Genomic DNA, 54,426 nt, shown 5'->3' on the forward strand with positions numbered 1-54,426 from the left:
GACGTCGTCTGCGAGATCGTCTCTACGTCGCCCAACGTGTGGTAGCCGGCGTCAATCGCCCCATACCAGCCGTTCGGCTCGGCCGCCGCTGCGCCGGCTGCAAGCAGCCCCGCCATCGCGACGCCGGCGAGAAGTTTCACCTTCATCATATCCCTCATGCTCGTTGTTTGCCCGAAGCCCCATGTATACGGGACGCTCCCGAGGCCGAACGACAATGTACGGTCGCGGTTCCCGATTTTGGCTACGAATGCGGCGACTGTGGCGCCGTTTCAACACATTGGCCAGGCTTTCCCGAAACGAAACGCCTGCTAGGAAAGACCCCCTGAGACGAGGAGCGCGACATGGCTATTGGGTTTGACGGCCGGGTGGCCATCGTTACGGGGGCCGGAGGCGGTCTGGGGCGGGAACACGCCCTGGCCCTGGCCAAACGCGGCGCAAAGGTGGTGGTCAACGATCTCGGCGGGGCCCGTGACGGCTCGGGCGGATCGGCGACGGCGGCGGAATCGGTCGTGGCCGAGATCCGGGCCATGGGCGGCGCGGCCATCGCCAACGCCGCCTCGGTCACCGACGCCGTCGCCGTGGAGGCCATGGTCCAGGCCGCGATGGCCGAATGGGGTCGGGTCGACATCCTGGTCAACAACGCCGGCGTCCTGCGCGACAAGACCTTCGCCAAGATGGAGCTGGAGGATTTCCGCTTCGTCGTCGACGTCCACCTGATGGGGGCGGTCCACTGCACCAGGGCGGTATGGGACATCATGCGGGAGCAGAACTACGGCCGCATCGTCATGACCACCTCGTCCTCGGGCCTGTACGGCAATTTCGGCCAGTCCAACTACGGCGCGGCCAAGATGGCCCTGGTCGGGCTGATGCAGACCCTGTCGATCGAAGGGGCGAAGAACGACATCCGCGTCAACTGCCTGGCGCCGACGGCCCACACCCGGATGACCGAGGACCTCGGCGCGCGCCTGCCGCTGGACCTGCTCGGACCCGAGACGGTGTCGCCCGGCCTGCTGTACCTCGTCAGCGACGACGCCCCCAGCCGCTGCATCCTGACGGCGGGCGCCGGCGGCTTCGAGCGCGCCTATGTGACCCTGACCCAGGGCATCCGCGCCGTGGGCGAGGACGCGCCCGAACAGGTCGCGGCCCGTTTCGCCGAGATTTCCGACCGCACCGGCGAGATCGTCCCGGAGATGGGCGCGGCCCAGGGCATGATCGAACTGACAAAAGCCCAGCAAGCCACGGGCTGACCTCTTGCCTTGACCCCACGGCAGGGGCCTAGGGTTGGCGCCACAGCCGCGCCCAGGCCGCGAGCGACCGCGTCGCGAGCGTCAGCGCCCCAGCAAGGAAAGCATCGCCCATGCGCGAAGCCGTCATCGTCTCCACCGCCCGCACGCCGATCGGACGCGCCTATCGCGGCGCCTTCAACGACACCCAGGCGCAGCAGCTGGGCGGCCACGCCATCCGTCACGCCGTCGCCCGTTCGGGCGTGGATCCGGCCGAGATCGAGGACGTGGTCATGGGCGCGGCCCTGCAGCAGGGCTCGACCGGCACCAATGTGGCGCGACAATCGGCGCTTGCGGCCGGCCTGCCGGTGACGACGGCGGGGATGAGCCTCGACCGCCAGTGCGCCTCGGGCCTGATGGCCATCGCCACGGCGGCGAAACAGGTCATCCACGACGGCCAGGTCGTCGCCGTCGGCGGGGGGCTGGAGTCGGTCTCGCTGGTGCAGAACCAGAACATGAACCTGTTCCGCCTGCGCGACCCGGACCTGCTGAAGCTGCAGCCGCACATCTATATGTCGATGCTCGAGACCGCCGAGGTCGTCGCCGCCCGCTACGGAATCAGCCGCGAGGCCCAGGACGCATACGCCCTCCAGTCCCAGCAGCGCACCGCCGTGGCCCAGGCCGAGGGCCGGCTGGACGCCGAGATCGCGCCCATGACCGCCACCATGCAGGTGATGGACAAGGCCACGGGCCAGGCCTCCCCGCAAGAAGTCAGACTGTCCAAGGACGAGGGCAACCGTCCGGACACCACCCTGGACGGCCTGTCGTCGCTCAAGCCGGTGTTCGGCGGCGGCGAGGCGATCGCCGAGGGCCGGTTCATCACCGCCGGCAACGCCTCCCAGCTGTCGGACGGGGCCTCGGCCAGCGTCCTCATGGAGGCGAAGGAGGCCGAACGGCGCGGCCTGACGCCGCTGGGGGCTTATCGCGGCATGGCGGTCGCCGGCTGCGAGCCCGACGAGATGGGCATCGGCCCGGTCTTCGCCGTGCCCCGCCTGCTGGAACGGCACGGCCTGACGGTCGACGACATCGGCATCTGGGAGCTGAACGAGGCCTTCGCCGTCCAGGTGCTCTACTGCCGCGACCGGCTGGGCATCCCGGACGAGCGGCTCAACGTCTCGGGAGGCGCCATCTCGATCGGCCACCCCTACGGCATGTCGGGCGCGCGGATGACCGGCCACGTCCTGATCGAGGGCAAGCGCCGCGGCGCGAAATATGGCGTCGTCACCATGTGCATCGGCGGCGGCATGGGCGCGGCCGGTCTGTTCGAGATCTATTGACGGATCAGCCGCACCCGCCCTGCGGGCGTGGCGCGGCCGGGGTCTCCGGAGCCGGAGCGCCGGCTTCGGCGCATTGCGCCTCCCATTCGGCGCGTCGGGCCTCCATCAGGGCGAACCACCGCGCGCGCAGCACGGCGGGGCGGCCCGGGTAGCGGTCCTCCAGAAAATCGACCTCCACCACCCGGTCGGTGCGGAAGGTGCGGAAATCCTCGCGCGTCTCGCACCAGCCGACCAGCAGGCGCTTTGTTTCGCGATAGCCGACCAGGCACGGCCAGATGATCCGAAGGGTCTCCTGACCCTGTTCGTCGGCGTAGCGCAGCCGCAGCTTCCGGCCCGCGTGGATCGCGGCGCGGACGCGGCCCAGGTCAAGCGTTTCGATCTCGTGCTGCCACGCCGGCGGCGTCGCCACCGCCGGCTCCAGAATCACCGGGCGCAGTTTTTCCGGCACGGTGGCGGCGATCTTGGCGATCAGGTCGCGGGCGGCGCGCGCCAGGGCCGGATCGCCGCGCCCCGCCACCCATTGCGCGCCCAGCACCGCCGCCTCGACCTCGTCCGAGGTCAGCATCAGCGGCGGCATGTCGAACCCGCCGTCCAGCACATAGCCGATCCCCGCCTCGCCCCGGATCGGCACGCGCTGGCCCATCAGGGTGGCGATGTCGCGATAGATGGAGCGTTTCGACGTCTCCAGCTCGGCCGCGATGGCGTCGGCCGTCACCGGTTTCGCGGACCGGCGCAGCACCTGGATGATCTGGAACAGTCGGTCGGCGCGTCTCATTTCGCCCACCCTGGATGACGCCTGCTGACACCATGCCGTCAGCAGGGTGGCAGTAGTCAACTTCCTGTCGGCGGCGAGGGGCCGTCATATGCGGGAGGTCTCGATGCTCACCCTGTTCCATGCGCCGCAGTCGCGGTCCGGCCGTATCGTCTGGCTGCTGGAGGAGATCGGCGCCGACTATGACATCCGCCCTGTCGACATCTTCCGCGCCATGACCCTGTCCGGAGCTCGTGATCCGGCCAATCCGCACCCCGACGGCAAGGTTCCCGCCCTTCTTCACAATGAGGCGTTGGTGACCGAGTCGGCCGCGATCGCCCTCTACCTCACGGACCTGCACCCGGAAGCGAACCTGGGCGCGCCGGTCGGTTCGGCGGGTCGCGCCGCCTATGTGACCTGGCTGGCCTGGACGGCGGGCGAGATGGAGCCGGCCTTCTGGGACAAGATCAGCGGCGCGGCCGAGACCGACCCGAACGCGAAAGCCCGCCATGACGCCGCCGTCGCGCGCCTGCTGACCGCGCTGGCGACGGGGCCCTATCTGATGGGCGACCGGTTCACCGCCGTGGATGTGATGATCGCATCGGCTGTCGCATGGGCCCGCGACTACGTCCCCGGGAGCGCCCTGATCGACGCCTGGCTGGAGCGGTCGTTGAACCGGCCCGCCAATGCGCGCGCCCTGGCGAAGGACGGCGTCCTGCCCGGGGCCGTTCAGGCCGCCTGATCGGAGGAAGGGGCGGCGGCCGGCCGGTCGCCGCCGTCCGCCGGGCGTTCGATGGCCCGCAAGGTCGAGACGAAGTCGTCACGCCAGATGCCGACATCGGTGTCTCGCACGACCTGCATCAGGCATTTCCATTTCCGCTTGCGCTCGGCCAGGGGCAGGGTCAGGGCCCGTTTGATGGCGTCGGACATCTCCTCGCGGCTGAACGGATTGACCAGCAGGGCCTCGCCCATCTGCTCGGCCGCTCCGGCGAACCGCGACAGCACCAGCACGCCGGGGTCGTCCGGATTCTGGGCCGCGACATATTCCTTGGCGACCAGGTTCATGCCGTCGCGCAGGGGCGTCACCAGACAGACGCGAGCCGCGCGATAGATGCCGGCCAGCTGATCCCGGCGATAGGTGCGATTCAGATAGCGGATCGGCTGCCAGTCCATCTCGGCGTATTCGCCGTTGATGCGGCCGGCCAGGGCGTCCAGCCGCCCCCGGATATCCTGGTAGGCATCCACCTCATCTCGCGAGATCGGCGTGACCTGCAGCAACAGGACCTGGGACCGCATGTCGGGGTTGGTTTCCAGAAACTGCTCATAGCCGAGCAGCCGTTCTTCCAGCCCTTTGGAATAATCCAGCCGGTCGACCCCGACGATCAGGGAACGGAAGGCCGCCGACGCCGCCATCCGATCGTATGTCCGGTTTCCCTGGACCGAGTTGCGAGCGGCGATGAAGCCCTCGACGTCTATGCCTATGGGAAAGACGCCGGTCTGGACCGTCTTGCCGAAGGCCTCCAGCGCGTCATTCGGCAGCAGCTTGCCGTGCACGCCGGGCTCGGCCGCCACATAGTCGCGGAACAGGTCCAGCCATTCGCGGGTCTGGAAGCCGATCAGGTCATAGTCGAACATCGTCTCCACCAGGCGCCGGTGGTGCGGCAGGGTGACGAGCAGCTGACGCACCGGCCAGGGCACGTGCAGGAAGAAGCCGATCCGGTTCTTCACTCCCCTGCGCCGCAGGTCCCGGGCCAGGGGGATCATGTGATAGTCGTGGATCCAGATCACGTCGTCGGGCTGGATCAGGGGCGCAAGGACGTCGGCGAACCGCGCGTTGGTCCGTTCGTACCCTTCGCCGTACGACCGCTCGTAGGCCGTCAGGTCGACGCGATGGTGGAACAGCGGCCACAGGGTCTTGTTGGCGTAGCCGTTGTAATATTCATCGACGTCCTGGGCCTCCAGGTCGACGAGGGCGACGGTGACACCCGCGCGGTTCTCCATCTTCAGCTCGCCGGTGAACTGCTCGACCGTCTCGCCGGACCAGCCGAACCACAGGCCGTCGTATTTCCGCAGCGCCGCCGACAGCGCCATGGCCAGGCCGCCCGCCGAGCCGGCGGCGGGGTCCTTGGGGGCCGACACCCGGTTGGAAACGACGATCAGGCGGCTCATCGGCGGTCAACGGCTCCCTTCGCCTTCAGGTCGCTTCGCGATTTCCCGAACGGCGTCATCGCGCGGCAGTCCAGGAACGGCTCAGCAGGACGGCGCAGTTGATGATGCCGACCAGGGAATAGGTCTGGGGGTAGTTGCCCCACAGTTCCTTGTCGTTCAGGGACAGGTCTTCGGACAGCAGGCCGGCGTGGGTTCGGCGGCTCAGCATTTCCTCGAAGATCTCGCGCGCCTCCTCGGTCCGGCCATTCAGATAGAGGGCCTCGATGAACCAGAAGGTGCAGAAGTTGAAGGCCGTCTCGGGCTCGCCGAAATCGTCGGGCTCGATGTAGCGGAACAGGTAGGGGCCCTTCTTCAGATCGCGCTCGATCGCCTCGAAGGTCCTGACCTGGCGCGGGTCCCGCGGATCGAGGAAGCCGAGGTCGGTGAGCTGGAGCAGTGAGGCGTCCAGCTCGCGGTTGCCGAAACTGGCCGCGAACCGTCCCTCGTCCTCGACGAAGGCCTCGCGCTCGATCCGTTCGCGGATGATGCCGGCCCGCTCGCCCCAAATCCCGGCCCGCTCCGCCAGGCCGAGATGATCGGCCGCCTTGGCCAGCCGGTCGCAGGCGGCCCAGCACATGACCGAGGAGTAGGTGTGGACCCGGGCGATGGTGCGGAACTCCCACAGGCCGGCGTCGACCTGGTCGTGCATGGCGAAGGCGCGGTCCCCGACCTTCTCCAGGGCGTGAAAGTCCTCGATGGTGCCGGGGCGCAGCAGCCGCTGGTCGTAGAAGGTCTGAACCAGCGGCAGGACGATCTGGCCATAGACGTCGTGCTGCAGGTGCTCCCGCGCCTGGTTGCCGATGCGCACCGGCTTCATGCCGCGGTAGCCCTCGACCGACTCCGTGATCCGCTCGTCGATATCCTCTTCCAGACCCACGCCATAGACGGGCTGGACGTGACCGCCGGCCGAGGCGTCGACCAGGTTGCGCAGATAGCCGAGATAGTTTTCCAGCAGGTCGACCGCGCCCAGCCGGTTCAGAGCCCGCACCACATAGTAGGCGTCGCGGATCCAGCAGTACCGATAGTCCCAGTTGCGTCCGCTCTCGGGAAATTCGGGCACCGAGGTGGTCATGGCCGCGACGATCGCGCCCGTCTCCTCGTAGGCGCAGAGCTTCAGCGTGATCGCGGCCCGGATCACCGCCTCCTGATAGTCCAGCGGCAGATACAGGGTGCGGACCCAGTCCTGCCAATAGGCGACGGTTCGGTCGAGCGCCGCCGAAACGCCGGGACCGACATCCTGATCGTAGCCCTCGTCGGGTCCGAGGAAGAAGGCGTGCGGCCGCTCCAGCCGGAACACCCGCTCGTTGAGGATATGGGACACCGGGCAGTCGGTGGTCAGCCGGAAGGTCACATCGGTGCACAGATAGCGGATGTGGTTGGAGCCGTTGGTCGTCTCCGCCCGGCGCGCCCCCCAGTCGGCGGATGGGCGCAGGCGCACGCGGATACGCGGCGATCCGCTCAGGGGTCGCACGATCCGCCCGAACGCCAGCGGGCGGTAGGTCCGGCTATGTTTCGGGTGGCGCGGAGCGAAGTCGATGATCTCGACAGACGCGCCGTCCACGGCCGTCAGGACGGTCCGGAGCACCGGGGTGTTGCGGATATAGGCCTGCTCGACCGTCGCCTGGCCTTCCAGCTCCACATCCCAGAATCCGTGCTCGGGATCGAGGCCGTCCATCAGGGCCGAAAACACCGGATCCCCGTCCACGCGCGGCGCGCAGGCCCAGACATAGCGCCCGTTGCGGTCGATCAGGGCGCTGATGGAGCAGTTGCCGACGGGGGCGAGGTCGAGGTTCGGGGTCATGACGTCTCCTCGACGGCCTCCAGCCAGGCGAGGACGGCGTCCACGTCGGGCAATCCATAACGGGCGGCGGAGTCTCGCGGCGGCCCGACGAGAACGCCGAACCCGCCGAGGGCCGCGGCCGCCTCGAATCCGTGTTCGTCCGTCAGGTCGTCGCCCAGCATGACAGGCACGGCGCCCGCGAACGGGGGCTCCTGCATGAAGGCGGTCAGGGCCTTGCCCTTGTCGGAGCCCGGGGTCTTCAGCTCGATCACCAGGTGGCCGGCCTGCAGGGTCAGGCCCGTTTCGTCCGCCAGACGTTCGGCCAGGGCCCCGGCGGCGCCGGCCTCGGCGGGGGCGCCGCGGAAATGCAGGCCGGCGGAGACCGCCTTGTCCTCGACGATGGTGCCGGGACGGGTCTCGGCGAACCGTTCGAAGGCGGCCACCGCGTCGCGCACCCCCGGATCGGCCTTCGCCCGTGTCAGGGAGCCATCAGCGCGGCGCCGCTCCAGCCCGTGCACGCCCGAGGCCGGGGTCAGGGCCGTTTCGGCGATGCGGTCGATCTCGGCGATCGTCCGGCCGCTGACGATGGCGACCCGTCCGCCGAGCCGGTGCGCCAGAGATTTGAGCACCGCTGTCCGACGCGCATTCGGGATCACGGCGTCCGGTGTCGGGGCCAGGGGGGCCAGCACGCCGTCCAGATCGAGAAACAAGGCGGGCCGGCGCAGGCGCGTGGACGGTTTCGGAAGGTGCGGCATGGCTTCGGCGGCCGTTTTCACGGCGGCGGTGTTCTGGTTCGACGTCCCCATGCGCCTGTCAACGCATCGGCGCCGGGTTGGTTGTCTCAAGGTGAAGCTTTTCTTCGCATTGCAGCATGCCTCGGGCCCGGCGGAGACGTTGTGAAACCCGCCCGGATAGGCCAATTCCGCCTCATGACCGACGCCACCCCCGCCCTGCCCGCCGAGCCCGCCGCCATCACCGCCCGGGCGCGCGACGTGATCCGGCTCAACATCGCCGCCCTTCAGGCGTTGGAAACCGGGCTCGACGACAGCATCGCCCGCGCCTGCGAGATCATCCTGTCCCGCCCCGGCTATGTCGTGGTCACCGGCATGGGCAAGTCGGGCCATATTGGCGGCAAGATCGCCGCCACCCTCGCCTCCACCGGAACCAACGCCTTCTTCGTCCACCCGGCCGAGATGAGCCATGGCGACCTGGGCATGCTCCGCAAGGACGTCACCCTGCTGGCCATCTCCAACTCGGGCGAGAGCCGGGAGCTGCGCGATCCCCTGATCTACTGCCAGCGCGAGGGCATTCCCGTCATCGGCCTGACCCAGCGCCCCAACAGCTTCCTCGGCCGCTCCTCCGCCGTCTGCCTGACCATGCCGCAGGTGGCCGAAGCCTGCCCGAACGGCCTTGCCCCCACGACCTCGACCCTGATGACCCTGGCCCTGGGCGACGCCCTGGCCATGGTGCTGATGGACCGGCGCGGTTTCACCGCCGAGGCCTTCGGTCTGCACCACCCCGGCGGCAAGCTGGGCATGAGCCTGCAGAGCGTGCGCGACTGGATGGGCGATCGCCCGCCGGCGCCGGCGACGGTCCCGCTCACGGCCACCTTCGCCGAAGTGGTCTCCGCCATCACCGAGGGCCGCAAGGGCGCGGCGGCGGTGCTGGCCGGGGACGGGACACTGGCCGGGATCGTCACCGACGGCGACATCCGCCGGGCCTTCTCGCGCGACCTCAACGGCCTGACCGCCGCCGACGTCATGAGCCCGCGACCCAAGGTCATCGGCCCCGACGCCCGTATGAGCGATGCGGTCGACCTGATGACGCAAAACAGGATCGCCACCCTGCTGGTGGTCGAGGCCGACCGACCCGTCGCCATCGTCCACATCGCCGAACTGATGCAGGCCGGCTACGTCGGCTAGATTCCGGGTTCGCTTTCCCCGGCGCAGCCGGGCTTGAGAGCGGCGGGTTGATCACGAAGAGCACGAAGGAAGTCACGAAGGACACAAAGGCATCGGCGCCAGGCGCAAACCCCTTCGTGTCCTTTGCGACGAAACTCCCAATGCTCCCGCTTCGCGGAAAGCAGAGGGCTTCAATATGCCCGGCCGCCATCGACATTTCCGGGCGGCGCATAGCGGCAGGCCAGAACCGAGCGATCAGCTCGCGAGGCGATGGCGCAGCCGACATGGGTCGTGCCGCTCCAGACCAGCTGGGTGTAGTGGCCCACGTCGACCCAGTTCCCCGTGCGGCTGACGTTCGGGAACACCCCCGCCCGGTATCGCGCCTTCTCGGCGATCCATTCGCCGACCATGTCCTCGGGCGTGAAGGCGCGGCCGCCCCAGCCGCTCCACAGGTTCTCGCCATGGCCGTGCATGGAGGGGTCGTGGGCGAAACGGCCGGTGGAGATCAGCGCCTCGGCCCAGCGCCCGGCTTCGGCTTCCAGTTCGTCGCTCCAGACCAGCGGCGGTGAGCCGACCCGGGCCCGTTCGCCGTTGTGCGCCGCCAGCAGCCGCGTCTCGATCTGGTCGGACGGTCGCGAGCTGCGGGGCGGGGCGATGGGTACGACCTCGCGTGCAGACCGGGACGCCGGCTCGATCAGCGGCGCCCGCGCAGCCTGCGGCGCATAGCTGTCGGCGCAGGCGGAGGCGGCCGGCAGGAGGATGGCCAGAATCAGAAGGACGGAACGGCGCATGGGGCTTCCTCGGTCAGGTGCGGGGACATAGCGTCCCGGCCCCCGCGCCGTTCCGTGTCTCCGTTATTCAGCGTGCGGCGCCGCCCATCGGCGTGTCCATCAGCGCCTTTTCGGTGTCGTCGCCTTCCAGCGTCAGCGTCACCGCGGGCTTGCCTGCCTGGAACTCCTCCATCGCGGTCGCCTTGCGGGCGCGCATGGCGTCGGCCAGGGCGTCCATGTCGAGGCCGGCGGCGCGCGCCTGGGCGAACATGCCCTCGGAACGCATCTCTTCTTCCTCGACGTGGTGCTCGATCATTTCCGACAACACCTTGACCTTGGCGTCGTAGAAATCCTCTTCCGGTCCGCCGGCCTCGATGTCGTTGATCAGCAGCTTGGCGCCGTCATGCTCGACATAGGCCTCGTTCAGCAGGTCCTCGTCGATCTTGCCGCGGCAGGCCGGATAGAAGACCTCCTCCTCGATCGCGGTGTGGACCTTGAGCTCGAGACAGGCCTGTTCGGCCAGCGCCTGCTTCCTCGATTTCGAGGTCGCCTTTTCGAACGCCGCGAAGATCTCCTCCACCTTGCGGTGGTCGGCCTTCAGCATCGCGATCGCGTCCATCTCTTCATAGGTCTGCGCCATGGTCTCGTCTCCTGTCAGCGGGGGGGTCTGGCGGCTTAAGACCCTGAGACGGCGACCGTTCCCGTACCCACGTCAGCTGAGAGTCGTTCTCGTGAATTCGCCCCCGGGGGCGCCCGGCAGCGGACACAACAGGGTGATTTCGGCCCGAGTCCGGACCGCGTCCTCGTCCGCTACGACCGCTTTTGACGCAGGCGTCTGCCATGATCCCCGCTGGCCCGGTCAGTGGGCAGACGACCTGGACGACCTGGACGGTGTTTTTTCCGAAACCGCCCACTGGAGCCGACACGAGGGCAAATTACTTGACGTTGACGTAAACGTAGGGTTTGTGGCGAGCGAGTTTCCAATCCGCACCCTCGCCCTCAAGCAGCGAGCCACCGCGTGGCGAGCGTCAGGGCGCTCAAATGTGAGACGCACCCATGGCCGAGGCCTATATCTACGACGCGGTCCGCACGCCCCGCGGCAAGGGCAAGAAGGACGGGTCCCTGCACGAGATCACCGGCCTCAGCCTGGCCACCCAGGTGCTGGAAGCGCTGCGCGACCGCAACGATCTGGACACCTCCAGGATCGACGACGTCATCCTCGGCTGCGTCACCCCCGTGGGCGAGCTCGGCGCCGACATCGCCCGCACCGCCGTCCTCTCCGCCGGCTGGGCCCAGACCGTCGCCGGGGTCCAGGTCAACCGCTTCTGCGCCTCGGGCCTGGAAGCCGTGAACATGGCCACCGCCAAGGTGAAGTCCGGCGAGGCTGAATTCGCCGTCGGCGGCGGCGTCGAGGCGATGAGCCGCGTCCCCATGGGCAGCGATGGCGGCGCCTGGCCCGTGGACCCCTCCTCGGCCTTCCCGACCTATTTCGTGCCCCAGGGCGTCTCCGCCGACATGATCGCCTCGAAATACGGCTTCAGCCGCGACGACGTCGACGCCTATTCGATGGAAAGCCACAAGCGCGCCGCCGCCGCCTGGGCCGACGGCCGATTCTCGAAATCGGTGGTGCCGGTCAAGGACCAGCTGGGCCTGACCATCCTCGACCGCGACGAGACCATCCGCCCCAACACCGACATGCAGACCCTGGGCGCCCTGAACCCGTCCTTCGCCATGATGGGCGAGATGGCTTTCGACGCCGTGATCGGCCAGCGCTACCCCGAGGTCGAACGCATCACCCACGTCCACACGCCCGGCAATTCGTCGGGCATCGTCGATGGTTCGGCCGGGGTGCTGATCGGCTCGCTGGAAGCCGGCAAGGCCCTGGGCCTCAAGCCGCGGGCCAAAATCCTCGGCGGCGCCTCGATCGGCTCCGAGCCCTCGATCATGCTGACCGGCCCCGAGCTCGTGACCCGCAAACTGCTGGGCAAGCTTGGCATGACCACCGCTGACATCGACCTGTGGGAGCTGAACGAGGCCTTCGCCGCCGTGGTGCTGCGCTACATGCAGGCGCTCGACATCGACCATGCGAAGATGAACGTGAACGGCGGCGGCATCTCCATGGGCCATCCGCTGGGCGCCACGGGCGCCATGATCACCGGCATCGCCCTGGACGAGCTGGAGCGGTCCAACCGCTCGACCGCCCTGATCACCCTGTGCATCGGCGGCGGCATGGGCACCGCCACCGTTATCGAACGCGTCTGAGGATCACGAGCATGGAAAACTTCAAGATCGACGTCGACGCCGACGGCATTGCCCTGATCACCTTCGACGTCCCCGGGCGGTCGATGAACACCCTGACCTCGGGCGTGATGAAGGAAATCCCCGAATGGGTCGAACGGGTGAAGACCGACGACGCCATCAAGGGCGCGGTCCTGACCTCGGGCAAGGCGAGCGGCTTCTGCGCCGGCGCCGACCTCGGCGACATGGCCGGCGGCATGCTGGCGGGCGGTTCGCTGCAGGAGGCCTATGACGCCGGCTGGAAGCTGAACGGCGCCCTGCGCGCGCTCGAGACCTGCGGCAAGCCGGTCGCCGCGGCGATCAACGGCCTGGCCCTCGGCGGCGGTCTCGAACTGACGCTGGCCTGCCACTATCGGGTCGTCGGCGACGACAACAGGATCCAGCTGGGCCTGCCCGAGATCAAGGTCGGCCTCTTCCCCGGAGGCGGCGGCACCCAGCGGCTGACGCGACTGATCGGCGTGCAAGCGGCGATGATGGCCATGACCGAGGGCAAGTCCTTCCGTCCCAACGACGCCAAGGGCGCCGGCTTCGTCCACGAGGTCGTGGCCAAGGGCAGCGAAGTGGAAGCCGCCAAGGCTTGGATCAAGGGCGGCGGCAAGGCCGTCCAGCCGTGGGACGACAAGTCCTTCAAACTGCCCGGCGGCGGCCCCTACCACCCGGCCGGCATCCAGAATTTCCTCGTCGGCAATGCGATGATCCGCAAGCAGACATACGGCAACTATCCGGCCGCCACGAACCTGATGAAGGCCGTCTATGAAGGGACGCAGGTCCCCATGGACGCCGCCCTGCGCATCGAGACCCGCTACTTCATCAAGACCCTGATGACGCCGCAGGCCCAGGCCATGATCCGCAGCCTGTTCCTGTCCAAGCAGGAGCTCGACAAGGGCGCCGTCCGCCCCGCGGGCGTGCCGAAGTCCGACCCGAAGAAGGTGACCGTCCTCGGCGCCGGTATGATGGGCGCCGGCATTGCCTATGTGCAGGTCATGGCCGGCATCGAGACCGTGCTGATCGACCAGACCCAGGAAGCCGCCGACAAGGGCAAGGCCCATGTCGCCGACCTGCTGAAGAAGCGTCTGTCGCGCGGTCAGATGACCCAGGAGAAGTTCGACGCCACCCTGGCCATGGTCACCGCCACGACCGACTATGCTCATGTGAAAGGCAGCGATCTGGTGGTCGAGGCCGTGTTCGAAAGCCGCGAGATCAAGGCCGACGTCACCAGGCGGGCCGAGGCCCAGCTGGCGCCCGGCGCCATCTTCGGCTCCAACACCTCGACCCTGCCGATCACCGGGCTCGCTGAAGCCAGCGAGCGGCCCGAGGACTTCATCGGCATCCACTTCTTCTCGCCCGTCGACAAGATGATGCTGGTCGAGATCATCATGGGCGAGAAGACCTCGCAGGAGGCCTTGGCGAAGTCGCTCGACTACGTCCTGAAGATCAAAAAGACCCCGATCGTCGTCAACGACAGCCGCGGCTTCTACACCAGCCGCTGCTTCTCCACCTTCCTGACCGAAGGCATGGCGATGCTGAAGGAGGGCTATGCCCCGGCCCTGATCGACAACGTCGGCCGCATGACCGGCATGCCGCGCGGCCCGCTGGAAATGCACGACGACGTCGCGCTCGACCTCTCCTACAAGATCGGCAAACAGACGCGCGCCGACCTGGGCGACAAATACGTGCCCAACCCCGGCGAAGACATCGTCGCGACCATGGTCGAGAGTGGCCGCTTCGGCCGCAAGAACGGCATGGGCTTCTATGACTACCCGGCCGAAAAGGGTTCGCCCAAGACGCTGTGGAAGGGCCTCGCCGAACTGGCTCCGACGACGAAGACCGAGGGCTTCGACGAGTCGCCCGAGGCGCTCGGCCGCGTCGCCGAGCTGAAGACACGCCTGCTGTACCGTCAAGCCGTCGAGGTCGCACGCTGCTGGGAAGAGGGCGTCATCGACGACCCGCGCGAGGCCGATCTCGGCGCCATCCTCGGCTGGGGCTTCGCGCCCTGGACCGGCGGGCCAATCACCCTGATCGACCAGACCGGGCTGAAGGCCTTCGTCGCCAAGGCCGACGAACTGGCCGCCGAGCACGGCGACCGCTTCAAGGTCCCGCAGCTGCTCCGCGACATGGCCGCGAAGGGCGAGACCTTCTACGGAAACTTCGAGGGCCGGCAGAAGGCCGCCTAGGCCCTGACGGTGCGGGTCTAGAGGTTCACCACCTCGAACCCGTCCTCGCTCGCCAGCCGTTCGGCCAGCACCGCGCGGTGACAGCCCGCATGGTCGGCCTCGAAGCATAGCAGGGCGGTGGGCCGGTCCCTGGCGATCTCGCGCAGCCGCTCGAAGGCCAGCTGCGACGGCGGCTCTTCCATGTGACGGGCGAAGATGTCGCGCATCTCGCCGATCCGGCCCTTGCGCGCCGCGTCCCGCCCGGCCTTGGGGGTGCCGAGATCGCGCAGGTGGACGTATTCGATCCCCGCCTCGGCCAGGCTGGAGCCCAGCACGGTCTTGGAAAAGCCCGCCCGCCGCGACGCCGCCACCGCCCGCACATCGGCCAGAACGGTCACGCCCGCGGCCTTGAGCCGGTCGATTACGGCGGCCTGCGGCTCGCCTTCGTATCCGATAGTGTAGAGTTTCATACCTTCCAGATGGGGAAGGCGCGCCCGCTCGCCACTACGACCGGTTTTGACGCATGCTCCCTGTAGGATGCTTTCCTGGCCGATGCGGCCAGGACGAAGGGATGGACGGAATGGACGCTATGGACGCTATGGACGCTTTGGACTGTATTTTTCACCCCCGCTCCTCCCGGTCTTGACCCCCGGCCCGGCGCCCGCCACCCCTGCCATCGCCTCTTCCGGAGTTCGCTGATGATCCGCACCCTCACCCTCGCCCTGCTGCTCGGTTCCGCCGCCTGGAGCGCCGAGGCGCAGGAGCTGCTGATCCGGGGCGGCACGATCTACACCGGCGTGGCCGGGCAGCCGACGGCCGAGGTGGTCCTCGTCCAGGACGGGCGGATCGCCTATGTCGGCCCCGCCTCCGGCGTTCCGGACGTCGAATACGCCGAAACCCTCGACCTCGAGGGCGCGGTCCTGTTTCCCGGCTTCACCGACGGCCACGCCCACCTCGACGGCATCGGCTGGCGCGAGCTGACCCTGAACCTCGAAGGTTCGGCCTCCGTGGCCGACGCCATGGCCCGGCTGAGGGCGTGGGCGGCCGCCCACCCCGAGGGGCCCATTGTCGGTCGCGGCTGGATCGAGACGCGCTGGCCCGAGGCGCGCTTCCTGACCGCCGCCGATCTGGACGCCGCCGCGCCGGGCCGCGTCGTTCTGCTGGGCCGCGCCGACGGCCACGCCGTGGTCGCCTCGACCCCGGCCCTAGCCGCCGCCGGCATCGGCGCCTCGACCGTCGCCCCGTCGGGCGGCGAAATCCTGAAAGGACCCGACGGCCAGCCGACCGGCCTGCTGGTCGACGCCGCCGAGCAGCTGGTCGCCGGCCTCCTGCCCCAGGCCAATCCCGCCGCCCTGCGCGAGGCCTATCGCGCCGGCTTCCGGGTCGAGGCCGCCTATGGCTGGACCGGCGTCCACTTCATGAGCGCACCGTGGAAGGACATCCCCCTGCTGGAGGCCATGGCCGAGGCCGGGGAGGCGCCCCTGCGCATCTACAACAGCGTCACGCCCGACGGCGCGGCCGAGCTGATCGCCGGTGGGCCGCGCAGCGTCGCCGACGGCCGGATCATCACCCGGGCGATCAAATACTACGCCGACGGCGCCCTGGGCTCGCGCGGCGCGGCCCTGTTCGAGCCTTATGCCGACCGGCCCGACACCACCGGTCTGATGCAGATCGCGGAACAGGAGATCGTGCCGCTGTACCAGGCGGCCCTGAGGGGCGGCATACAGATCGCGACGCACGCCATCGGCGACCGGGGCAACGCGTCGGTGGCCGAGTGGTACCAGCAGGCGCTGGCCGGGGTGGCGCCCGCGGACCGGCCCAACGGCGCCGACGTGCGCTGGCGCATCGAACACGCCCAGATTCTGCGGCCCGCCGACTATCACTGGTTCAGGGACCTGCCGATCATCGCCTCGATGCAGCCCAGCCACGCCATCGGCGACCTGTATTTCGCCCCCGCGCGCCTTGGCGACGCCCGTCTCGACGGCGCCTACGCCTGGCATAGCCTGGTCGATCTCGGCGTCATCGTGGTCGGGGGCTCTGACGCGCCGGTGGAGCGCGGGTCGCCGCTGATCGAATTCTACGCCGCCGTCGCCCGCCGCGATCTGGAAGGAAACCAGGGACCCGACTGGCGCCCGAATGAGGCCGTGGACCGCGCCACGGCGTTGAAGATGTTCACCCTGTGGCCCGCCTACGCCAGCTTCCGCGAGGCCGAACTGGGCACGATCGAGGTCGGCAAGCGCGCTGACCTGACCGCCTTCGACGTCGACCTGATGACCGCTCCCGTCGCCGACATCCCCAGGGGCAAGGCTATGCTGACGGTGGTCGACGGGGTGGTCGTCTATCGCGCCGACTGAGCCTGAAAACGGAACGGGACGGCCTCCCGCAGCCGTCCCGTCTGGACGCCGTCCGCCGTTGGCCCTAAGGCTGCGGCGGCTCCGCGGGCGTGATGTAGTGGTAGCCTGAAAGCTTCCCAAGCTTTTCGTGCGGGTTCGATTCCCGCCGCCCGCTCCAGCCGTCGCCCTATTCGCGGGTGACGGCGACGCCGCGATCCTTCAGAATTTCCTGCACGCTGTCCTCCCCGGCGAGGTGGGCCGCGCCCACGGCGATGAAGGCCGTGCCCGAGCCCGCCAGCAGCGTCTGGATCTGACCCGCCCAGTCGGTGTTCCGCCGGACCAGCAGCGCCTCGTAGACGGCCGGGGATTCGGCGCGCATCTCATCGACTGCGACCCGTTCCAGCGTCGCCACGTCCCCCGTGGCCCAGGCCCCCACCATCTCGTCCAGTTCGACCGTGGCGTCGCCGTAGGCCTCAAGCGTCGAGCGCAGGAAGCTCAGCTGATCGGTCTCCGACATGCCGGCGAGTATGCCGATCTGCCTGTCGATGGTCTCGAAGCCGTGGATCGGCTTGCCCGCCGCATCGGCGCGGGCCTTGAGGATCAGCTCAACGCCCGACTGGGGATCGTAGCCGGCCTTGACCAGCGGCGCGACCGACAGGGTCAGGCCGGCCAGCCAGGGACGGAAGACGTCCAGCTGCGCGGCCTTCATGCCGGCGCCGGCGGCTGCGGCGTTCAGCGCGGCCATTTCCTCGGCCGTCAGCAGGCTGGAGAGGGGGCGGTCGGGCGAGATGCCGTGCTGCTGGATCAGGGGGAGGATGGCGGCCTGATCGTCGGGGTTGGATATCTCGAACCAGATCTGGTCGGCGCCGGCGAAGGCCGCGTCCACCCTGGCCGAGCCCCAGGCCGTGGTCGGGCGCAGGACGTGGACCGTGCCGAACAGATAGAGGGTCGAGTCGGCGTCGCGGATGACCCACAGGGCCGGGCCGGCGCCTTCGGCCTGGGGAACCACGCGGGCGGCCACGGCGGCGGCGGGGGCAGCCTCGACCGCCTGGGCGAAGGCCTGGGCCGGCTGGAAGGCGATGGCGCCGGCCAGTCCGAGGCCGAGAACGGCCCCCAGGGCGGTGCGGGCCAGATGGGCCGCGCGGGTTTTCAGAGGCGTGGAAACGGTCATGGAAACAATCCTTGGAGCGGGTCGGAAGCGATTTTGTGGTGGGTCCCGAGGAAGGGCTCAGTCCTCGGTGAAGATGGATTCGATGGGGTGGCCGAACACCCTGGCGATCTTGAAGGCCAGCGGCAGGGAGGGGTCGTAGCGGCCGGTTTCGAGGGCGTTGACGGTCTGGCGCGAGACGCCGAGGGCGTCGGCGAGATCGGCCTGGCTCCAGTTCCGTTCGGCGCGCAGGACCTTGAGACGATTGTTCATGCGAGCGGCCTCACCGGTGCTTCAGCCACCAGCCGGCCCAGGCGAGAGAGTAGCCGGCGAGCTGGAACAGCAGGATCGACATCATGCCCGAGACAAAGATGTCCGCGGCCCGGGAGCCGAAGCCGGCGGGGACGGGAACGTCCTGCGCCCGCATCATGAGGGTCAGCAGCAGCACCGCCCCGACGGCCATCCCGCCCGTGCCGCCCCACCACCAGGCCCATTTGTGCGCCTCGCGCGCCGCCTCGTCGATGCCGCGCCACCACCAGATGCAGCCGGCGAGGCCGGCCGCCATGGCGGCGGAGATCATGGCCGCGGTCAGCGCCACGCCAACCGGCCCCGGCTGGTCGCCGAAGACTGCGCTGGCGGCGCCGGCCAGACCGCCGACAGCCAGCGAGCCGATCATGACGAGGGCGTAGGTTGCGGGCCCATGCGGGCGCTTGGGCTTGGCGATCGGGTTCATGACAAGGCTCCCTGTCGATTTGACAAGTGTGTTTTACATCACGGAGCGATCGTGTCAAGCGTCCTTGTCCAACCCGGGGTCAGGCCTTGGGAAGCGCCGTGGCGCGGCCTTCGGTCGCGACCAGCTCCGGTCGGCTGAGAGCGCGAGGCGACTGGTCGACGGGCGCCAGTTCGGGCAGTTCCTTGCCTTCGTGATCGACCTGGAGATCCTCGAACCGACGGGCCGAGACCATGACCTGGCTCTCGAGCGAGCCGACGAACTGGTTGTATTTACCGACGGCGGTATCGAGCGCCCGGCCCACGGCGGCGGCGTGGCCGCCCATGACCGACAGGCGTTTGTAGAGCTCCTTGCCCAGTTTCGCGACGTCCTCGGCGTTGCGCGCCTGCTCCTCGGCGCGCCAGCCGTAGGCGACGGCCTTGCACAGGGCGAACAGGGTGGTCGGGGTGACGATGACGACGCGCGAAGCCATGGCCGTGGTCATCAGGTCGGGCTCGTGATCGAGGGCGGCGGCGAGGAAGGCGTCGCCGGGCACGAACATGGCGACGAAGTCCGGACTGGGCTTGAATTGATCCTGATAGGCCTTGGAGGACAGCTGGCGCACGTGGGTCTTCATGCTGGTGGCGGTGCGCAGGGAGGCGGCGAGGCGCTGGGCCTCCTCGTCGCCATCGGTTTCGTCGCCGAAGGCCAGCGACACCTTGGCGTCGATCACGAACATGCCGCCGCCGGGCAGACGGACAACGAAGTCGGGGCGTTGCTGGCGGCCGGCGTCGTCGGCGCTGGAGGACTGTTCCTCGAAGTCGAAACGGCCGGCCATGCCGGCGGCCTCGAGCACATTGCGGCAGGTCTGCTCGCCCCAGCGGCCCCGGCGGCCGGTGTTGCCCTTGAGCGCCTCGGTCAACCGCCGCGCCTCGTCGCGTGTGGCGGTGGAGGCGGTCATCAGCAGGGCCAGCTGTTCCTTGAGCCCGCCGGTCTCCTCATTGCGCGCCTTCTCGAGCGCGGCGACATGCTCCTGGAACAGTTTCAGGGTCTCGGCCACGGGCTTGAGCTGGGCTTCCATCCGCTGCTGGGACATCAGTTCGCGGGTGCGGAAGGTCTCGTCGGTGCGCTTCAGCAACTCCTCCGCCACGGTGTTGGCCGACTGGGCGGCCTGGGCGCGGAGCAGTTCGGTCGAGGTCGCGGCCTGGTCCTCGAACAGGCGCATGCGGGCCTCGGTCTCGGCGTGACGCTCGCGCAGCTCCCAGTTCCGGGTTTCGGCCGCGGCGGCGCGACGACGCTCCATCAGGGCCCAGGCGAGGGCGATGACGGCGACCAGGGAGGCGGCGAGGAAAGCGACGAGGGAGGCGTTCATGCTCCGTTCCTTAACCGGAGTCGCCGGGGGCCGCCATGGCGGGCGCTCGTGGATTTCACTCGGGTAAAATCCGGAAAAACACCGTCCAGACCGTCCAAGTCGTCCAAAGCGTTGGTAGCATCGCCCATAGCGTCCCGACTCGTTGGAAGGGGAGATAGCCCTGCACGCGGCAGTCTACACCCGGCCTGCGTCAGAATCGGTCGTAGGCGGCCTGTTCCCACCCGTCTTCCTCTGGCTTTACCCGGGGATGACGACGCAGGCGGGGAGCCCGACCCTACGCCGGCCGGCGCTGCCTCAGCGCCTGGATGATGGTGCCGTCGTCCAGCCAGTCGAGCTCGCCGCCGACCGGGACGCCGCGCGCCAGGGATGTGATGATGACGCCGGTGTCGGCCAGCCGTTCGGCGAGATAGTGGGCCGTGGTCTGGCCGTCGACGGTGGCGGGAAGGGCCAGGACGATCTCCTTCGCCTCGCCGCCGCGCACCCGTCCGACCAGTTCGGCGACCCGCAGGGCGTCGGGGCCGACGCCATCCAGGGCCGACAGCAGGCCGCCCAGCACATGATATTTGCCGCGAAAGGCGCCCGACCGCTCCATGGCCCACAGGGCCCCGGCCTCCTCGACCACGCAGATCAGGGCGTTGTCGCGCGCGCCGTCAGAACAGATGGAACAGGGATCGCGGGTGTCGGGCGCGCCGCAGACGCTGCACGAGGTGACCTTCGCCGCCGTCTCGGCCAGCGAGGCCGCGAGCGGGACCAGCAGCTGCTCACGCTTCTTGAGCAGGGCCAGGGCCGCGCGACGGGCCGAGCGGGGCCCGAGCCCCGGCAGCTTCGCCAGAAGCGAGATCAGCCGTTCGATCTCGGGTCCGGCCGAGGCGGCCAAGTCAGAACAGCTTCGGCATGCCGGGGATGTTCATCCCGGCCATGGGGCCGGCGGCCTCGCGCATCAGGGCGCTGTTGACCTCGTCCAGCTTGCGCTTGGCGTCGGCGTGGGCGGCGACGATCAGGTCGGCGAGGATCTCGCCCTCGCCGGGGACCAGCAGACTGTCGTCGATAACCACCGAGGTGATCTCGCCCGCGCCCTTCAGGGCGACGGTGACGAGGCCGCCGCCCGAGGTTCCGGACGCGGTGGTTTCGGCCATTTTCGCCTGGGCGTCCTGCAGCTTCTGCTGCATAGCCTGGGCCTGTTGCATGAGGGCGTTGAGGTCTTTCATGCCCTCAAGATAGGCGCTGACCCTGGCTTGGGACAGGCCTGAAAAATAGCAACAGAATTTGTTTCGAATGCCCTTGAACCAAATCCGGGCCGCGCCATTTAGCATCCACCACTGTTGCTGATCAGGAGCCGCCTCATGGCCTTCGATTCCACGCCCGCCCGCGACCTGCCCCTCTCCGAGACGGCGCTGGACCAGCTGTTCACCGCCGCCCGCACGCGCAACGCCTGGTCGGACCGGCCGGTGTCCGAAGACCTGATGCGCCGCCTGTACGACCTGACCAAATTCGGCCCGACGGCGGTGAACAACACCCCGGCGCGGTTCGTGTTCGTGACCTCGCCGGAGGCGAAAGCGCGGCTGGTCCCGCTGATGAGCGAGGGCAACCAGGCCAAGACGCTGCAGGCGCCGGTCGCCGTGATCATCGGCTACGACATGGATTTCCACGAAACCCTGCCGCGGCTGTTTCCGCATGCGCCCGGGGCCCGGGACTGGTTCGCCGACGCGGCCGCGCGGCGCGAGTCCGCCTTCCGCAACAGCTCGCTGCAGGGCGGCTATTTCATGATCGCCGCGCGGGCGCTGGGCCTGGACGTGGGCCCGATGTCGGGCTTTGACGCCGAGGGGGTGAAGGCCGAATTCTTCGCCGGCACGGCGGTCGAGCCCAACTTCATCGTCAACCTCGGCTACGGCACGGACGAGAACCTGTTCCCGCGCTCGCCGCGCTTGGGGTTCGAGGAAGCGGCGCGGATTATCTGAGCCATCAAATTCCGCTCATCCCGGCGAAAGCCGGGACCCAGTGTTCTGGGCGATCCGGCGGGACCGGTGAGCCTCACTCGCAGTCCTCGGACGCCGGCGTCAGGCTGGAAAGAACTGGGTCCCGGCTTTCGCCGGGATGAGCGGAAATTCTCAGTCTTCCTCCCCCGGCTCATCCGGAATGGCCGGAAGCTCCACCGCCGGCGCGAGCGTCTTGATCTCGCCGATCTTCGCCCCGGGGAAGGCCTGCATCACCGCCATGACGAAGGGGTCGGCCTCGATTCCGGCCCGCTCTTCCGAGCGCTTGCGGCGGTCGATCTCGATCATGGTCTCGCCGCCGCCCTGGCCGTTGGCGGCGATCAGCCAGGTGCGGCCGGTCCAGTCCTTGAGACGCGAGGCCAGCTTGCGCGCCAGGTCCATCGGCGCGCCGTCGAGGCTTTCATAGGTGATGGCGCCCGGCTTGAAGGCCACGGGGCGGACGTAGCGCTGCACGTCCATCTGCAGGCCGACCTCGCGCTTCTCGCCGATCAGGGCCACGACCTGCTCGAACGACTGCGGGTCCGGCAAGGCCGGCGCGGCGACCGGTCGGGCGGCCAGCTGGGCCGACGCTCCGCCGCCGCCCCCGCCGCCGCCCGAGGGGCCGCGCGGGGCAGAGCCGCCGGGCATGGGCTCGCCGTCGCGCAAGGCTTTCAGGGCTTCTTCGGGTCCCGGCAGGTCGGCGGCGTAGGCGAGGCGGACGATGGCCATCTCGACGGCGTCGGCCGGATTGGGCGCGCGGCGGACCTCGTCCAGGGCGCGGAGCAGCATCTGCCAGACGCGGGCGAGGGCGCCGGCCGAGATCACCGCGCCCAGGGCCGTCAGCTTCTGGGCCTGGTCATTGGGCAGGCGGGTCGCCTGCGGCCCCAGCATCTTGGCCACCGAGGCGGCGTGGCAGTGCTCCAGCAGATCGTTGGTGATCTGCACCGGATCGGCGCCGTAGCCGTAGAGGGTGCGGAACAGCTCCAGCGCCTCGGGCGTGCGGCCGGCCATGATGGATTCGAACAGGGCGATAGTCTGGCTGCGGTCGGCGAGGCCCAGCATGTCGCGGACGACCTCGGTCCTGACCGTCTCGCCCCGGTCGCCCTGGACCAGAGCCTGGTCCAGCAGGCTGAGGCCGTCGCGCACCGAACCCTCGGCGGCGCGGGCGATCAGGGCGAGGGCGTCCTGCTCGATCTTCATCCCCTCGCGGTCAGCGATGCGGGCGAGGTGTTCGACGAGGATTTCCGGCTCGACGCGGCGCAGGTCGAAACGCTGGCAGCGGCTGAGGATGGTCACCGGCACCTTGCGGATCTCGGTGGTGGCGAAGATGAATTTGGCGTGCGGCGGCGGCTCTTCCAGCGTCTTCAGCAGGGCGTTGAAGGCCTGGTTCGACAGCATGTGGACTTCGTCGAGGACATAGACCTTGTAGCGCGCCTCGACGGGGGCGTAGCGGACGCTCTCGATGATGTCGCGGATGCCGTCGATGCCGGTGTGGGAGGCGGCGTCCATCTCGACCACGTCCATATGCTGGCCGGCCATGATGGAGGCGTCGTGGCGGCCCTGGTCGGTCAGGGCCAGCGACGGGCGGTCGATGCTGTCGGTCTCGTTGTTGAGCGCGCGGGCCAGCAGCCGGGCGGTGGTCGTCTTGCCGACCCCGCGGACGCCGGTGAGCATGAAGGCGTGGGCGATGCGGCCGGTGGCGAAGGCGTTGGTCAGGGTGCGGACCATGGCCTCCTGGCCGATCAGGTCCTCGAAGGTGTGCGGCCGGTATTTGCGGGCCAGGACGGTGTAGGCCTCGCCGTCGTCGACATGGGCCGCGGGGCCGGAGTCGGCGGGAGCGGCGCGTTTGGCGGCTTTGGCCTCCGGCTTCGGCTCGTCAGGAATTGCGGCGGCTTCGGCCTCCCGCATGCCAGCGGGTTCGGGCGCGCCGAACATGTCGTCGGTGTCGGGATCGCGCTCGACGACGTCGCCGTCGGGGGCGTCTTCCTCCCACGGAGGGCCATCGAGACTCGGATCGGCGTCGCTCATGCCTGATCCTTAGCGCGACAGCGCGCGGCTGCCACCCCCGCCACGCATCACGACGGTGGATTGCAGAGAAGCCTTGCGGCAGGCGAACGCCGTGTTAAGCCAAACGCCAAGGTTGAATCACGGGGGAACGTCATGCTTCGGTCTGTAATGATGGGAGCGATGCTCTCCCTGGCGCTGGCGGGCGCCGCGGCCGCCGAGCCGTTCCGGTCCTTCGCGGACCTTTGCCTGTCGACGGACGCCAGCGCGCGGGTCGCCGGTGGCGCGGCCAAGGGTTCAGGCTGGAGGGACGTGACGACGCAGATGGCCGCCGAAATGGGCGACATGGGCGAGGAGTTCCAGGACATCGCCGTCTACTTCAACTTCGATCCGGCCAGCGCCGGACGCCTGTCGCCGGATCAGTCCATCGAAATCCTGGTGACCGGCTGGGGCGACGGCGAGGCTGTGATGGACACCAAGGGGGTGGTTCTGGACCTTTGCGGCGTGTTGTCGCCCGAAGCGGATGCGCTGACGATGAGCAAGCGGGTGTCGGATCATCTGGGCGTGCCCTCCTCCACCAACGACGACGAGACCTTGTGGCTGTATTCGCGGCAGGGTGACCGGTTCGTATCCGAGGCGGCCCTGGTGGACGCCGAGGACGACATCTTCATGGAGGCCGCCCGCGAGCGCAGCCTGTACGCCGTGTACGTGTTCGAGGAAGACGGAATGGCCGGCCTGTTCGTCGGCGCGGTGCGTCCCGAGGCGAAGGCGCAGGACCGCTGAATTCCAGGGTGAGGTGGAGACCGCGACCCGAAGGGGAATTCGTTGTGGCTGCTGCCTTCCGGCCCTGACCAGGTTGGCGAAGCCTTCGCCCGCGATCTCCAAGGCCGATATGACGATTCCCGCTCGCGGATGCAAGCGCGGCCTTGCTAGAGGACTGTCATGGCCCTCCCCGCCCTGAACACCTTCTCCGGCAATCCGCTCGACCGCGCCGGCGACCTTCGCAACGATCCCGACTGGCTGGCGGAACAGGCCGCCAACCCCGAGGCCGTAGCCATGGCGCTGTGGGAAGGGCGGCCCCTGATCGAGACGGCGGGCGAACCGCGGCTGGCGTGGCTGGCCCTGACCCACGCCCGGGCCCTGGTCCCGGACCGCGAACTGTTCCTTGGGCTGTGGAAGGGCGCGCCCTGTTTCGCGGTCGAGATCGAGGGTTCGGCCGATCCGGCCGCCGGGCCGCTGGCCGGGCTGGGGGCCTTTCACGAGATGCGCGAGGCGGCGGCCCTGCTGCCCGGCCCCGACGCGGCCATGGCGGGGACGGCCAAGTCGCTGTTCGACTGGCGGCGGCGGCACGGCTTCTGCGCCGCCTGCGGGGTCGAGAGCGACAATGCCTGCGGCGGCTGGAAGCGGGTCTGCCCGGCCTGCGGCGTCGAGCATTTCCCGCGCGTCGACCCGGTGACCATCATGCTGCCGGTGTTCAGGGGCGGGGCCGAGCCGATCTGCCTGCTGGGGCGTCAGGCGGCCTGGCCGGAGGGGCGGATGTCGGCGCTGGCGGGGTTCCTGGAGCCGGGAGAAACCATCGAGGCGGCCTGCGCCCGCGAGATCGCCGAGGAGGCGGGCCTGACCGTGACGGGGGTGCGCTACCACTCCAGCCAGCCCTGGCCCTTCCCCTCGCAGCTGATGATCGGCCTGATCGCCGAGGTCGACAGCATGGACGCCCGGCCCGACCAGACCGAACTGGAGGCCGTGGCCTGGCTGACCCGGGCGGAGGCGCGGGCGTGTCTGGCGGGGACGCATCCGTCGATCAAGGCGCCGCTGAAGATCGCCATCGCCCGGACGCTGCTGCAGGCGTGGGTGGACGGGTTCGAGGCCTAGCCGGCGGCCAGCTTCCGCGCCGCCGCGAGGTCGTCCGGATTGTCGACAGACAGCGGGGCTTCGTCGATCACCGCGGCCCAGATCTGCAGGCCCATCTCCAGAGCCCGGAGTTGTTCCAGCTTTTCGCGACGCTCCAGCGGCGACGGCGGGGCGGTGCAGAACCGCTCGAGGGCGGCGCGGCGATAGCCGTACAGACCGATGTGCCGCCAGACGGGGGCGTCGCCGTACAGGGTCGAGCGGGTGAAATAGAGGGCGCGGCCGTGGCGTTCGCCTTCGGACAGGGCGACGACCGCCTTGACGACATCCGGATTGGCGCGGTCGGAGCGGTCGGCCTCGGGCGCGATCAGGGTGGCGATGTCGCAGGCCGGCTCGCCGTGCAGCAGGGCGGCGCAGGCCGTGGCCAGGCCGGGATGGGCGAACGGCATATCGCCCTGCAGATTGATGACGGCGTCGTGGAGGCCCCCCGGATCGATGGCGTCCAGCGCGGCGCGGATGCGGTCCGAGCCGGACGGCAGGTCCGGATCGGTCAGGACGGCGACGCCGCCGTCCGCCTCGATGGCCGCGACGATCGCGGCATCCCCCGCGGCCACCGCGACCGGCAGGCCCGACAGGGCGGCCTGGCGGTACGCCCGCACGATCATCGGCACCCCGCCGATGTCAGCCAGCGGCTTGCCCGGCAGGCGGGTCGCGGCCATGCGCGCGGGGATCAGGATCAGGGGGTTCACGTTCAGGTCCCGGGACAGACAGACGACTGCGACGCTCCGGCGGCCTTCCGCCGGTTGCGAAGGCCGCGCTAGCGTGTAAGAGACGCCCACGCAAGAATTCGCCCCGCCGGTCAGTCGGTCGGGCCTCAGAAACGGGATGAGACGACGCGCATGAGCGGCGATCTGAAGTGGAACAAGATTCTGGGCGCCGGTCTGGCGACCGCCTTCGTCATTATCGGCCTGCAGCAGGTGACGGGCGCGATTTATCATACCGAAGCCCCTGAAAAGATGGGCTATTTCGTAGACGCCCCGGAAGAGGCCGCCGCGGGAGCCGCTGAAGCGGTCCTGCCGCCCGACTGGGGTACGGTGCTTCCGGCCGCCGATCTGGCCGCCGGCGAGGCCGCCTTTGCGCGCTGCCAGGCCTGCCACACGGCGACGGCAGGCGGACCCAATGGAATCGGCCCGAATCTGTTCGGCGTCGTCGGCCGGGCCGTGGCCAGCCATGCGGGCTTCGCCTATTCGGACGCCATGCAGGCCCACAAGGGCGCTGCTCCGACCTGGACCCTGGATGAGCTTGACCAGTTCATCACCGCGCCGGGACGCCACGTGCCGGGCACCAAGATGTCGTTCGCCGGCATCCGCGACACCAACACCCGCGTCAATCTGATCGCCTGGCTGCGAAGCCAGGGGTCGGGCGGCGTGGCCATCCCCGCGCCCGACCCGGCGCGTCAGCCCGGCGCCGCGCCCGCGGCCGCGGCCGAAGGCGACGCTCCGGTCGCCGGCGCCGAATCAGCCGGCGCCGAGAACGGCGGCCAGACGGGCGCCGCGCCCGACACGGGGGCCGCGGCCCAGCCGACGACGGCGGCCACGCCCGCCGCCCCGCCGGCCTCGACCAGCCCGGCGCCGCCGAACAACTGAGCCCCGCAGGCTCGATATGAATGGAAGGGCGGTCCTCGGGCCGCCCTTTTTCGTTCCGCTCAGAGGCGACGGAACACCGGCCCCGGCGAGCCCTCGACCCGATGGCGGGCGTCCGCGTCCGCGAACGGCTCGATCACGACTCCGCCCAGACGACCGACGGCGTGCAGCACGCGGCCGCCGTCCAGCATCAAGCCGGCGTGGCCGTTCCACGGTCCCTCGTCGGGATCCAGCCAGATGACCAGATCGCCCCGACGCGCCTGACCGGAGGCAACCGCCCGGCCGAGTTCGGCCTGCAGATCAGCATAACGGGGCCCGGGAAGGCCGCAGGCGTAAAGCGCCTGTTGCACCAGACCGCAGCAGTCCGTGCCCAGCGACGAGCGGCCGCCCAGCCTGTAGGGCGTTCCAATCAGACGCTCGGCGACCTCGACGGGCGAAGCGGCGAATTCTCCGACCGGCGTCAGACCGGTCACGTCCGCGGGATCGACGACGAAGGCGTTGAGCGGCAGGGCGGCGTCGAGGCCGGCGACACAGTGCGTCGGCCGCGGCGCGCCCTCGGCCAGGTCGCTCGCGTCGATCCAGCCGACGACGCCGTCCCGGCGCGCGCGGCCCCACAGGCGGTCGCCGCGGCCGTCGAGCACGTCGAAGGCCTCGCCGAAGATCAACTGGTCGATGGGGTGTTCGCCGGGGGCGGCGTCGGCGTGGATGTCCGCAACCGCGACGGCGCAATGCATCGCCCGCACCGCGCGGAAGGCCGCGGCGCGCACGACGCCTTCCAGCGCCTGCTCGGCCAGATCGGGCCGGGCGAGCGTGGTGCGGGGATCGAGAATGGCGGCGGCTGCAGTCAAGCGTGGGCTCGTCCGGTTGAGCCGTTGTGGTAACGCAAGAAGCCGAAAGGGCCGTTAACGAACGGAGGCTTTGTTGTGGCCATATCGGCGGGAAAGCATCTCGAAACAGGCCCTCAGGGCCTGCGCCTCTCCGCCCTCGGGCCAGCCCGGACGCGCGCGCGGGTTCCAGGCGAAGATGTCCATATGGGCCCAGGCGCCGGTGGTCGGGGCGAACCGCTGCAGGAACAGGGCGGCGGTCACCGAACCGGCCTGGGCCCAGGCGGCGGAGTCATTGCGCAGGTCGGCGATCTCTGTTTCCAGCGCGGCCCGATAGCCCGGCCACAGGGGCATCCGCCACAGGGGGTCGCCGACGGCGCGGGCGGCCGCGAGCAGATCGGCCGCCAAGGCCTCGTCGTCGGTGTAGAGCGGCGGGAGCTCCGGCCCGAGGGCGATGCGGGCGGCGCCGGTCAGGGTGGCGAAGTCGAGAGTGAGCTCCGGCGAATGCTCGCCGGCCCGGGTCAGGATGTCGGCGAGGATCAGCCGACCCTCGGCGTCGGTGTTGCCGATCTCGATGGTCAGGCCCTTGCGGCTGTTCAGGATGTCGCCGGGGCGGAAGGCGTCGGCGGAGATGGCGTTCTCGACCGCGGCCACCAGCACGACCAGCCGCACGGGCAGTCCCGCCTGCATGACCAGCCGGCCGAGGGCGAGGGCGTGGGCCGAGCCGCCCATGTCCTTCTTCATATTGCGCATGCCGGCGGCGGCCTTGATGTCGAGCCCGCCGGAATCGAACACCACCCCCTTGCCGACCAGGGCGACCAGCGGCAGGTCGGCGCGGTCCAGATTCCAGCCGATCTCGATGACGCGCGGCGCGCGGTGCGGGGCGGCGGCGCGGCCGACGGCGTGAACCGCCGGATAGTTGTCGTCCAGCAGGGCGTCGCCGGTGACGACGGCGATGGCGGCCCCCGCCTCAGCGGCGATCTCGCGGGCGATGGTCTCGATCTGAAGGGGCCCCATGTCGGCCGCCGGCGTGTCTACCATCTCGCGGGCGAGGGCGCAGGCCGAGGCGATCCGCATCGTCGCCGCCAGATCGAGACCCTCCGGCGCGGCCAGCCGAACACGGTCGCGGTCGGGCCGGGCCTTGTAGCGGTCGAAGACATAGGCCCCCAGCAGGAAGGCCAGGGCGGCCTTGCGCGCGTCCTCCGGTTCCGCCTCGAGCCGGTAGAGGCCCGGCGGCAGCTTCGCCGGCAGGGCGCGGGCGGACAGGGGGTCGAAGGTCTCTCCGACGCCGACCAGAATCGCGGCGATCCCGCCCCCGCCGTCGGGCGCGACCAGCATCTGGCCGGGCTTGCCCGTGAAGCCGTTGGTCTCCGCCCAGCCCTGCTGGGCCTCATCGATCCGTCCTGCGGGCCCCACGAACCGCACCGGGATCGCGCCCGTGGCGTCAGCGGTCAGCAGGTCGGGATGCAGGGCGGACATGGACGACGGCCTTTCCGGCCGGCGACGGCCGATCTTAACCAAGGATTGACGCGAAGGGCGGACTCTGGCCCCCGAACCTTCCGGAGCGCCTCCATGTCGCGCACGACAGCCTCTATCGCAATCCTCGTCCTGCTTTCGGGCGTGGCCGCTCCGGCCTTGGCCGATCCAGCCGCCCCTCCGGCCCAGGCGCAGCCCCAGGCCGCCGTCGCGCGCCGGCCGGCCACCGCCGAGGTGCGCGCGGCCTATGATCGGTCCGACGCCCTCAGCCGGTCGGTGTTCTGGACCGACCAGGCCGACATCGATCCCCGCGATCCCGTCGCCGGGGTCAAGGCGGCGCAGGCGCTGCGGGATCTCGGCCGCTACGATCAGGCCGCCGAGATCGCCCAGCGGGTGCTGGTGATCCAGCCCGGCAACGTCGACGCCATGCTGGAGGTCGGGCGCGCCCACATCGCGCGGGGTCAGGCCTTCTATGGCGTCGCGGCCCTCGAGCAGGCCCGCACCGCCCGCCCGGGCGACTGGGAAGCCTGGTCGCTGCTGGGTGCCGCCTACGAACAGGTCCGCCGGCCCGACGACGCCCGCGCCGCCTGGGCCCAGGCCCTGGCCATCTCGCCCGACAATCCCGCCGTCCTGACCAATATGGCCATATCGGCCATGGCCCAGGGCGACGCCGCCACGGCCGAGCCGCTGCTGCGCCGCGCCGCGGCCCAGCCGGGCGCCTCGCTGAAGGTGCGGCTGAACCTGGCCATGGTGCTGGGCCTGACCGGCAAGATGGGCGAGGCGGAACAGATCCTGCGCCGCGACCTGCCGCCCGAGGCCGCCGACGCCAATCTGAAATGGCTGCGGGAGCGCGCCGACGGCGCCGGCGTGGATCAGGCCCGGACCTGGGGCTCGCTCCAGGGCGGCTGATCGCCTATATTTCCGCCCATGATCGACGAGCTCTACAGCGCGCGCATTCTGAAGCTGGCGGCCAATCTGCCGCACAGCGGACGGCTGGCCGCGCCCGAGGGCACCGGCGAGCGGGTCGCAAAACTGTGCGGATCGAAGGCCATCGCCGATGTGACGCTGGACGAGGCCGGTCAGGTTCTCGAATTCGCCCAGGACGTGAAGGCCTGCGCCCTCGGCCAGGCGGCGGCGGGCGTGCTGGGCGAGAGCGTGATCGGCGCCTCGCTGGATGAACTCGTTCAGGCGCGCGACGCCATGTCCGCCATGCTGAAGGCCGACGGCGAGGGCCCGACGGGCCGTTTCGAGGGGCTGCGCGCCCTGAAGCAGGTGGCGGACTATCCCGCGCGCCACGCCTCGACCATGGTCGCCATAGAGGCGACGCTGGACGCGGTGCGGCAAGCCCTGGCCCGTAAGGGCCCGGATACGCGAACTAGGCTCGCCGGGGCTGCCTGACGGCCGTTGCCCCTGCGCTCATTGCGGGGGATAAGCGCGGCGACATGGCTTCCGGCGGACCTCTCTATGAACGCGGCGTGCGGCTGGCCCATCGCGGCTACAAGCTGACGCTGTCGCCCCTGATCGGGCAGCAATGCCGGTTCCTGCCGACCTGTTCGGACTATGGCCGGGACGCGCTGATCCAGCATGGACCGGTCAAGGGGGGATGGCTGACGGTCAGACGCCTCTGCAAATGCCACCCCTTCGGCCAATCGGGCTACGACCCGGTTCCGCCTGTAAAGACAGACTGATGATCGATCTCAAATTCCCCGACGGCGCCTCGCGCCAGTATCCCGACGACGCCACGGGCCGTGACGTCGCCGCCTCCATCTCGCCGTCGCTGGCCAAGCGGGCGGCGCTGGTGGCCCTGAACGGCGAGCAGCGCGATCTGGACCGGCCCCTCGGCGGGTCCGGCGACTTCAGGCTGATCATGCGCGACGATCCGGAAGCGCTGGAAACCATCCGCCACGACGCCGCCCACGTGCTGGCCCAGGCGGTGCAGGAGCTGTTCCCGGGGACGCAGGTCACCATCGGCCCGGCGATCGAGGACGGCTTCTATTACGACTTCCACCGCGAGGAGCCATTCTCGACCGACGACTTCGCCGCCATCGAGAAGAAGATGGCCGAGATCGTCGATCGCGACGAGAAGCTGGTCCGCGAGGTCTGGGACCGCGACGACGCGATCAAGCATTTCGAGCGCGTCGGAGAGACGTTCAAGGCCGAGCTGATCCGCGATCTTCCGGGTACAGAGGAAATCACCGTCTACCGCTCGGGCGGCTGGCTGGACCTGTGCCGGGGGCCGCATTTCCCGACGACGAAATTCGTCGGCAAGGCGTTCAAGCTGACCAAGCTGGCGGGCGCCTACTGGCGCGGCGATCACCGCAATCCGCAGCTGCAGCGCATCTATGCGACGGCCTGGGCCTCGAAGGAGGACCTGGACGCCTATCTGCTGCGCGTCGAGGAGGCCGAGAAGCGGGATCACCGCAAGATCGGCAAGGCCATGGGCCTGTTCCACATGCAGGAGGAAGGCCGGGGCATGGTGTTCTGGCATCCCAAGGGCTGGGAGCTGTGGCGCGTGCTGGAGGCCTATATGCGCCGCCGGCTGGACGCCGCGGGCTATGTCGAGGTCAAGACGCCGCAGGTGCTGGACCGGACCTTCTGGGAGAAGTCGGGCCACTGGGAGAAATACCGGCCCAACATGTTCGTCTGCGAGACGGTCGAGGGCGAGACCCTCAGCCTCAAGCCGATGAACTGCCCGGGGCACGTGCAGATCTTCGACCAGGGCCAGCGGTCCTACCGCGAGCTGCCGCTGCGCATGGCCGAGTTCGGGGCCTGCCACCGCTATGAGCCGTCGGGCGCCCTGCACGGCCTGATGCGGGTGCGCGGCTTCACCCAGGACGACGCCCACATCTTCTGCCGCGAGGACCAGATCGTCGACGAGACGGAGCGGTTCATCCGCCTGACCCAGGTGATCCACGCCGACCTGGGCATGCAGACGCACGAGATCGCCCTGGCCACCCGGCCCGAGGTCCGCGCCGGCACGGACGAGTTCTGGGACAAGGCCGAGGCCATGCTGCTGGACGCCTCGAAGAAGGCGGGCATCGAGCCGGTCATCGCCGAGGGCGACGGCGCCTTCTACGCGCCCAAGCTGGACTTCATCGTCAAGGACGCCATCGGCCGGACCTGGACCTGCGGCACGCTGCAGCTCGACTATGTCCTGCCGGAACGTCTGAACGCGGAATATATCGGCGAGGACGGTCAGAAGCACCGGCCGGTCATGCTGCACCGGGCCATCCTCGGCTCGTTCGAGCGCTTCATCGGCATCATGATCGAGAACTACGCCGGGGCCTTCCCCCTGTGGCTGGCGCCGACCCAGGCCGTGGTGGCGACCATCGTCTCGGAGGCCGACGACTACGCGCGCGAAGTGCAGGCGCGGTTCAAGGCCGCCGGCCTGCGGACCGAGCTGGATCTGCGCAACGAGAAGGTCGGCTACAAGGTGCGCGAACACTCGGTCGGCAAGGTCCCGGTCATCGCCGTGGTCGGCAAGAACGAGGCCGAACAGGGCACGGTCGCCATCCGCCGGCTGGGCTCGCAGGCGCAGGAGGTGGTGTCGCTGGACGAGGCGATCCGCATCCTGACGGAAGAGGCCACGCCGCCGGACCTGCGGCCCGCCTGACCGGGGCGGAAACAAGAAAGCCCGCCGTCGCGATCGCGGCGGCGGGCTTTTCAACGGGGGAGTGAAGCGCCGTTACAGCAGGCGTTTGCGCATGGCCTGGGACAGCATGTCGATCAGGGTCACGGCCACCACGACCACGACCACGATGGCCGAAACGGCGCGGAAATCGAAGGCGTTCATGCTGTCGAACAGCACCTGGCCGATGCCGCCGGCCCCGATCAGGCCCAGCACCGTCGCCGACCGGCTGTTCGACTCGAAGCGATAGAGGGCGAAGGAGGTCCACAGCGGCGCGACCTGGGGGATCACGCCCCAGACGATCTCGTGCAGCTTTGAGGCGCCGGTGGCGCGGACGCCCTCAACCGGGCCCTTGTCGATCGACTCGACGGCTTCCGAGAACAGCTTGGCCAGCACGCCGGCGGTGTTCAGGGCGATAGCGAGCACGCCCGCAAGAGGCCCGAGCCCCACGGCGACGACGAACAGCAGGCCGATGACCAGATCGGGGATCGAGCGCAGCAGGTTCATCAACCATCGCACCGGCGTGACGACCCACACCGGCGCGATGTTGCGCGCCGCGGCCAGACCCATCGGGATGGCGGCGAAGACGGCGATGAAGGTGCCCCAGAGGGCGATCTGCACCGTCTCCCACATCTTGCCGACGAACAGCTTCCAGTCGGTGAAGTCGGGCCGCAGCAGTTCGCGCGCGAAATTCTGGGTGTTCTCGTTGTTGCTGAACAGCTTGGTGACGTTGACCAGCTCGACCGGCCCGAAGCTGTAGACCAGCACGGCGCCGACCCCGCCCCAGATCAGGATGTCCAGCGCCCAGGCGGCCATCGACTTGGTCGGGGGGTTGGGGATGGCCGTCGCGGCCGGTTTGACGGCGGCGTCGGTCAAGGCTGGACCTCGCGCAGGCTGCGCAGGCGCTGCAGTTCACGCCCGGCGGCGGCGACGCCGGCGGCGTCGCCCTTGGCGCGAGCCTCGCCCAGCTTCTGGTCGGCGATCATTTCGCGGATCGGGTTCAGATAGCCGTCGTCGGCGGCGTTGAAGCGCGAATATTCCAGACCCGCCAGAACCTGACGCTGGCGTTCGGCCTCGACGCCTTCGCCCTGGCCGTAGGTCAGGAAGAAGCTGCGGATCTTTTCCTTCAGCGCCGGATCGAGGTCCTCGCGGACCAGGATGCCGCTTTCGGGGATCGGGGGCGACTGCCAGATTTCCTGAATCTGGGCCGCGATCTGCGGGTTCTGCTTGCGCAGGAAGACGGTGTTGACCGTGTTCGAGGTCGCCACGTCGAGCTGGCCCGAGGCGACGCCGAAGGCGTTCGACTGGTGGTTGGCCGAGCGGACGTTTCTGAAGCACTGGGCCGGGACGATGTTGCGCGGATTGAACAGGAAGGCCATCGGGGCCAGCGTGCCCGAGGTCGACTGGGCGTCGCCGATGCCGAAGTCGAAGCGTTTGCCGCAGGCCATGACCTGATCCAGGGTGATGCCCGAGCCGGTGCGGACGATCAGGGTCGAACGGTAGCTGTCCAGACCCTCCTTGTTGACCGTGCGGGCGATGACCTCGGCGTCGGCGCGGTCGATGGCTTCGACGGCGGGCTTGGCCGAGAACCAGGCGACCTGGGTCTGGTTGCCGCGCATGGCCTCGACCAGGACGGTGTAGTTGGAGCCGAAATAGGGCTTTACCGGCACGCCGATGGCCTTGGACATGTCCTCCAGCAGCGGCTGCCACAGCGGGCCGGCCGAGGCCTGGCCCTCGGCGGACAGGATGGAGAAGGTCAGTTCGGTCGGCGCGGCGGCGGACTTCTCGCCCCCGGCTCCGCATGAAGCGAGGCCGAGCATGGCGACGGCGGCGGCGATCAGGCCGAGACGGCGGGTGACGGGGGCGAAGGTCATGCCTTGGTTTCCCAGAACGCGTCCTCGAACTCGGGACCGTAGATGTCGATAAGCTGTTTGGTGTCCAGGCCTGTGGCCGGGCCGTCATAGACGATCTGGCCGGCCTTGAGGGCGATGACCCGCTCACAATAGCGGATGGCGTAATCGACCTGGTGCAGGGTGACGATGACGCCCATGCCGTCGCGCTGGTTCAGTTCCACCAGCAGTTCCATGACCTTGCGGGCGGACACGGGGTCCAGCGAGGCGACCGGTTCGTCGGCCAGGATGGCCTTGGCGCCCTGGACGAGAGCACGGGCGATGGCGCCGCGCTGCTGCTGGCCGCCGGACAGGGTGTTGGCGCGCTGGGCCGCATAGTCGGACACGCCGACGCGGTGCAGGGCCGCCATGGCGCGCTGCTTGTCAGCCGTCGGCCAGGCGCCGAGAAAACCCTGCCAGCCCGGAATACGGCCTAGGGCGCCCAGCATGACGTTGGAGAACAACGACAGCCGGCCGACCAGATTGAACTGCTGGAAGATCATGCCCAGCTTCTGGCGCGCGGCGCGGGTCGCGCCGGTCGTGCGGCCGTTCTTCTGGACGCATTCGCCGAAGACGCTGATCGTTCCCTTGCCGGAATCGATGGTCTGCAGGCCGGTGATCGATCGCAGCAGCGTCGATTTGCCCGACCCGGAAGGGCCGATCAGGGCGACCATTTCTCCGGCCCCGACCTCGACGGACACGCCGTTCAGGGCCTTTCGGGCGCCGAAAGTCTTGGACACGTCCTTCACGGACGCGACGGCGGCAGTGGCTGAGGTCATGGACACGCTGAAAGCGGTTGCAAGGGCGCGCCGCATGGCCCGATCAGGCCCGCGAGGCAAGTCTTAATGGCACGTTCGCGAGGATTTCGTCCAGCGGAACGGCAGGCGGACCGGTCCGAACCGCCAGCCCGCCGAGAAGCGACGGCTGCGGCGGGGAGCAGCGGCGGATGGGCGCCGCCGGCATGGTCCGTTGGCGGACCAATCTCGTCTAACCTCAAGCCCTGCCTGAAAAAAACCGCTTTACATGACAGTCACGTGACCCTACATCGCGGCTTCCGGCGGACCCCGTGGTCTGACACTATGCGCTGCTAACGCCGGCTGGGTTTAACAATTACAGGGGTTTACGTGAATTGCGCACGTATCCATTTCCCCTGGACCTGGTCCGCGAGCGGTCCCCTGAGCGTCCCGTCGCACTCGTGCGGCCTCGTTCGGTTTCCGTAGCGGCGCGCTGGTTCCAGGACAATCTAAAGGCCGACGTCTTCTATGCTGTGAAGGCCAATCCCTCGCGCTGGGTCATCGAGACCCTGGTCGAGGCTGGCGTCACCGCCTTTGACGTCGCATCGCTGTCGGAGATCGAACTGGTCCGTTCGGTCAGCGCCGACGCGCGACTGGCCTTCATGCACCCGGTCAAGAGCCGCGGCGCCATCACCCGCGCCTATTTCGAGCACGGCGTCCGCACCTTCTCGCTGGACAGCCATGACGAGCTGGCCAAGATTCTCGACGCCACCGGCGGCGCCACGGATCTGAACCTGCTGGTGCGGATGGCGGTCTCGGCCGACGGCGCGGCCTATTCCCTGTCGGGCAAGTTCGGCGTCTCGCCGGACCAGGCCCCGTCCCTGCTGCTGGCCACGCGCCAGGCGGTCGTCGACGGCCTGATGGGGGTCTGCTTCCACGTCGGTTCGCAGTGCATGCGCCCGTCCGCCTATGAGGCCGCCATGGCCCAGGTCGGCCGCGCCATCACCCGCGCGGGCGTGATCGTGGACATCGTCGACGTCGGCGGCGGCTTCCCCTCGGTCTATCCGGGCATGGTGCCGCCGGACATGAGCGAATACGCCGACGCCATCCACCGCGGCTTCAACGACATGCCGGTCACCCACACCACCGAACTGTGGTGCGAGCCCGGTCGCGCGCTTGTGGCGGAATCGTCGTCGGTCCTGTGCCGCGTCGACCTGCGCAAGGGCGACGCCCTGTATCTGAACGACGGCTCGTACGGCTCGCTGTTCGATGCGACCCACTCGCGCTGGCCCTTCCCGACCAAGCTGGTCCGGGACGGCGCGAGCGCCAACGAACTGAAGCCCTTCCGCTTCTACGGCCCGACCTGCGACTCGATCGACCACATGCCCGGACCGTTCTGGCTGCCGGCCGATGTGCAGGAAGGCGATTTCATCGAGATCGGCATGCTCGGCGCCTATGGCGTGGCCATGTCGACCGGCTTCAACGGCTATGGCGAGCACGACATCGCCGCGGTCGGGGACGCCCCGATGGCCTCGCTGTACGGCCTGGCGCCGCGCTCCATCCCGACCGTGCGCACCACGGCGGAAGAGCAGGCCCGCAAGGTGGTTCGCCTGAGCCGCCCCAAGGGCAAGGCCGGCCAGCGGAAGAAGCAACGGCGCTGACGCCTCCAACTTTTGTCGTCATCCTCGGGCTTGACCCGAGGATCAGACCATCCCCGCCTCGCTCTTCAACGAATTAGGGATGGATCGTCTGACCCTCGGATCAAGTCCGAGGGTGACGGGTTTGGGTATTGAGCCTATTGGGCCCCGTCGGTCGCTCCGTCCCGACATGGCTTCCTTCAACGACGGGCGCTCAAACCAAAGGGAAACCCTTGCAATGAACGCTCCCGTTCAGTCGAACCAGAAGGCCCAGCTGCTTCAGAACACCGTCGAGCATGTGGACATCACGTCCTTCGACGCCCGCCCGATCATCGACAGCATGCGCAAGATGTCGTTCTCGAGCCGCGACACGGCCCGTGCCGCCGACATCTTCAACATGGCCATCGAGGACAAGGACTGCTCGCCGTGGCTGATCCTCGCCGGTTCGACCTCGGCCGGCGGCTGCATGCACGTGTACCGCGACATGGTGAAGTTCGGCATGATCGACGCCGTGGTCGCCACCGGCGCCTCGATCGTCGACATGGATTTCTTCGAGGCCCTCGGCTTCAAACACTACCAGGCCGCCGGCGAGGTGGACGACAACGTCCTGCGCGACAACTACATCGACCGGATCTACGACACCTATATCGACGAGGAAGAGCTCCAGGCCTGCGATCACACCATCCTGGAGATCTGCAACCAGCTGGAGCCGCGCGGCTATTCCTCGCGCGAGTTCATCTGGGAGATGGGCAAATGGCTGTCGGAGGGCAACGCCAAGAAGCCCGGCTCGCTGATCCAGACCGCCTATGAAGAGGGCGTGCCGATCTTCTGCCCGGCCTTCGTCGACAGCTCGGCCGGCTTCGGCCTGGTCAAGCACCAGAAGGAGCGGATGGCAGAGGGCAAGCCGTACCTGATGATCGACGCAGTCGCCGACTTCCGCGAACTGACCGACATCAAGATCGCGGCGGGCGTCACCGGCCTGTTCATGGTCGGCGGCGGCGTGCCCAAGAATTTCGCCCAGGACACGGTCGTCTGCGCCGAAATTCTCGGCATCGAGGCCGAGATGCACCGCTATGCGGTCCAGATCACGGTCGCCGACGTGCGCGACGGCGCCTGTTCGTCGTCGACGCTCAAGGAAGCCGCCTCCTGGGGCAAGGTGCAGACCACGCACGAGCAGATGGTCTTCGCCGAGGCCACCACGGTGGTGCCGCTGATCGGCTCGGACGCCTATCACCGCGGGACGTGGAAGAACCGCGACAAGCGCCGCTGGAACAAGCTGTTCGGCAAGTAACGGCAATCTGTGGCCGTCACCCTCGGGCTGGACCCGAGGGTGACGGAACGGAGGGAACCCCTCTCCCTCCCGCCCGCTTCTTCCTCGAAGGAGCTTCGCCATGACCGATCAGCATGAGACCGAGGACGCCCGCGAGGCCGAAGACATGGGCGAGAAGCCCGATCTGGGCCGCCGGCCGGACGCCCTGACCGAGGCCCTGTCGGGCTCGGACATGGGCTCGGACACCCGCTCCGGCTCCCTGCAGGGCGGGGCGGCCACGGGGTCCGAGGTCGATCCCGACCAGGACGCCATCAATGAGAGTCTGGCCACCGAGGGCATGGCTTCGACCGATGCCCGTTCGCCCGCGCCCGCCGATCCGGATCCGGTCAAGAACACGGGTGCGGCGACGTCGAGTCCAGCCCGCGACCGGGGCGAGGGCAAGCCGGACCAGGCCGACGCCCCGACCGGCTGATCCTCGGGTCCGTTCCACGCCTTGCCGAGGGCGTTAACCCGCCTTGCCGCCGCCGCAGCCATGGGCCACGGTGCCGACAATCAACACAGTCTTTTCAAGGACGATACGGGATGAAGCGCATGTTCGCGGCCGCCGCTCTGACGGCGGCCCTGGCCCTGGCCGGTTGCGGCCAGAGCCCCGCGCCGGAGGCCGCCGCGGCGAACGAGGCGTCGGCGGACACGGCGGCTCGCGTCGCGGCGGCGTCGCCGCCCGCGGAGTCTGCGTCCCCGGCCGCGCCGTCCATACCGGCCGCGCCCGGCGCGCCTTCGTTCGCCGTCGTCTATCCTGGCGGAACCGTGAGCGGACCCGCGACCGTGGCCCAGGGGCCCGACGGCCCCGGCGGCATTCTCAGCTTCACCACCGACGCCACGCCCGACACGGTGGTGGCCTTCTATCGCCAGCGCGCGGAGGCCGCCGGCCTGGCCTCGGTCATGGCCATGAACCAGGGCGAGGCCCGCGCCTACGGAGCCGCGGCCGACGACGGCAGCGGCAAGCTGCTGCGGGTCGTCGCAACGCCCGTGGAGAACGGTCCGACCAGCGTCCAGCTGGACTGGACCGCCGGCGGGTGAACCGCCGCGCCGCGTTCGCGGCCTGCGCCCTTCTGGGGGCCTGCGCCTCGCCCGGCGGTTCCGCGCTGGTCGAAGCGCCCCCAGGATACCTCGACGTCCGTGCAATCCACGCGTTGGCCGATGCGTCGCCCACGCCCCGGTCCGTCTCCGATCCGCTGCCGGGCGAGCCGGACACGGACCGCTGGTGGCTGGCCACGGCCCACGCCCAGCTGGCGGGTCCGGAGGCGGCCCAGCATTTCGACTGCGCCCTCGGCGTCCGTTTCGCGCAAAAACCCCGGCCGGCCCTGACCCGGCTGATGAACCGCCTGCTGGTCGACGCCGATAGCCTGACCCGCCTGCTGGCCGCCCGGTGGCCCCGGCCGCGTCCGATCCAGGCCGTCGAGGGACTGGAGCCGTGCCAGAGGGTCAGTGACGCCATCTCCGAAGACGCGTCGTGGCCGGCGGTCGGAGCCGTCGCAGGCTCGGCCTGGGGTGAAATGTTCGCGGCGCTGGCGCCCGACCGGGCCGCCGAGGCGCGCCGCATCGGGCGCGAGATCGGACTGAGCCGCGCCATCTGCCGCATGAACTGGCCGGAGGATGTGACGGACGGCGCGACCCTGGGGGTCCGGCTGTACGCGGTCGGGTCGGAATCGCCGGCTTTCGCCGCCGACCTTGAGGCCGCCCGGTCAGAGGTCGCCTCGGCGCGCGCCGAGGGTCTGACCAGTCCCGGCTGCGCCGCCGAGCGGCTGGCGCTGGATCAGGCCGGCCGTGGCGCGACCAGCGAACCGTAGAGATCCGTCCGCCGATCGCGGAAGAAGCCCCAGGCGGCGCGGTGGCGGTCGACATAGTCGAGGTCGAAGGTGTGGACCAGCGCCCCCTCGTCGGCGCGGCCGAAACTCTCCACCAGATCGCCGCGATGGTCGGCGATGAAGGACGAGCCGTAGAAGACCTGGCCGGCCGCGGTCACCTGCTCATGGCCCGTGCGGTTGGCGCCCACCACCGGCACGACGTTCGACACCGCGTGGCCCTGCATGGCGCGCCGCCACGGATCGGCGGTGTCCAGCTCCTTGTCGTGCGGCTCGGAGCCGATGGCGGTCGGGTAGAACAGCACCTCGGCCCCCTGCAGCATCATGGCGCGGGCGGTCTCGGGGTACCACTGGTCCCAGCAGATGCCGACGCCGACGCGGCCGTGACGGGTGTCCCAGACCTTGAAGCCGGTGTCGCCGGGCCGGAAATAGTATTTCTCCTGATAGCCGGGGCCGTCGGGGATGTGGCTCTTGCGATAGACGCCCAGCGCCCGGCCGTCCGCGTCCAGCATGACCATGGAGTTGAAATAGTGCGGCCCCTCGCGCTCGAAGATCGAGACGGGGATGGCGACGCCCAGTTCGGCGGCGACGGGCTGGAGCGCCGTCACGCAGGGATGCTCGCGCCAGGGGTGGGCGGTCGCGAACCATTTCTCTTCCTGGGAGACGCAGAAATACGGCCCCTGGAACAGCTCGGACGGCAGGATCACCTGCGCCCCCTTGGAGGCGGCCTGGCGGATCAGGTCGATGGTCTTGTCGATATTGGCCTGCAGGTCCTCGCCATACGAGGTCTGCAGGGCGGCGACCGTGATCGTGCGGGCCATCAGGCGGGCTCCTGCTGGGAGATGCAGTGGAAGGATCCGCCGCCGGAGAGGATGGCGATGGACGGCAGGGCGATGATCTCGCGGTCCGGGAAGACCGTCGCCAGCCCCTTGCAGACCAGATCGGCGGCGCGTTCATCGCCATAGGTCGGCACGACGACCGCGCCGTTGGCGATGAGGAAATTCATGTGGCTGGCCGGCACGGGCTTTTCGTCCTCGTCGCCGACGAAGCCGGGGGACGGCAGGCGCAGGACCTTGAGTGGCGCGCCGGTCGAATCCGTCATCTGCGACAGCGCGCGGGCCACGGTGTCGTAGACGTCGTCGTTCGGGTCGCCTTGGCCCCAGGCGATGGGGCAGGCGACGACGCCCGGCGCGACGAAGCGGGCCAGGTTGTCGACATGGCCGTCGGTGTGGTCGTTGAGCAGGCCGTCGCCGAGCCACAGGACCTTGCGGGCGCCGAGGGCGTGGGCGAGGGCCGCCTCGGCCTTCTCCCCGGTCCAGCCGGGATTGCGGTTGGGGTTCAGCACGCACTGGCGCGTGGTCAGGATCGTACCCTGGCCGTCATGCTCGACCGCCCCGCCCTCGAGGATGAAGTCATTGCGGGTCAGAGGGACGCCAGCGGCGTGACTGATCTGGTCGGCGACCGTGTCGTCGTGCTCGAGCTCATACTTGCCGCCCCAGCCGTTGAAGCGGAAGGCCGCCGCGGTCGCGGAGCCGGGGCCGAAGATGGGGCCCGTATCGCGCAGCCAGATGTCGCCGAAGCGGCCGTCGACGACCTCGACATTCACAACGCCGGCGAAACGCGCGCGGGCGTCATCCAGGGCTTCCGGCTTGCCGACCATCAGTTTCACCCGCTCGCGCCCGGGGCCCGCCAGGGCGCGGACGAGGGCCTCGACCTCGGCCCGGGCCGGCTCGAGGTTGTCCTCCCACAGCTCGGCGTGGCTGGGCCAGCCGACCCACATCGCGCGGTGCGGCGCCCATTCGGCGGGGACGAGAGTCTGGTTCATGGGGCCTCGTATCGGCGAATGGCCGATCGCGCCAGATAGAGGGCGCGGGGTCCGGTTTCAACGCGCGGGTGCGCGAACCGGCCATAGAAAAAGGGCGGCCTGTGAACAGGCCGCCCTCGTTCGTCTTCGTGTCAGTCCTGGACTAGAACTTCATGCCCAGGGTGATTTGCGCGATGCGCGGCGAACCGATCGAGTAGGTCCGCACCTGACCGCCGCGATTGGCGTTGGCCGCCGGCACGCGGGGATCGGTCGTCACCACCGTCGACAGGGCGTTGTTGCCCGTCGAGATGTTGCCCAGATATTCCTCGTCGAACAGGTTGTTGACGTTGAGCTGAACATAGGCGCCGCGGATGCCGAAGGTGTCGGTGAGGTCGTAACGCACGTCCAGATCGGCGACCGTATAGGCGTCGGAGATCTCGTCGTTGACGTCCGTGGCGAAACGCTCGCCGACATACTTCGCCTGCACGCCCACCGAGAGGTTCTCGGTCACATCCCAGTCAGCGCGGGCCGCGAAGGTCCAGTCCGGAGTCTCGACCAGGGTCTTGCCCTGGGTCTGCAGGAACAGCGGGATCGCGGTGAAGCCGGGAGCCACCGGGCAAACCGGGGTCGAACCCGCGACCTGGTTGGCCGAGGTGCAGTTGAAGTTGCCCAGGAACAGATTGTCCTGGAGCTCGCTCTCATTATACGACGCCGACAGGTTCAGGGCGAAGCTGTCCGTGAAGATGTAGCCCAGCTGGCCATCGAAGCCCTGCTGCTTCACGGCGCCGACGTTCCGGTCGGTGAAGAAGCCGAAGGTCGGCGAGGCGGGGTCGTTGTCCTGCGAGGCGACGATGCGGTTCTCGAACTCGACGTACCACAGGGCGGCCTGGGCGATCAGGCGCGAGTTGCGGAAGCGATAGCCGAGGTCATAGGACTTGGTCGTTTCCGGCTGCACGGTCGAGAAGTCGACCGAGTTGTCCGTCGTGTTCCGCACGGGCTGGTACAGGTTGTCCGTCCGCGGCACCGACAGGCCTTCGGCGTAGCTGGCATAGACGCTGTGACCGCCGCCGAAGCGGTAGACGGCGCCGACGTTGGGCAGGACATCGTCATACTTCAGTTCGGCCTCGTAGGGCGGGATGTACTGGGTCGTCCCGGTCGAGGCGAACTGGACGTTGCCGTTGGCCAGGGTGGCCGAAGGCGTCTCGGTCGTGCAGCGCACGTTCGAGGATCCGTTCTGCGAGAAGCAGTACTGGTTCAGCTGCCGCGTGAAGAACGGGGCGCGGACGCCGATGTTGATGGTCAGCGAGTCGCCGAGGAAGTCACCGATGTACTCGACAGCGAACTGTTGCAGTTCGGCGATCGAGAAACGATCCCGTCCGCGCAGGTACGAACCGTCCCGGCCCAGGATGCGGGCGTCTTCGTCACCCCAGCGCTCCTGGCCGCCGAACACGTTCAGCGGCTCGCTGACGGGGGTCAGGCGGGTGAATTCGCCGGTCTGGCGGTGACGGCCGTAGTCCAGCGAATAGGCGCCGCGGATGCGATGGCTGTCGTTCAGGTCCCAGATCAGCGAGCTGGTGATGCCGTAACGGTGGGTGTTGGTGTTGTTGGGGGTGTACAGGCCGACGTTGTCGCAGCTGTCGCCGTCGCCGTTCAGATCGACGCCGGTGCGGTTGACCGCGACCGCCGCGCACTGGGCGGGCGTGGTGACGGTGGCGTTGTTGGTCGTGTTCTGGTCCAGACGGTCGTCGCGCTCGCCCACCAGGGTGTAGCCGCCGCCGTTGGCGATGACATACTGGAACGAGGGGTCGAAGGTGAAGCGCAGATTGTCGGTGATGCCGTAGCTGAACTGGCCGCGGATGTTGCCCGTGTTGGACGGGTTGATCCGGATGCCGTGGTAGTTGGTGCAGCTGCCCGTCGCCAGGCTTCCGTCCGACAGGACGCGCGAGGAGCCGGTGTTTTCGTTCTGGACCGTGCCGTCGACGCCGACCGGACGGAAGCAGGCGATGTCGTTCTCCAGGTAGTTGCCGGAGGCGAACTGGGCCTGGTTGATGAAGTTATTGTAGAAATCGTTGCGGTTGACGTTCCAGTGCGCCGCGACGCTGGCGAAGTCGCCGTCGCCCAGGTCCTGATAGAGCTTGCCGTTGAACTGGGTCTTCTCCAGCTCGCCCGGGCCCTTGAACTTGTCATAGTTGGTGTACGAGACCGTGGCGTAGGCCGTCGTGCCCCACGGGCCGAAAGCGCCGGTGTCGCCGCGCAGGAAGACGCGGCCGTAGTTGTTCTCGCCGATCGAGGAGTTGACCTGCACGCCGGCTTCTTCCAGCGGACGGGCCGACAGGAAGTTGATGGTGCCGCCGGTCGCCGAGGCGGTCGGGCTGTCGACGTCGGTCGTGCCCTGGTTGACCGAGGCGCGCTCGATCAGTTCCGAGTCCAGCTGCTGGTTGGTGTATACGGCGTAGTTGCCGGTGTCGTTCAGCGGCATGCCGTCGAAGGTCAGGGAGACGCGGTTGCCGTCGAAGCCGCGCAGGCGGATGTTGCCGCCCGAGTTGCCGTAGGGGTCGCTGTTCACGAAGTTCAGGCCGGGGACCAGGTTCAGGGTCTGCAGGATCGTCTGACCCGAGGTCTGGGTGGCGATAAACTCCTGCGAGATGCTGGAACGGGTCTTGGGCACCGTCTGGGCGACGATGACGCCGTCGATGCTGGGCGTGCGCGAACCCGTGACGACCACGGTGTCCAGTTCGGTGGCGCCTTCGGTGGCGACCGTGCCCGAAGACTGGGCGGAGGCGGCTCCGGCGACCAGGAGGCCGCTGAAGAGGGCGGTCGTTGCCCAGAACACGCGTTTGCGGTTCGTCATTGTCATCTATCCCCGATGAAGATGGGCGCGAGCGCCCTGCGACCGGCGGCGGCCGGTTGAAATCCCGCCCCCTCTAGGCGTGCCATGGGAAAGTGGGACGACATTCGTGTGACAGTGATATGACAGCTCGGTCGGGTGACACGGGAGACACACTGCTGTGCGCCGTTTAGCTGTGGATGACGCGTCCGGCCTGATCCGCGGACGGAGCATCAGGCCCGGGAGATCATGAGGAGGAGGTGGTGGCTGGAGGCGGGCTCGAACCGCCGACCTGTGGGTTATGAATCCACCGCTCTAACCAGCTGAGCTACCCAGCCCCGATTGCTCGAGTCCCGGCGGGAACTGGTCTGACCGCCGGAAGAGGCGTGCCTATATAGGCGGGTCGCGGCGGATTCAAGTCGGGGCGCGCCCATGGCCGCAAGCCAAAGGGCGTGACGCCGCGGGGCCGGAACGGCTAGGCAGAACAGGCCGTTCGTTTGCTGTTCCGTTCAAGGGGATTTCCATGCGCCTGCTCGCCCTCGCCGTCACGGTCGCCGCCGCCGCCCTCTCCGCCGCCTGCGGAGCCAATGGACAGGACGCGCCGCCCCCGGCGGGCGCCGCGCTGGAAACCCGACCCGCCAACGGCGCGAGCCAGCAGCCCGCCTTCGCCGGACAGACCCGCGCGCCCGGCCTCCGCACCGAAACGGCGATGACGCACACCGTCGCGGCCTCCGGGCTGGAGCATCCGTGGGGTCTGGCCCTGCTGCCCGACGGCCGCTGGCTGGTGACCGAGCGGCCCGGCCGCCTGCGAATCATCACGGCCGGAGGCGTGACCGGCGAGCCCGTCGCCGGCCTCCCGGCGGTGGACGCCCGCGGCCAGGGCGGCCTGCTGGACGTGGCGGTCGGCCCGACCTTCGCCAGCGACCGGCTGATCTACTGGAGCTATGCCGAGCCGCGCCCCGACACAGGGAACGGGGGCGGCAACGCCACCTCGGTCGCGCGCGGCCGACTGTCGGACGACGGCGCCCGGGTGGAGAGCGTCCACGTGATCTTCCGCGCCCTGCCGGCCTACGACGGCGACAAGCATTTCGGGTCCTCGCTGGCGTTCGACGGGGCGGGCCACCTGTTCGTCACCCTCGGCGAACGGTCCGACCGCCCGATGCGGCCCCAGGCCCAGGACCTCGGCTCGCATATGGGCAAGGTCATCCGCATCAATGCCGACGGCTCGGTTCCGCGCGCCAACCCCTTCGTCGGCCGCGCCGGGGCCCTGCCGGAAATCTGGTCGCTGGGTCACCGCAACGTCCAGGGCGCAGCGATCGCCCCCGACGGCGCCCTCTGGACCATGGAACACGGCACCCGCGGCGGCGACGAGCTGAACCGCCCCGAAGCGGGCCGGAACTACGGCTGGCCCGTCATCGCCTATGGGGTCGAATACAGCGGCGGGCCGATCAACGAGGGGATCACGGCGCGCGCGGGCATGGAGCAGCCGGTCTACTACTGGGACCCCGTCATCGCGCCGGGCGGCATGACCTTCTACGACGGCGCCATGTTCCCCCGCTGGCGCGGCGACCTGCTGGTCGCCGCGCTGAAGGAAAAACACATCGCGCGGCTGGTGCTGGAAGGCGGCCGGGTCGTCGGCGAGGAGCGTCTGTTGACCGACCTCGCCGAACGGGTCCGCGACGTGGCGGTCGGTCCGGACGGCGCCGTCTGGGCCGTCACCGACGAGCAGAACGGCAAGCTGGTCCGGCTGGCGGCCCGCTGATCAGTCGCGCAGCAGTTCGTTGACGCCCGTCTTCGCGCGCGTCTGCGCATCGACGCGTTTGACGATGACGGCGCAATAGAGCGACGGCCCGCCGTTGGGGTCGGGCAGGCTGCCCGGCACCACGACCGAATACGCCGGCACCTCGCCGCGGAAGACCTCGCCCGTCGCCCGGTCGATGATCTTGGTCGAGGCCGACAGATAGACGCCCATGGCCAGGACGGCGCCCTCGCGGACGATGACGCCCTCGGCCACCTCGGCGCGGGCGCCGATGAAACAGCCGTCCTCGATGATGGTCGGATTGGCCTGCAGCGGCTCCAGCACGCCGCCGATGCCCGCTCCGCCCGACAGGTGCACATTCCTGCCGATCTGGGCGCAGGATCCGACCGTGGCCCAGGCGTCGACCATCGACCCCTCGTCGACATAGGCGCCGATGTTCACGAAGCTCGGCATCAGCACGACGTTGCGGCCGATGAAGGCGCCCTGACGCGCCACGGCCCCGGGCACGGCGCGGAAGCCGGCGCGCTCGAAGTCCGCCTCCGTCCAGTGGGCCCATTTGACCGGCACCTTGTCCCAGTACGGGCCCGGCGTCGGGTCGGCGACGCCCATGGTCGCTCCGACCGGCGCACCCATGCGGACGTTCGGGTTCAGCCGGAAGGACAGCAGCACCGCCTTCTTGAGCCACTGATGCGTGCTCCAGACGCCGTCCGCCCCGCGCGACGCGACCCGCGCCTCGCCCGAGTCCAGCAGGGCCAGGGCCTGTTCGACGGCCTTGCGGACCTCGCCGTGGGTCGAGACCGAGATGTTCGCCCGGTCCTCCCAGGCGGTCTCGACCGTGGATTCAAGGTGCGCGCGATCGAGCATCAGGCGTCTCCGGGCAGGCGGGCGGTGGCGAGGAAGGGACCGAGCGTGGCGGCCCGGTGATCGACGAAGGGGATATCGGCCTCATGGGCCCGGGTCCCGACCAGCACCGTGGTCATGCCGAGGGCGTGGGCGGGTTCGAGGTTTCGCACCGTGTCCTCGAAGAAGGCGGCCGAGGCGGGTGCGATTCCGAACCGCCCGGCCATGCGGGCGAAGGTGCGGGGATCGGGCTTGGGGATCAGGTCGGCGTCCTCCAGCGAGAACAGGCCGTCGAACAGGTCCGCCAGCTGCAGTCGCTCGATCACGCGCCGGGCATGGGCCGTCGAGCCGTTGGTGAAGACGATGCGCGGCCCGTCCAGCCGCTCCAGCGCCGCGCGCAGGCCCGGATCGGGCGTCAGCACGTCCAGGGGCACGTCATGCACCTCGGCCAGGAAGTCGTGAGGATCGATCTCATGGTGGGCCATCAGCCCGGCGAGGGAGGTGCCGTAGTCGTTCAGATAGCCCTTCTGCACCACCATGGCCTCGTCCGCCGGCAGGCCGGAGGTGCGCACCACATAGTCGTTGATGCGCTGCTGGATCAGCCGCATGAACTGCGACTCGGGCGGATACAGGGTGTCGTCCAGATCGAAGATCCAGCTACGGACATGGCGCAGATCGGCCCCGAACTCCGTCGCCTCGACCGCCTCGGCCGTCATTCCGCCTTCACCAGGGTGCCGGCGCCGTGTTCGGTGAACAGCTCGACCAGCATGGCGTGGGGTCGGCGACCGTCGAGGATGACCACGGCCTCGACGCCATCGCGCACGGCGGCCATGGCGGTCTGGAGCTTGGGAATCATGCCGCCGGTCGCCACGCCGTCGTCGATCAGCCTCGAGGCCTCGCCCACGGTCATCTGCCGGATGATCTGGCCGTCCGCGCCCTTGACCCCGGCCACATCGGTCAGCAGCAGCATACGCTTGGCCTTGAGCGAGCCGGCCAGGGCTCCGGCCACGGTGTCGGCGTTGACGTTGAAGGTCTGGCCGTCCTCGGCCACGCCGATCGGCGCGATCACCGGCACCCAGTCGGCGTCGGATTCCAGCAGCCGCACGATCAGCTTGGGGTCGACCCTGGTCGGTTCGCCGACCAGGCCGAGATCGACCTCGTGCTCGATCATGCTGTCCGGATCGCGTTTGGTCCGGCGCGTCTTTTCCACTGTCAGCAGGCCGGCGTCCTTGCCGGACAGACCGACGCCGCGCACGTCGGCTTCACGACCGGCCACGGTGATCCAGTGGGCGATCTCCTTGTTGACCGCGCCGGACAGGACCATTTCGGCCACCTGCATGGTGTCGGCGTCCGTCACCCGCAGGCCGTCGACGAAGCTGGACCGGACTCCGGCCTTGTCCAGCATGGCGCTGATCTGCGGCCCGCCGCCGTGCACGACGACGGGGTTGACCCCCATCAGCTTCAGCAGGACCACGTCGGCGGCGAACTGCCTGGCCACGGCGCTCTCGCCCATGGCGTGGCCGCCGTATTTGATCACCACCGTCTTGCGGTCGTAGATCTGGATGTACGGCAGGGCCTCGGCCAGCGTCTTCGCCGTGTCCCAGCCGCGTTCCTCGGATTGCCGTTCGGTCTCGTCCATGATGGCGGGTCAGTAAAGCCAGGGCCGCTCCCTGTCATCATGAAACCGGACGGCCCCGCCGCCGTTCCGACGGGATGAACCCGCACGACATCGACGATCGCGACCTGACGCCGTCCGGCCCGACCGACCCCGCCTCGCTGCAGCACCCCGACCCGACCCTCTGCCCCGAGTGTCAGGGCGCGGGCGCCAGCGCCTCGGGCGAGACCTGCGCCGTCTGCGAGGGAACCGGCAAGGCGACCGGCCGGACCGGCGGCGGCTGACCCCGCCGAACGCACGCCAACCTTGAATCCCGTTCTCCGGGAGAGTCGCGGCTTGTAACTATATGGCCACGCTGGCGGCTTATCCGCTCAGCCGGCTCGACCTCGGCCAGCGGGGCTGTTAAGAGGACCCAGCGGCGGCTTGTACGCCGTCGAAATTTCACTTGGGCTTCGGAGGGCATCCACCCATGCGCGTAAAGACTTTCATCATGGCCACCAGCGCGGTCGGGGCTCTCGCCCTGTCGGCCGGCGCAGCGGCGGCCGAGCCGAACGGCTGGTATGGGGCGATTGACGCCGGCTACCACACGTTGGGCGACGTAGAGACGATCTCGCAGACGACGTCGGCTGCGTTCGACATCGGGACGGAAGGCGACTGGGNAGGCGCCGGCGTAGCTGGTGCTGACCGAGACGATGGGCTTCTCGCCGGCGTCGCGATGGCGGGGCTGCTTGCAGCCGGCGCAGCGGCGGCCGAGCCGAACGGCTGGTATGGGGCGATTGACGCCGGCTACCACACGTTGGGCGACGTAGAGACGATCTCGCAGACGACGTCGGCTGCGTTCGACATCGGGACGGAAGGCGACTGGGCCGCGTTTGCGCGTCTGGGCTACCGGTTCGACCAGAACTGGCGCGTTGAGCTCGAGGGCGGCTATCGCCAGAACGACATCGAGATGATCGATCGTCCGGGTCCCGGCGGCGTTCCGCGCGGCGTGTGCAACGTGGTTSCGGCCTCGGGCTCCTGCCTGGCGCCGGACGGCGAGCTCAAGGCCGCCACCCTGATGATGAACGTGCTGTTCGACTTCGGCAACGAAGGCGACGCCCTGCGTCCGTTCCTCGGCCTCGGCGCCGGCGTGAACCGCGTCGACACCAACTTCATCGGCACCTTCGCCAACGCCCGCACCGTGGGTGTCGGCGCTGACGACAGCTCGACCAAGCTGGCGGCGCAAGGCATCGCCGGCCTGGCGTGGGCGATCAGCGATCGCGCCCACCTCGACCTGACCTACCGCTACCTGGTGTCGAACATGGAGTTCAACACCTTCACCTCGACGGCGGCCTCGGCCATCGGTCCCTTCCAGGGCCGTTATGACGACAGCCACACCGTGACCCTGGGCCTGCGCTATGCGTTCGGCGCCGACGAGCCGGCCTATATCCCGCCGCCGCCGCCGCCCCCGCCCCCGCCGCCCCCGCCGCCGCCGCCCCCGCCGCCTCCGGTGGCCCAGGTTCCGGCCGCGCGTGAGTTCGTGGTCTACTTCGACTGGGATCGTTCGGACCTCACGGCCGAAGCCTCGTCGGTGGTCACCCAGGCCGCCAACTACGCCAAGTCGGGCCGTCCGACCCGCGTGCTGGTGGTCGGTCACGCCGACACCTCGGGTTCGGCCGCCTACAACGTCGGCCTGTCCAACCGCCGCGCCCGCACCGTTGCGGACGCGCTGGTCGCCCAGGGCGTCAACGGCGGCGTGATCTCGCTGGACGGCAAGGGTGAAACCGCCCTGGCCCGCCCGACCGCCGACGGCGTGCGCGAGCCCCTCAACCGTCGCGCCACCATCGGCATCAACTTCCGCTAAACACGGAAGGCGATGTCAGCCTTCGGCCTCAACCAGGCCGAAGGCCGGTAGGCCCAACAACAAGACCGCCGGTCCCGAAAGGGGCCGGCGGTTTTTGCTTTGCGGGGCCTTGAAACCCTGGGTCGCGAGGGATCGTATATTCGGCGGATGCCCGACGCGTCCGCCGGAGACGCCCCCCTATGTCGCGCCGCGCCATCGCCAGCCTGATCCTGTTCGCCATCGCCGCCTGTTCGCCGGGGGACAGCGCCGAGAGCGCACCGGCCGGATCACCCTCCGCCGCCCAGGCCCGTGACAGCGGCCGGCGCGAGGTCGCTGTCTTCGCCGGCGGCTGTTTCTGGTCGACCGAGGCGAATTTCGAGCACATGCCCGGCGTCGTCTCGGCCGTATCGGGTTTCGCCGGCGGCCGCGTCGCGGCCCCCACCTATGAGCAGGTGGTGCGCGGCGGAACCGGACATCTCGAGGCGGTGCAGGTCACCTTTGATCCGGCGCGCGTCACCTATCGGCAATTGGTCGACCGCTTCTGGGTGACCATCGATCCCACGGATCCCGACGGCCAGTTCTGCGATCAGGGACCGTCCTACGCCACCGCCGTCTTCGCCACAGCCGCCCAGAAACCGACCGCCGAGGCGTCCCGCCGCCTGGCGGCGGCGCGGATCGGCGCCGCACGGTTCGTGACTCCGGTCCGGGACGCGGCGCGCTTCTGGCCGGCCGAGGCCTCGCATCAGGATTTCGCCCGGCTGAACCCGGTCCGCTATGCGGGCTACAGCCGGTTCTGCGGGCGCGCGGCGCGCCTGCGGGCGGTCTGGGGCGACGCCGCCTAGACGGACGGCGAAGGCGCAACCCCCTCCGGCTCCCCGCGTTTACCGCCAAGGTTCACCGCTGAAGGGGATTTTCCGTGCGCATCCAGACCGTCACCCTCGCCGCCGCCGTCGCCGCCCTGTCGCTGGGGGGCGCCGCCTGCAATCAGACCGAACAGGACAGGGCCCAGGCCGACGCCAACGAAGCGGCGGCCGAGACAGGCGAGGCCGCCGAGGAAGCCGGTTCCGCCCTGAAGGAGGAGGCGGCCCAGGTCGGCTCGGCCATCGCGGCCGGCGCCAGCGAGGCGGCGCAGGAGATCGACGAGGCGACCGACACCCTGGCGGAAAAGGCCGACGACCAGAAGGCCGAGACCGCCACCGACACCCGGGGCAACTGACGGCGCGGCGTCGCGCGCCGGCATCATGCGGCGGCGGGCCGGCCCTCCGCCAGCAAGGCGTCGATCAGGGCGCGCGCTTCCGGGCTCGCCCAGTCCGCCTCGCCCGAGAAATGGGCGCGTATCCGCCCCTGCCGGTCCAGCAGGACCGTCTGGGGCATCTTGCCCTTGCCGGGCAGTTCGAACGGCAGCTGGAATTTCGGGTCGCTGTACAGCGGCAGGGGCTCGTGGACGTCGATGAAGCTCTTCGCATCGGCGATCCTGTCGACGTCATTGTCGACATTGACGGGCAGGACGACCAGATCCTGGTCCGCATAGGCCTCGGCCAGACGGGCCAGGGTCGGCATCTCGGTGCGGCAGGGCAGACACCACATGGCCCAGACGTTCACCACCACCACCTTGCCGCGGAAGTCCGACAGCCGGGCGTCGGCGCCGTCGCGGGTCCTGAAGACGTAGCCGGGGGCCGGCTCCAGCGCCGCAGGCGTTTCCAGGGCGGCGATCGAGCCGCGAGCGAACCGGGCCAGTTCGCTTTTCGCCGCCGCGGGCGGAGGCGCTTTGTCGATCCCGTCCGGTTTGGCGTATAGCAGCGCGGCGCCGCCGATCACGCCGATCAGCAGCACGCCCGCCACCGCGCCCAAAACCGCTTTCGAGACCTTCATGTCCGATCCAACGCCGCCCGCCCCGACCAAAGCCGATCCGAAGGCGGGAGGTCAAGACATGTGGGGCGGCCGCTTCTCGGCGCGGCCGGCCGACATCATGCAGGCGATCAACGTCTCCATCGGCGTCGACCGACGCCTGTGGGCCCAGGATCTCGCCGGGTCGCGCGCCCACTGCCGCATGCTGGCGGCGCGCGGCATCGTCGCCCGCGCCGACGCCGACGCCATCCTCGGCGGCCTGGACGCCATCGAGGGCGAGATCCGGGACGGCTCCTTCCCGTTCCGCGACCAGTTCGAGGACATCCACATGAACGTCGAGGCGCGGCTGGCCGAGCTGATCGGCGAGCCGTCGGGCCGGCTGCACACGGCCCGAAGCCGCAACGACCAGGTGGCGACCGACTTTCGCCTGTGGGTCCGCGACGCCTGCGACCGGGCCATCGAACAGCTGAAGGGGCTGCAAGCCGTCCTGCTGGCCCGCGCCGAACAGCACGCCGGCGATCTGATGCCCGGCTTCACCCATCTGCAGCCGGCCCAGCCGGTGACGTTCGGCCACCATCTGATGGCCTATGTCGAGATGTTCGGCCGTGATGCGGGCCGGTTCGCCGACGCCCGCAAACGGATGAACGAGAATCCGCTGGGGGCCGCGGCCCTGGCCGGATCGCCCTTCCCCATCGACCGGCACATGACGGCGTCGGAGCTGGGTTTCGACCGGCCCATGGGCAATTCCCTGGACGCCGTGTCCGACCGCGACTTCGCCCTCGAGAGCCTGGCCGCCGCCTCGATCGCCGCCGGCCATCTGTCGCGGCTGGCGGAAGAGATCGTCGTCTGGATGACGCCCCAGTTCGGCTTTGCGACCCTTCCCGACGATCTCACCACCGGCTCCTCGATCATGCCGCAGAAGAGGAACCCCGACGCCGCCGAGCTGGTGCGGGCCAAGACCGGCCGGATCATCGGCTCGCTGGTCGCCCTGTCGACGGTGATGAAGGGCCTGCCGCTGGCCTATTCCAAGGACATGCAGGAGGACAAACCTCCGGTGTTCGAGGCCTTCGACGCCCTGACCCTCGCCCTGGGCGCCATGACGGCCATGGTCTCGGCCCTGCGACCGGACACGGAGCGG

The 54,426-nt window shown here is 69.3% G+C and carries 53 protein-coding genes, 2 tRNA genes and 1 other RNA gene (1 of these 56 only partly in view); 27 read left to right on the top strand and 29 right to left on the bottom strand.

Annotation, left to right across the window (positions count from 1 at the left end; translation table 11 throughout):
* The first annotated feature begins 341 nt into the window (after positions 1 to 341).
* Complete coding sequence (locus tag ASD59_RS05735; RefSeq protein ID WP_055829767.1) at positions 342 to 1,247, top strand: SDR family NAD(P)-dependent oxidoreductase; 906 nt, start codon at positions 342 to 344, stop codon at positions 1,245 to 1,247.
* A 110-nt stretch (positions 1,248 to 1,357) separates the two neighbouring features.
* Positions 1,358 to 2,560, top strand: coding sequence for an acetyl-CoA C-acyltransferase (locus ASD59_RS05740; RefSeq protein WP_055829769.1), 1,203 nt, complete (start codon positions 1,358 to 1,360; stop codon positions 2,558 to 2,560).
* A 4-nt stretch (positions 2,561 to 2,564) separates the two neighbouring features.
* Here ASD59_RS05740 and ASD59_RS05745 read toward each other — a convergent pair whose 3' ends face one another.
* A complete protein-coding gene (locus ASD59_RS05745) occupies positions 2,565 to 3,335 on the bottom strand; it encodes a helix-turn-helix transcriptional regulator (protein ID WP_055829889.1) in 771 nt (256 codons plus the stop codon).
* Between the two features lie 103 nt (positions 3,336 to 3,438).
* Here ASD59_RS05745 and ASD59_RS05750 point away from each other — a divergent pair, with 103 nt between their 5' ends.
* Complete coding sequence (locus ASD59_RS05750) at positions 3,439 to 4,053, top strand: glutathione S-transferase family protein (RefSeq protein ID WP_055829891.1); 615 nt, start codon at positions 3,439 to 3,441, stop codon at positions 4,051 to 4,053.
* Here ASD59_RS05750 and ASD59_RS05755 read toward each other — a convergent pair.
* From ASD59_RS05755 to otsB, 3 genes are read right to left on the bottom strand one after another with little or no spacing between them, the layout of a single operon-like run.
* Positions 4,041 to 5,480, bottom strand: a complete 1,440-nt coding sequence (locus ASD59_RS05755; RefSeq protein ID WP_055829771.1) for an alpha,alpha-trehalose-phosphate synthase (UDP-forming) — start codon at positions 5,478 to 5,480, stop codon at positions 4,041 to 4,043. The two genes, ASD59_RS05750 and ASD59_RS05755, sit on opposite strands and share 13 nt — an antisense overlap.
* A gap of 55 nt (positions 5,481 to 5,535) precedes the next feature.
* Complete coding sequence (locus ASD59_RS05760; RefSeq protein ID WP_055829773.1) at positions 5,536 to 7,320, bottom strand: glycoside hydrolase family 15 protein; 1,785 nt, start codon at positions 7,318 to 7,320, stop codon at positions 5,536 to 5,538.
* The gene (gene otsB, locus ASD59_RS05765; protein ID WP_235561735.1) at positions 7,317 to 8,105 is read right to left on the bottom strand and encodes a trehalose-phosphatase; all 789 of its coding nucleotides are present in this window, start codon (positions 8,103 to 8,105) and stop codon (positions 7,317 to 7,319) included. Before otsB ends, ASD59_RS05760 begins: the two co-directional genes overlap by 4 nt.
* 123 nt (positions 8,106 to 8,228) lie before the next feature.
* Between otsB and ASD59_RS05770 the strand changes: the two genes are divergently transcribed.
* Complete coding sequence (locus tag ASD59_RS05770; protein ID WP_055829777.1) at positions 8,229 to 9,221, top strand: KpsF/GutQ family sugar-phosphate isomerase; 993 nt, start codon at positions 8,229 to 8,231, stop codon at positions 9,219 to 9,221.
* 170 nt (positions 9,222 to 9,391) lie between these two features.
* On the opposite strand, the gene ASD59_RS05775 is transcribed toward ASD59_RS05770, so the two are convergent.
* Complete coding sequence (locus ASD59_RS05775) at positions 9,392 to 9,991, bottom strand: CAP family protein (RefSeq protein WP_082560089.1); 600 nt, start codon at positions 9,989 to 9,991, stop codon at positions 9,392 to 9,394.
* A gap of 67 nt (positions 9,992 to 10,058) precedes the next feature.
* Complete coding sequence (locus ASD59_RS05780; protein ID WP_055829779.1) at positions 10,059 to 10,610, bottom strand: hemerythrin domain-containing protein; 552 nt, start codon at positions 10,608 to 10,610, stop codon at positions 10,059 to 10,061.
* Positions 10,611 to 11,026: 416 nt separating this feature from the next.
* Between ASD59_RS05780 and ASD59_RS05785 the strand changes: the two genes are divergently transcribed.
* Both ASD59_RS05785 and ASD59_RS05790 read left to right on the top strand, forming a co-directional pair.
* Positions 11,027 to 12,232 carry an acetyl-CoA C-acetyltransferase gene (locus ASD59_RS05785; RefSeq protein ID WP_055829781.1) on the top strand — a complete coding sequence of 402 codons (1,206 nt, stop codon included), beginning with the start codon at positions 11,027 to 11,029 and terminating at the stop codon, positions 12,230 to 12,232.
* 11 nt (positions 12,233 to 12,243) lie between these two features.
* The gene (locus tag ASD59_RS05790) at positions 12,244 to 14,442 is read left to right on the top strand and encodes a 3-hydroxyacyl-CoA dehydrogenase NAD-binding domain-containing protein (protein WP_055829783.1); all 2,199 of its coding nucleotides are present in this window, start codon (positions 12,244 to 12,246) and stop codon (positions 14,440 to 14,442) included.
* 17 nt (positions 14,443 to 14,459) lie between these two features.
* Here the strand turns inward: ASD59_RS05790 and ASD59_RS05795 are convergent, their stop codons facing one another.
* A complete protein-coding gene (locus ASD59_RS05795; protein WP_055829785.1) occupies positions 14,460 to 14,891 on the bottom strand; it encodes a DUF488 domain-containing protein in 432 nt (143 codons plus the stop codon).
* Between the two features lie 228 nt (positions 14,892 to 15,119).
* On the opposite strand from ASD59_RS05795, the gene ASD59_RS05800 reads away from it, so the two are divergent.
* Positions 15,120 to 16,775, top strand: coding sequence for an amidohydrolase (locus tag ASD59_RS05800; RefSeq protein WP_055829787.1), 1,656 nt, complete (start codon positions 15,120 to 15,122; stop codon positions 16,773 to 16,775).
* 83 nt (positions 16,776 to 16,858) lie between these two features.
* Positions 16,859 to 16,932: transfer RNA gene (locus ASD59_RS05805), tRNA-Gly, on the top strand.
* Positions 16,933 to 16,941: 9 nt separating this feature from the next.
* Here the strand turns inward: ASD59_RS05805 and ASD59_RS05810 are convergent.
* From ASD59_RS05810 to ASD59_RS05835, 6 genes are all read right to left on the bottom strand, one after another.
* On the bottom strand, positions 16,942 to 17,925 hold the full coding sequence (locus ASD59_RS05810) for a TraB/GumN family protein (RefSeq protein ID WP_055829789.1): 984 nt from the start codon (positions 17,923 to 17,925) through the stop codon (positions 16,942 to 16,944).
* 57 nt (positions 17,926 to 17,982) lie between these two features.
* A complete protein-coding gene (locus ASD59_RS05815; RefSeq protein ID WP_055829790.1) occupies positions 17,983 to 18,174 on the bottom strand; it encodes a helix-turn-helix transcriptional regulator in 192 nt (63 codons plus the stop codon).
* A 10-nt stretch (positions 18,175 to 18,184) separates the two neighbouring features.
* Positions 18,185 to 18,634: a hypothetical protein gene (locus tag ASD59_RS05820; RefSeq protein WP_055829792.1), complete on the bottom strand. Its 450-nt coding sequence runs from the start codon at positions 18,632 to 18,634 to the stop codon at positions 18,185 to 18,187.
* A 79-nt stretch (positions 18,635 to 18,713) separates the two neighbouring features.
* Positions 18,714 to 19,982, bottom strand: coding sequence for a DNA recombination protein RmuC (locus ASD59_RS05825; RefSeq protein ID WP_055829795.1), 1,269 nt, complete (start codon positions 19,980 to 19,982; stop codon positions 18,714 to 18,716).
* Between the two features lie 274 nt (positions 19,983 to 20,256).
* Positions 20,257 to 20,859, bottom strand: coding sequence for a recombination mediator RecR (gene recR / locus ASD59_RS05830; protein WP_055829797.1), 603 nt, complete (start codon positions 20,857 to 20,859; stop codon positions 20,257 to 20,259).
* 1 nt (position 20,860) lies between these two features.
* Positions 20,861 to 21,190: a YbaB/EbfC family nucleoid-associated protein gene (locus tag ASD59_RS05835; protein WP_055829799.1), complete on the bottom strand. Its 330-nt coding sequence runs from the start codon at positions 21,188 to 21,190 to the stop codon at positions 20,861 to 20,863.
* A 135-nt stretch (positions 21,191 to 21,325) separates the two neighbouring features.
* Here ASD59_RS05835 and ASD59_RS05840 point away from each other — a divergent pair, with 135 nt between their 5' ends.
* Positions 21,326 to 21,940, top strand: a complete 615-nt coding sequence (locus ASD59_RS05840; protein WP_055829801.1) for a malonic semialdehyde reductase — start codon at positions 21,326 to 21,328, stop codon at positions 21,938 to 21,940.
* 150 nt (positions 21,941 to 22,090) lie between these two features.
* Here ASD59_RS05840 and ASD59_RS05845 read toward each other — a convergent pair whose 3' ends face one another.
* Positions 22,091 to 23,983, bottom strand: a complete 1,893-nt coding sequence (locus ASD59_RS05845) for a DNA polymerase III subunit gamma/tau (protein ID WP_055829803.1) — start codon at positions 23,981 to 23,983, stop codon at positions 22,091 to 22,093.
* Positions 23,984 to 24,115: 132 nt separating this feature from the next.
* Between ASD59_RS05845 and ASD59_RS05850 the strand changes: the two genes are divergently transcribed.
* Entirely contained in the window at positions 24,116 to 24,742 is a 627-nt protein-coding gene (locus ASD59_RS05850; protein WP_156376950.1) for a hypothetical protein, read from the top strand.
* A gap of 8 nt (positions 24,743 to 24,750) precedes the next feature.
* On the opposite strand, the gene ffs is transcribed toward ASD59_RS05850, so the two are convergent.
* Positions 24,751 to 24,846, bottom strand: an RNA gene (gene ffs, locus ASD59_RS13875) — signal recognition particle sRNA small type.
* A gap of 55 nt (positions 24,847 to 24,901) precedes the next feature.
* Between ffs and nudC the strand changes: the two genes are divergently transcribed.
* The gene (nudC, locus tag ASD59_RS05855; protein WP_055829805.1) at positions 24,902 to 25,831 is read left to right on the top strand and encodes an NAD(+) diphosphatase; all 930 of its coding nucleotides are present in this window, start codon (positions 24,902 to 24,904) and stop codon (positions 25,829 to 25,831) included.
* Here the strand turns inward: nudC and ASD59_RS05860 are convergent.
* The gene (locus ASD59_RS05860; RefSeq protein WP_082560090.1) at positions 25,828 to 26,556 is read right to left on the bottom strand and encodes a 3-deoxy-manno-octulosonate cytidylyltransferase; all 729 of its coding nucleotides are present in this window, start codon (positions 26,554 to 26,556) and stop codon (positions 25,828 to 25,830) included. The two genes, nudC and ASD59_RS05860, sit on opposite strands and share 4 nt — an antisense overlap.
* Positions 26,557 to 26,706: 150 nt before the next feature.
* On the opposite strand from ASD59_RS05860, the gene ASD59_RS05865 reads away from it, so the two are divergent.
* Positions 26,707 to 27,453 carry a c-type cytochrome gene (locus ASD59_RS05865; protein WP_055829807.1) on the top strand — a complete coding sequence of 249 codons (747 nt, stop codon included), beginning with the start codon at positions 26,707 to 26,709 and terminating at the stop codon, positions 27,451 to 27,453.
* Positions 27,454 to 27,512: 59 nt separating this feature from the next.
* On the opposite strand, the gene ASD59_RS05870 is transcribed toward ASD59_RS05865, so the two are convergent.
* Together ASD59_RS05870 and ASD59_RS05875 are read right to left on the bottom strand one after the other, a co-directional pair.
* Positions 27,513 to 28,298, bottom strand: a complete 786-nt coding sequence (locus tag ASD59_RS05870; protein ID WP_055829808.1) for a C40 family peptidase — start codon at positions 28,296 to 28,298, stop codon at positions 27,513 to 27,515.
* A 54-nt stretch (positions 28,299 to 28,352) separates the two neighbouring features.
* Positions 28,353 to 29,753 carry a leucyl aminopeptidase family protein gene (locus tag ASD59_RS05875; protein WP_055829809.1) on the bottom strand — a complete coding sequence of 467 codons (1,401 nt, stop codon included), beginning with the start codon at positions 29,751 to 29,753 and terminating at the stop codon, positions 28,353 to 28,355.
* Positions 29,754 to 29,846: 93 nt separating this feature from the next.
* Between ASD59_RS05875 and ASD59_RS05880 the strand changes: the two genes are divergently transcribed.
* From ASD59_RS05880 to thrS, 4 genes are read left to right on the top strand one after another with little or no spacing between them, the layout of a single operon-like run.
* A complete protein-coding gene (locus tag ASD59_RS05880) occupies positions 29,847 to 30,659 on the top strand; it encodes a tetratricopeptide repeat protein (RefSeq protein ID WP_055829810.1) in 813 nt (270 codons plus the stop codon).
* A gap of 18 nt (positions 30,660 to 30,677) precedes the next feature.
* Positions 30,678 to 31,148, top strand: a complete 471-nt coding sequence (locus ASD59_RS05885) for an iron-sulfur cluster assembly scaffold protein (RefSeq protein WP_055829811.1) — start codon at positions 30,678 to 30,680, stop codon at positions 31,146 to 31,148.
* A 44-nt stretch (positions 31,149 to 31,192) separates the two neighbouring features.
* On the top strand, positions 31,193 to 31,438 hold the full coding sequence (gene yidD / locus ASD59_RS05890; RefSeq protein ID WP_055829813.1) for a membrane protein insertion efficiency factor YidD: 246 nt from the start codon (positions 31,193 to 31,195) through the stop codon (positions 31,436 to 31,438).
* Entirely contained in the window at positions 31,438 to 33,363 is a 1,926-nt protein-coding gene (gene thrS / locus ASD59_RS05895) for a threonine--tRNA ligase (RefSeq protein ID WP_055829815.1), read from the top strand. The genes yidD and thrS overlap by 1 nt, the downstream gene beginning before the upstream one ends.
* Before the next feature lie 72 nt (positions 33,364 to 33,435).
* On the opposite strand, the gene phnE is transcribed toward thrS, so the two are convergent.
* The 3 genes from phnE to phnC are packed head-to-tail and all read right to left on the bottom strand — an operon-like array spanning position 33,436 to position 36,046.
* Positions 33,436 to 34,194, bottom strand: a complete 759-nt coding sequence (gene phnE, locus ASD59_RS05900) for a phosphonate ABC transporter, permease protein PhnE (protein WP_055829899.1) — start codon at positions 34,192 to 34,194, stop codon at positions 33,436 to 33,438.
* Between the two features lie 56 nt (positions 34,195 to 34,250).
* A complete protein-coding gene (gene phnD, locus ASD59_RS05905) occupies positions 34,251 to 35,252 on the bottom strand; it encodes a phosphate/phosphite/phosphonate ABC transporter substrate-binding protein (protein WP_055829817.1) in 1,002 nt (333 codons plus the stop codon).
* The gene (gene phnC / locus ASD59_RS05910; RefSeq protein WP_055829901.1) at positions 35,249 to 36,046 is read right to left on the bottom strand and encodes a phosphonate ABC transporter ATP-binding protein; all 798 of its coding nucleotides are present in this window, start codon (positions 36,044 to 36,046) and stop codon (positions 35,249 to 35,251) included. The genes phnD and phnC overlap by 4 nt, the downstream gene beginning before the upstream one ends.
* Positions 36,047 to 36,396: 350 nt before the next feature.
* On the opposite strand from phnC, the gene ASD59_RS05915 reads away from it, so the two are divergent.
* The 5 genes from ASD59_RS05915 (at position 36,397) to ASD59_RS05935 (ending at position 40,758) form a co-directional block, all read left to right on the top strand.
* Entirely contained in the window at positions 36,397 to 37,662 is a 1,266-nt protein-coding gene (locus ASD59_RS05915) for a type III PLP-dependent enzyme (protein WP_055829819.1), read from the top strand.
* Positions 37,663 to 37,876: 214 nt separating this feature from the next.
* On the top strand, positions 37,877 to 38,929 hold the full coding sequence (locus ASD59_RS05920; protein WP_055829821.1) for a 1,9-bis(guanidino)-5-aza-nonane synthase: 1,053 nt from the start codon (positions 37,877 to 37,879) through the stop codon (positions 38,927 to 38,929).
* Positions 38,930 to 39,029: 100 nt separating this feature from the next.
* A complete protein-coding gene (locus ASD59_RS14420; RefSeq protein WP_200943732.1) occupies positions 39,030 to 39,380 on the top strand; it encodes a ribonuclease in 351 nt (116 codons plus the stop codon).
* 110 nt (positions 39,381 to 39,490) lie between these two features.
* Positions 39,491 to 39,988 carry a hypothetical protein gene (locus tag ASD59_RS05930; RefSeq protein ID WP_055829823.1) on the top strand — a complete coding sequence of 166 codons (498 nt, stop codon included), beginning with the start codon at positions 39,491 to 39,493 and terminating at the stop codon, positions 39,986 to 39,988.
* Positions 39,985 to 40,758: a hypothetical protein gene (locus ASD59_RS05935; protein ID WP_056621479.1), complete on the top strand. Its 774-nt coding sequence runs from the start codon at positions 39,985 to 39,987 to the stop codon at positions 40,756 to 40,758. Before ASD59_RS05930 ends, ASD59_RS05935 begins: the two co-directional genes overlap by 4 nt.
* Here the strand turns inward: ASD59_RS05935 and aguB are convergent.
* The 4 genes from aguB to ASD59_RS05955 form a co-directional block, all read right to left on the bottom strand.
* The gene (gene aguB / locus ASD59_RS05940) at positions 40,725 to 41,594 is read right to left on the bottom strand and encodes an N-carbamoylputrescine amidase (RefSeq protein WP_055829828.1); all 870 of its coding nucleotides are present in this window, start codon (positions 41,592 to 41,594) and stop codon (positions 40,725 to 40,727) included. The genes ASD59_RS05935 and aguB overlap by 34 nt on opposite strands.
* Positions 41,594 to 42,598: an agmatine deiminase family protein gene (locus tag ASD59_RS05945; RefSeq protein WP_082560091.1), complete on the bottom strand. Its 1,005-nt coding sequence runs from the start codon at positions 42,596 to 42,598 to the stop codon at positions 41,594 to 41,596. The genes aguB and ASD59_RS05945 overlap by 1 nt, the downstream gene beginning before the upstream one ends.
* Positions 42,599 to 42,740: 142 nt before the next feature.
* Positions 42,741 to 45,428 carry a TonB-dependent receptor gene (locus tag ASD59_RS05950; RefSeq protein WP_082560092.1) on the bottom strand — a complete coding sequence of 896 codons (2,688 nt, stop codon included), beginning with the start codon at positions 45,426 to 45,428 and terminating at the stop codon, positions 42,741 to 42,743.
* A 237-nt stretch (positions 45,429 to 45,665) separates the two neighbouring features.
* Positions 45,666 to 45,742 (bottom strand) — tRNA-Met (locus tag ASD59_RS05955).
* 185 nt (positions 45,743 to 45,927) lie between these two features.
* On the opposite strand from ASD59_RS05955, the gene ASD59_RS05960 reads away from it, so the two are divergent.
* Complete coding sequence (locus ASD59_RS05960; RefSeq protein WP_055829830.1) at positions 45,928 to 47,166, top strand: PQQ-dependent sugar dehydrogenase; 1,239 nt, start codon at positions 45,928 to 45,930, stop codon at positions 47,164 to 47,166.
* On the opposite strand, the gene dapD is transcribed toward ASD59_RS05960, so the two are convergent.
* The 3 genes from dapD to argB are packed head-to-tail and all read right to left on the bottom strand — an operon-like array spanning position 47,167 to position 49,642.
* On the bottom strand, positions 47,167 to 48,027 hold the full coding sequence (dapD, locus tag ASD59_RS05965; protein WP_055829832.1) for a 2,3,4,5-tetrahydropyridine-2,6-dicarboxylate N-succinyltransferase: 861 nt from the start codon (positions 48,025 to 48,027) through the stop codon (positions 47,167 to 47,169). It lies immediately after the preceding gene.
* A complete protein-coding gene (locus ASD59_RS05970; RefSeq protein ID WP_055829834.1) occupies positions 48,027 to 48,719 on the bottom strand; it encodes a pyrimidine 5'-nucleotidase in 693 nt (230 codons plus the stop codon). The genes dapD and ASD59_RS05970 overlap by 1 nt, the downstream gene beginning before the upstream one ends.
* Complete coding sequence (gene argB, locus ASD59_RS05975; RefSeq protein ID WP_055829835.1) at positions 48,716 to 49,642, bottom strand: acetylglutamate kinase; 927 nt, start codon at positions 49,640 to 49,642, stop codon at positions 48,716 to 48,718. The genes ASD59_RS05970 and argB overlap by 4 nt, the downstream gene beginning before the upstream one ends.
* A 74-nt stretch (positions 49,643 to 49,716) precedes the next feature.
* On the opposite strand from argB, the gene ASD59_RS05980 reads away from it, so the two are divergent.
* The 4 genes from ASD59_RS05980 to ASD59_RS14200 all read left to right on the top strand — a co-directional run bounded on the left by ASD59_RS05980 (position 49,717) and on the right by ASD59_RS14200 (position 52,656).
* Complete coding sequence (locus ASD59_RS05980; RefSeq protein WP_055829837.1) at positions 49,717 to 49,902, top strand: hypothetical protein; 186 nt, start codon at positions 49,717 to 49,719, stop codon at positions 49,900 to 49,902.
* A gap of 431 nt (positions 49,903 to 50,333) precedes the next feature.
* Positions 50,334 to 51,461: an OmpA family protein gene (locus ASD59_RS05985; RefSeq protein ID WP_055829905.1), complete on the top strand. Its 1,128-nt coding sequence runs from the start codon at positions 50,334 to 50,336 to the stop codon at positions 51,459 to 51,461.
* Between the two features lie 179 nt (positions 51,462 to 51,640).
* Entirely contained in the window at positions 51,641 to 52,282 is a 642-nt protein-coding gene (gene msrA / locus ASD59_RS05990) for a peptide-methionine (S)-S-oxide reductase MsrA (RefSeq protein ID WP_055829839.1), read from the top strand.
* A 74-nt stretch (positions 52,283 to 52,356) separates the two neighbouring features.
* Complete coding sequence (locus ASD59_RS14200) at positions 52,357 to 52,656, top strand: hypothetical protein (protein WP_055829842.1); 300 nt, start codon at positions 52,357 to 52,359, stop codon at positions 52,654 to 52,656.
* 23 nt (positions 52,657 to 52,679) lie between these two features.
* On the opposite strand, the gene ASD59_RS06000 is transcribed toward ASD59_RS14200, so the two are convergent.
* Complete coding sequence (locus ASD59_RS06000; protein ID WP_055829844.1) at positions 52,680 to 53,312, bottom strand: TlpA family protein disulfide reductase; 633 nt, start codon at positions 53,310 to 53,312, stop codon at positions 52,680 to 52,682.
* Between the two features lie 58 nt (positions 53,313 to 53,370).
* Here ASD59_RS06000 and argH point away from each other — a divergent pair, with 58 nt between their 5' ends.
* A protein-coding gene (argH, locus tag ASD59_RS06005; RefSeq protein ID WP_055829846.1) for an argininosuccinate lyase crosses the window boundary here: on the top strand, positions 53,371 to 54,426 show its 5' portion. 312 nt of this gene lie beyond the right edge of the window; the window shows 1,056 of its 1,368 coding nt (coding positions 1–1,056); it begins with the start codon at positions 53,371 to 53,373; its stop codon lies off the right edge, out of view.

Source organism: Brevundimonas sp. Root608, from assembly GCF_001427825.1.
Lineage (GTDB): Bacteria > Pseudomonadota > Alphaproteobacteria > Caulobacterales > Caulobacteraceae > Brevundimonas.

What these genes read in the sequence shown, in the direction of transcription:
- ASD59_RS05880 (WP_055829810.1), top strand. Translation starts at nt 29,847, where the DNA reads ATGTCGCGCACGACAGCCTCTATCGCAATCCTCGTCCTGCTTTCGGGC.
- ASD59_RS06000 (WP_055829844.1), bottom strand. Translation starts at nt 53,312, where the DNA reads ATGAAGGTCTCGAAAGCGGTTTTGGGCGCGGTGGCGGGCGTGCTGCTG.
- ASD59_RS05825 (WP_055829795.1), bottom strand. Translation starts at nt 19,982, where the DNA reads ATGAACGCCTCCCTCGTCGCTTTCCTCGCCGCCTCCCTGGTCGCCGTC.
- ASD59_RS05850 (WP_156376950.1), top strand. Translation starts at nt 24,116, where the DNA reads ATGCTTCGGTCTGTAATGATGGGAGCGATGCTCTCCCTGGCGCTGGCG.
- msrA (WP_055829839.1), top strand. Translation starts at nt 51,641, where the DNA reads ATGTCGCGCCGCGCCATCGCCAGCCTGATCCTGTTCGCCATCGCCGCC.
- ASD59_RS05750 (WP_055829891.1), top strand. Translation starts at nt 3,439, where the DNA reads ATGCTCACCCTGTTCCATGCGCCGCAGTCGCGGTCCGGCCGTATCGTC.
- ASD59_RS05760 (WP_055829773.1), bottom strand. Translation starts at nt 7,320, where the DNA reads ATGACCCCGAACCTCGACCTCGCCCCCGTCGGCAACTGCTCCATCAGC.
- ASD59_RS05920 (WP_055829821.1), top strand. Translation starts at nt 37,877, where the DNA reads ATGAACGCTCCCGTTCAGTCGAACCAGAAGGCCCAGCTGCTTCAGAAC.
- ASD59_RS05980 (WP_055829837.1), top strand. Translation starts at nt 49,717, where the DNA reads ATGAACCCGCACGACATCGACGATCGCGACCTGACGCCGTCCGGCCCG.
- ASD59_RS05800 (WP_055829787.1), top strand. Translation starts at nt 15,120, where the DNA reads ATGATCCGCACCCTCACCCTCGCCCTGCTGCTCGGTTCCGCCGCCTGG.
- ASD59_RS05840 (WP_055829801.1), top strand. Translation starts at nt 21,326, where the DNA reads ATGGCCTTCGATTCCACGCCCGCCCGCGACCTGCCCCTCTCCGAGACG.
- aguB (WP_055829828.1), bottom strand. Translation starts at nt 41,594, where the DNA reads ATGGCCCGCACGATCACGGTCGCCGCCCTGCAGACCTCGTATGGCGAG.
- ASD59_RS05930 (WP_055829823.1), top strand. Translation starts at nt 39,491, where the DNA reads ATGAAGCGCATGTTCGCGGCCGCCGCTCTGACGGCGGCCCTGGCCCTG.
- ASD59_RS05755 (WP_055829771.1), bottom strand. Translation starts at nt 5,480, where the DNA reads ATGAGCCGCCTGATCGTCGTTTCCAACCGGGTGTCGGCCCCCAAGGAC.
- ASD59_RS05735 (WP_055829767.1), top strand. Translation starts at nt 342, where the DNA reads ATGGCTATTGGGTTTGACGGCCGGGTGGCCATCGTTACGGGGGCCGGA.
- ASD59_RS14420 (WP_200943732.1), top strand. Translation starts at nt 39,030, where the DNA reads ATGACCGATCAGCATGAGACCGAGGACGCCCGCGAGGCCGAAGACATG.
- dapD (WP_055829832.1), bottom strand. Translation starts at nt 48,027, where the DNA reads ATGCTCGATCGCGCGCACCTTGAATCCACGGTCGAGACCGCCTGGGAG.
- ASD59_RS05845 (WP_055829803.1), bottom strand. Translation starts at nt 23,983, where the DNA reads ATGAGCGACGCCGATCCGAGTCTCGATGGCCCTCCGTGGGAGGAAGAC.
- phnD (WP_055829817.1), bottom strand. Translation starts at nt 35,252, where the DNA reads ATGACCTTCGCCCCCGTCACCCGCCGTCTCGGCCTGATCGCCGCCGCC.
- ASD59_RS05740 (WP_055829769.1), top strand. Translation starts at nt 1,358, where the DNA reads ATGCGCGAAGCCGTCATCGTCTCCACCGCCCGCACGCCGATCGGACGC.
- ASD59_RS05790 (WP_055829783.1), top strand. Translation starts at nt 12,244, where the DNA reads ATGGAAAACTTCAAGATCGACGTCGACGCCGACGGCATTGCCCTGATC.
- ASD59_RS05770 (WP_055829777.1), top strand. Translation starts at nt 8,229, where the DNA reads ATGACCGACGCCACCCCCGCCCTGCCCGCCGAGCCCGCCGCCATCACC.
- otsB (WP_235561735.1), bottom strand. Translation starts at nt 8,105, where the DNA reads ATGGGGACGTCGAACCAGAACACCGCCGCCGTGAAAACGGCCGCCGAA.
- thrS (WP_055829815.1), top strand. Translation starts at nt 31,438, where the DNA reads ATGATCGATCTCAAATTCCCCGACGGCGCCTCGCGCCAGTATCCCGAC.
- ASD59_RS05885 (WP_055829811.1), top strand. Translation starts at nt 30,678, where the DNA reads ATGATCGACGAGCTCTACAGCGCGCGCATTCTGAAGCTGGCGGCCAAT.
- ASD59_RS05810 (WP_055829789.1), bottom strand. Translation starts at nt 17,925, where the DNA reads ATGACCGTTTCCACGCCTCTGAAAACCCGCGCGGCCCATCTGGCCCGC.
- argB (WP_055829835.1), bottom strand. Translation starts at nt 49,642, where the DNA reads ATGGACGAGACCGAACGGCAATCCGAGGAACGCGGCTGGGACACGGCG.
- ASD59_RS05745 (WP_055829889.1), bottom strand. Translation starts at nt 3,335, where the DNA reads ATGAGACGCGCCGACCGACTGTTCCAGATCATCCAGGTGCTGCGCCGG.
- ASD59_RS05950 (WP_082560092.1), bottom strand. Translation starts at nt 45,428, where the DNA reads ATGACGAACCGCAAACGCGTGTTCTGGGCAACGACCGCCCTCTTCAGC.
- yidD (WP_055829813.1), top strand. Translation starts at nt 31,193, where the DNA reads ATGGCTTCCGGCGGACCTCTCTATGAACGCGGCGTGCGGCTGGCCCAT.
- ASD59_RS05820 (WP_055829792.1), bottom strand. Translation starts at nt 18,634, where the DNA reads ATGAACCCGATCGCCAAGCCCAAGCGCCCGCATGGGCCCGCAACCTAC.
- ASD59_RS05865 (WP_055829807.1), top strand. Translation starts at nt 26,707, where the DNA reads ATGAGCGGCGATCTGAAGTGGAACAAGATTCTGGGCGCCGGTCTGGCG.
- phnC (WP_055829901.1), bottom strand. Translation starts at nt 36,046, where the DNA reads ATGACCTCAGCCACTGCCGCCGTCGCGTCCGTGAAGGACGTGTCCAAG.
- ASD59_RS05970 (WP_055829834.1), bottom strand. Translation starts at nt 48,719, where the DNA reads ATGACGGCCGAGGCGGTCGAGGCGACGGAGTTCGGGGCCGATCTGCGC.
- ASD59_RS05945 (WP_082560091.1), bottom strand. Translation starts at nt 42,598, where the DNA reads ATGAACCAGACTCTCGTCCCCGCCGAATGGGCGCCGCACCGCGCGATG.
- ASD59_RS05960 (WP_055829830.1), top strand. Translation starts at nt 45,928, where the DNA reads ATGCGCCTGCTCGCCCTCGCCGTCACGGTCGCCGCCGCCGCCCTCTCC.
- ASD59_RS05835 (WP_055829799.1), bottom strand. Translation starts at nt 21,190, where the DNA reads ATGAAAGACCTCAACGCCCTCATGCAACAGGCCCAGGCTATGCAGCAG.
- nudC (WP_055829805.1), top strand. Translation starts at nt 24,902, where the DNA reads ATGGCCCTCCCCGCCCTGAACACCTTCTCCGGCAATCCGCTCGACCGC.
- ASD59_RS05795 (WP_055829785.1), bottom strand. Translation starts at nt 14,891, where the DNA reads ATGAAACTCTACACTATCGGATACGAAGGCGAGCCGCAGGCCGCCGTA.
- phnE (WP_055829899.1), bottom strand. Translation starts at nt 34,194, where the DNA reads ATGGCCGCCTGGGCGCTGGACATCCTGATCTGGGGCGGGGTCGGCGCC.
- ASD59_RS05815 (WP_055829790.1), bottom strand. Translation starts at nt 18,174, where the DNA reads ATGAACAATCGTCTCAAGGTCCTGCGCGCCGAACGGAACTGGAGCCAG.
- ASD59_RS05785 (WP_055829781.1), top strand. Translation starts at nt 11,027, where the DNA reads ATGGCCGAGGCCTATATCTACGACGCGGTCCGCACGCCCCGCGGCAAG.
- ASD59_RS05775 (WP_082560089.1), bottom strand. Translation starts at nt 9,991, where the DNA reads ATGCGCCGTTCCGTCCTTCTGATTCTGGCCATCCTCCTGCCGGCCGCC.
- ASD59_RS05875 (WP_055829809.1), bottom strand. Translation starts at nt 29,753, where the DNA reads ATGTCCGCCCTGCATCCCGACCTGCTGACCGCTGACGCCACGGGCGCG.
- ASD59_RS05780 (WP_055829779.1), bottom strand. Translation starts at nt 10,610, where the DNA reads ATGGCGCAGACCTATGAAGAGATGGACGCGATCGCGATGCTGAAGGCC.